The sequence below is a fragment of the Streptomyces sp. NPDC002566 genome (genome assembly GCF_042889585.1).
GTDB lineage: Bacteria > Actinomycetota > Actinomycetes > Streptomycetales > Streptomycetaceae > Streptomyces.
In genome coordinates this window covers 568434-626104 of record NZ_JBIARD010000001.1, presented here as the reverse complement: position 1 = coordinate 626104, position 57671 = coordinate 568434, and the positions used below count along the sequence as shown (strand labels likewise).

Annotated in this window: 43 protein-coding genes (1 of these 43 only partly in view); 15 read left to right on the top strand and 28 right to left on the bottom strand. The window is 71.9% G+C overall.

Features of this window, described 5'->3' with window-relative positions:
* The 8 genes from ACFYXA_RS02625 to pssA all read left to right on the top strand — a co-directional run.
* Positions 1-455, top strand: the 3' portion of a protein-coding gene (locus ACFYXA_RS02625; protein WP_389027609.1) for a TetR family transcriptional regulator. Its footprint begins 379 nt before the window's first position; the window shows 455 of its 834 coding nt (coding positions 380-834); its start codon lies beyond the left edge, outside the window; the stop codon is at positions 453-455.
* A gap of 423 nt (positions 456-878) precedes the next feature.
* Positions 879-2222 (top strand): crotonyl-CoA carboxylase/reductase, encoded by a 1344-nt coding sequence (ccrA, locus tag ACFYXA_RS02620; RefSeq protein WP_130437795.1) that lies wholly within the window; start codon positions 879-881, stop codon positions 2220-2222.
* An 8-nt stretch (positions 2223-2230) separates the two neighbouring features.
* The gene (locus ACFYXA_RS02615) at positions 2231-4258 is read left to right on the top strand and encodes a protein meaA (RefSeq protein WP_352249841.1); all 2028 of its coding nucleotides are present in this window, start codon (positions 2231-2233) and stop codon (positions 4256-4258) included.
* Positions 4255-5217: a CoA ester lyase gene (locus ACFYXA_RS02610; protein WP_351092838.1), complete on the top strand. Its 963-nt coding sequence runs from the start codon at positions 4255-4257 to the stop codon at positions 5215-5217. Before ACFYXA_RS02615 ends, ACFYXA_RS02610 begins: the two co-directional genes overlap by 4 nt.
* Positions 5218-5222: 5 nt before the next feature.
* Positions 5223-5729 (top strand): MaoC family dehydratase, encoded by a 507-nt coding sequence (locus tag ACFYXA_RS02605; protein WP_130437798.1) that lies wholly within the window; start codon positions 5223-5225, stop codon positions 5727-5729.
* Between the two features lie 3 nt (positions 5730-5732).
* Positions 5733-6947 (top strand): acyl-CoA dehydrogenase family protein, encoded by a 1215-nt coding sequence (locus ACFYXA_RS02600; RefSeq protein WP_352249838.1) that lies wholly within the window; start codon positions 5733-5735, stop codon positions 6945-6947.
* Positions 6948-7117: 170 nt separating this feature from the next.
* Positions 7118-7774, top strand: a complete 657-nt coding sequence (locus ACFYXA_RS02595; RefSeq protein ID WP_130437800.1) for a phosphatidylserine decarboxylase — start codon at positions 7118-7120, stop codon at positions 7772-7774.
* A 22-nt stretch (positions 7775-7796) separates the two neighbouring features.
* Positions 7797-8615, top strand: a complete 819-nt coding sequence (gene pssA, locus ACFYXA_RS02590; RefSeq protein ID WP_130438297.1) for a CDP-diacylglycerol--serine O-phosphatidyltransferase — start codon at positions 7797-7799, stop codon at positions 8613-8615.
* Between the two features lie 247 nt (positions 8616-8862).
* On the opposite strand, the gene ACFYXA_RS02585 is transcribed toward pssA, so the two are convergent.
* Positions 8863-9981, bottom strand: coding sequence for a glycerate kinase (locus ACFYXA_RS02585; protein ID WP_389029018.1), 1119 nt, complete (start codon positions 9979-9981; stop codon positions 8863-8865).
* A gap of 118 nt (positions 9982-10099) precedes the next feature.
* On the opposite strand from ACFYXA_RS02585, the gene ACFYXA_RS02580 reads away from it, so the two are divergent.
* Together ACFYXA_RS02580 and ACFYXA_RS02575 are read left to right on the top strand one after the other, a co-directional pair.
* Positions 10100-11176, top strand: coding sequence for an ADP-ribosylglycohydrolase family protein (locus ACFYXA_RS02580; protein WP_351092834.1), 1077 nt, complete (start codon positions 10100-10102; stop codon positions 11174-11176).
* A gap of 50 nt (positions 11177-11226) precedes the next feature.
* On the top strand, positions 11227-11718 hold the full coding sequence (locus ACFYXA_RS02575; protein WP_352249835.1) for an NUDIX hydrolase: 492 nt from the start codon (positions 11227-11229) through the stop codon (positions 11716-11718).
* Between the two features lie 58 nt (positions 11719-11776).
* Here ACFYXA_RS02575 and ACFYXA_RS02570 read toward each other — a convergent pair whose 3' ends face one another.
* A complete protein-coding gene (locus ACFYXA_RS02570; protein WP_352249833.1) occupies positions 11777-11977 on the bottom strand; it encodes a type II toxin-antitoxin system VapB family antitoxin in 201 nt (66 codons plus the stop codon).
* 73 nt (positions 11978-12050) lie between these two features.
* Between ACFYXA_RS02570 and ACFYXA_RS02565 the strand changes: the two genes are divergently transcribed.
* Positions 12051-12806 carry an NAD-dependent deacetylase gene (locus ACFYXA_RS02565; protein WP_389027603.1) on the top strand — a complete coding sequence of 252 codons (756 nt, stop codon included), beginning with the start codon at positions 12051-12053 and terminating at the stop codon, positions 12804-12806.
* On the opposite strand, the gene ACFYXA_RS02560 is transcribed toward ACFYXA_RS02565, so the two are convergent.
* The 10 genes from ACFYXA_RS02560 to ACFYXA_RS02515 all read right to left on the bottom strand — a co-directional run bounded on the left by ACFYXA_RS02560 (position 12792) and on the right by ACFYXA_RS02515 (position 31388).
* A complete protein-coding gene (locus tag ACFYXA_RS02560) occupies positions 12792-13274 on the bottom strand; it encodes a methylated-DNA--[protein]-cysteine S-methyltransferase (RefSeq protein WP_352249829.1) in 483 nt (160 codons plus the stop codon). The two genes, ACFYXA_RS02565 and ACFYXA_RS02560, sit on opposite strands and share 15 nt — an antisense overlap.
* Before the next feature lie 39 nt (positions 13275-13313).
* Positions 13314-14804 carry an AlkA N-terminal domain-containing protein gene (locus ACFYXA_RS02555; RefSeq protein ID WP_389027601.1) on the bottom strand — a complete coding sequence of 497 codons (1491 nt, stop codon included), beginning with the start codon at positions 14802-14804 and terminating at the stop codon, positions 13314-13316.
* A gap of 99 nt (positions 14805-14903) precedes the next feature.
* Positions 14904-16334: a hypothetical protein gene (locus ACFYXA_RS02550; RefSeq protein ID WP_389027599.1), complete on the bottom strand. Its 1431-nt coding sequence runs from the start codon at positions 16332-16334 to the stop codon at positions 14904-14906.
* A gap of 128 nt (positions 16335-16462) precedes the next feature.
* Positions 16463-17875 (bottom strand): dihydrolipoyl dehydrogenase, encoded by a 1413-nt coding sequence (gene lpdA, locus ACFYXA_RS02545; protein ID WP_389027596.1) that lies wholly within the window; start codon positions 17873-17875, stop codon positions 16463-16465.
* Positions 17876-17950: 75 nt separating this feature from the next.
* Positions 17951-21880 (bottom strand): glycoside hydrolase family 2 TIM barrel-domain containing protein, encoded by a 3930-nt coding sequence (locus ACFYXA_RS02540; RefSeq protein ID WP_389027594.1) that lies wholly within the window; start codon positions 21878-21880, stop codon positions 17951-17953.
* 192 nt (positions 21881-22072) lie between these two features.
* A complete protein-coding gene (locus ACFYXA_RS02535) occupies positions 22073-26191 on the bottom strand; it encodes a molybdopterin-dependent oxidoreductase (protein WP_389029015.1) in 4119 nt (1372 codons plus the stop codon).
* 265 nt (positions 26192-26456) lie between these two features.
* The gene (locus ACFYXA_RS02530; protein ID WP_352249817.1) at positions 26457-26966 is read right to left on the bottom strand and encodes an O-acetyl-ADP-ribose deacetylase; all 510 of its coding nucleotides are present in this window, start codon (positions 26964-26966) and stop codon (positions 26457-26459) included.
* Positions 26967-27036: 70 nt separating this feature from the next.
* Positions 27037-28449, bottom strand: a complete 1413-nt coding sequence (locus ACFYXA_RS02525) for an NAD(P)/FAD-dependent oxidoreductase (RefSeq protein WP_352249886.1) — start codon at positions 28447-28449, stop codon at positions 27037-27039.
* A gap of 120 nt (positions 28450-28569) precedes the next feature.
* On the bottom strand, positions 28570-29442 hold the full coding sequence (locus tag ACFYXA_RS02520) for an inositol monophosphatase family protein (protein ID WP_352249815.1): 873 nt from the start codon (positions 29440-29442) through the stop codon (positions 28570-28572).
* A 119-nt stretch (positions 29443-29561) separates the two neighbouring features.
* On the bottom strand, positions 29562-31388 hold the full coding sequence (locus tag ACFYXA_RS02515; protein ID WP_352249813.1) for a gamma-glutamyltransferase: 1827 nt from the start codon (positions 31386-31388) through the stop codon (positions 29562-29564).
* A gap of 196 nt (positions 31389-31584) precedes the next feature.
* Between ACFYXA_RS02515 and ACFYXA_RS02510 the strand changes: the two genes are divergently transcribed.
* Positions 31585-32253 carry a hypothetical protein gene (locus ACFYXA_RS02510; protein WP_352249811.1) on the top strand — a complete coding sequence of 223 codons (669 nt, stop codon included), beginning with the start codon at positions 31585-31587 and terminating at the stop codon, positions 32251-32253.
* Positions 32254-32295: 42 nt separating this feature from the next.
* Here the strand turns inward: ACFYXA_RS02510 and ACFYXA_RS02505 are convergent, their stop codons facing one another.
* The 9 genes from ACFYXA_RS02505 to ACFYXA_RS02465 all read right to left on the bottom strand — a co-directional run bounded on the left by ACFYXA_RS02505 (position 32296) and on the right by ACFYXA_RS02465 (position 43701).
* Positions 32296-33825 (bottom strand): NCS1 family nucleobase:cation symporter-1, encoded by a 1530-nt coding sequence (locus ACFYXA_RS02505; protein ID WP_352249809.1) that lies wholly within the window; start codon positions 33823-33825, stop codon positions 32296-32298.
* Between the two features lie 151 nt (positions 33826-33976).
* On the bottom strand, positions 33977-34996 hold the full coding sequence (locus ACFYXA_RS02500) for a TIGR03842 family LLM class F420-dependent oxidoreductase (protein ID WP_352249807.1): 1020 nt from the start codon (positions 34994-34996) through the stop codon (positions 33977-33979).
* Between the two features lie 11 nt (positions 34997-35007).
* On the bottom strand, positions 35008-36411 hold the full coding sequence (gene hydA, locus ACFYXA_RS02495) for a dihydropyrimidinase (RefSeq protein WP_389027588.1): 1404 nt from the start codon (positions 36409-36411) through the stop codon (positions 35008-35010).
* Positions 36412-36549: 138 nt separating this feature from the next.
* Positions 36550-37392 (bottom strand): nitrilase-related carbon-nitrogen hydrolase, encoded by an 843-nt coding sequence (locus ACFYXA_RS02490; RefSeq protein ID WP_352249803.1) that lies wholly within the window; start codon positions 37390-37392, stop codon positions 36550-36552.
* Positions 37393-37577: 185 nt separating this feature from the next.
* Positions 37578-39158 (bottom strand): PucR family transcriptional regulator, encoded by a 1581-nt coding sequence (locus ACFYXA_RS02485; RefSeq protein ID WP_352249884.1) that lies wholly within the window; start codon positions 39156-39158, stop codon positions 37578-37580.
* Positions 39159-39227: 69 nt separating this feature from the next.
* Positions 39228-40514: an aspartate aminotransferase family protein gene (locus tag ACFYXA_RS02480; protein WP_389027586.1), complete on the bottom strand. Its 1287-nt coding sequence runs from the start codon at positions 40512-40514 to the stop codon at positions 39228-39230.
* Entirely contained in the window at positions 40511-41353 is an 843-nt protein-coding gene (locus ACFYXA_RS02475; RefSeq protein ID WP_351335961.1) for a nitrilase-related carbon-nitrogen hydrolase, read from the bottom strand. Before ACFYXA_RS02475 ends, ACFYXA_RS02480 begins: the two co-directional genes overlap by 4 nt.
* A gap of 278 nt (positions 41354-41631) precedes the next feature.
* Positions 41632-43257 carry a hypothetical protein gene (locus ACFYXA_RS02470; protein ID WP_389027584.1) on the bottom strand — a complete coding sequence of 542 codons (1626 nt, stop codon included), beginning with the start codon at positions 43255-43257 and terminating at the stop codon, positions 41632-41634.
* 180 nt (positions 43258-43437) lie between these two features.
* Positions 43438-43701, bottom strand: coding sequence for a helix-turn-helix domain-containing protein (locus tag ACFYXA_RS02465; protein ID WP_389027582.1), 264 nt, complete (start codon positions 43699-43701; stop codon positions 43438-43440).
* A gap of 32 nt (positions 43702-43733) precedes the next feature.
* Here ACFYXA_RS02465 and map point away from each other — a divergent pair, with 32 nt between their 5' ends.
* Together map and ACFYXA_RS02455 are read left to right on the top strand one after the other, a co-directional pair.
* A complete protein-coding gene (gene map / locus ACFYXA_RS02460; RefSeq protein WP_389027580.1) occupies positions 43734-44522 on the top strand; it encodes a type I methionyl aminopeptidase in 789 nt (262 codons plus the stop codon).
* 407 nt (positions 44523-44929) lie between these two features.
* Positions 44930-47476: an ATP-dependent Clp protease ATP-binding subunit gene (locus tag ACFYXA_RS02455; protein WP_389027578.1), complete on the top strand. Its 2547-nt coding sequence runs from the start codon at positions 44930-44932 to the stop codon at positions 47474-47476.
* Here ACFYXA_RS02455 and ggt read toward each other — a convergent pair.
* Entirely contained in the window at positions 47471-49270 is a 1800-nt protein-coding gene (gene ggt, locus ACFYXA_RS02450) for a gamma-glutamyltransferase (RefSeq protein WP_389027576.1), read from the bottom strand. The genes ACFYXA_RS02455 and ggt overlap by 6 nt on opposite strands.
* A gap of 143 nt (positions 49271-49413) precedes the next feature.
* Here ggt and ACFYXA_RS02445 point away from each other — a divergent pair, with 143 nt between their 5' ends.
* Entirely contained in the window at positions 49414-50175 is a 762-nt protein-coding gene (locus ACFYXA_RS02445; protein WP_352249789.1) for a hypothetical protein, read from the top strand.
* A 383-nt stretch (positions 50176-50558) separates the two neighbouring features.
* Here the strand turns inward: ACFYXA_RS02445 and ACFYXA_RS02440 are convergent, their stop codons facing one another.
* From ACFYXA_RS02440 to ACFYXA_RS02415, 6 genes are all read right to left on the bottom strand, one after another.
* Positions 50559-50978 carry a DUF6278 family protein gene (locus ACFYXA_RS02440; protein WP_351092581.1) on the bottom strand — a complete coding sequence of 140 codons (420 nt, stop codon included), beginning with the start codon at positions 50976-50978 and terminating at the stop codon, positions 50559-50561.
* 91 nt (positions 50979-51069) lie between these two features.
* Positions 51070-51849 carry an exodeoxyribonuclease III gene (locus ACFYXA_RS02435; protein WP_389027573.1) on the bottom strand — a complete coding sequence of 260 codons (780 nt, stop codon included), beginning with the start codon at positions 51847-51849 and terminating at the stop codon, positions 51070-51072.
* 30 nt (positions 51850-51879) lie between these two features.
* Positions 51880-52524, bottom strand: coding sequence for an MBL fold metallo-hydrolase (locus ACFYXA_RS02430; protein ID WP_352249787.1), 645 nt, complete (start codon positions 52522-52524; stop codon positions 51880-51882).
* A 37-nt stretch (positions 52525-52561) separates the two neighbouring features.
* On the bottom strand, positions 52562-53866 hold the full coding sequence (gene pcaC / locus ACFYXA_RS02425) for a 4-carboxymuconolactone decarboxylase (RefSeq protein ID WP_389027571.1): 1305 nt from the start codon (positions 53864-53866) through the stop codon (positions 52562-52564).
* Positions 53867-53898: 32 nt separating this feature from the next.
* Positions 53899-54936 (bottom strand): IS110 family transposase, encoded by a 1038-nt coding sequence (locus tag ACFYXA_RS02420; RefSeq protein WP_389027569.1) that lies wholly within the window; start codon positions 54934-54936, stop codon positions 53899-53901.
* 784 nt (positions 54937-55720) lie between these two features.
* Entirely contained in the window at positions 55721-56926 is a 1206-nt protein-coding gene (locus ACFYXA_RS02415) for a PP2C family protein-serine/threonine phosphatase (protein ID WP_067246241.1), read from the bottom strand.
* Positions 56927-57671 lie beyond the last annotated feature (745 nt).

The following is a 57671-nucleotide window of genomic DNA, read 5'->3' as shown; positions in this document are numbered from 1 at the left end:
GGCCGGAGATCTCGGTCGCCCGCTACAAGCTCACCCGCGAGGTGCCCACCCTGCGCGAGGCGGAGATCGCCTCGGTGGCCCGCTACGAGCGCCTCTTCACCCGCTACCTCCTCGGGCACTTCGACGAGCACGCGCACGACGACGCCGCCAACGACGACCCGCTGCTGGCGGAGGTGGCCGCGTCGGCCGTGGTCACCGCGCACAACCACGTGCTGCGGCGCTGGCTGAGAGCCGGCGGCCAGGGCGAGGTGGAGGCGCAGCTCGACCACGCCTTCGCCATCGTCCGCAAGACGTTCGGGACGGGCATCGGGGCCGGGCGTGTGGGCGCCGCGGCCGGCGCCTCGGCCCCGGCGGCGGTGTCCGCGCACGGTGAGGTGCTGGTGACGGTGGCGCGGACGGACGCGCCGCTGGACGAGGTGATGCGGACCATCGAGCAGGCGCTCAAGGAGCGCTGAACAGCCCTCACGAGCCCTTCGGCACTGTGATGACGGCCACCCGACCGGGTGGCCGTTTTGGCATGTCAGAGGCCGTTTTCCCGCGGATTCACGAGCCCGTTCGATCGATCATCGCTCATTTGTGACGTAAAGATTTCAGCTGAGTGGAAGTTCTGGCACTCAGTGCCTTGCGGGGTGACACGCGGTGTCATACGTTGAAGGAGTCCGGGCGGCCGGCGTGCAGAGACCTTTCGTACGTCGGCTGTCCCCGCAAGCCCACGGTTTGCGCGCCCGGACGCCTGCGTCACAGGCAACCTCCCGCGCCACAAAGCGCTGCCGAACAGCACCACCGAGCCGAACCGACGGCACACACCCATCCCTCAGCAGCACCGACGTAACCATCGGCGCCCCTCCCTCAGGGCGCTCACCGCCGGAGGCAACACCGTGACCGTGAAGGACATCCTGGCCGCGATCCAGTCGCCCGACTCCACGTCGGCGGACTTCGCCGCCCTGCAGCTCCCCGAGTCGTACCGCGCGATCACCGTGCACAAGGACGAGACCGAGATGTTCGCGGGCCTCGAGACCCGCGACAAGGACCCGCGCAAGTCGATCCACCTCGACGAGGTGCCGCTGCCGGAGCTCGGCCCCGGCGAGGCCCTGGTGGCCGTCATGGCCTCCTCGGTCAACTACAACTCCGTGTGGACGTCGATCTTCGAACCGCTGTCGACGTTCGGCTTCCTGGAGCGCTACGGCCGCACCAACGAGCTGGCCAAGCGCCACGACCTGCCGTACCACATCATCGGCTCCGACCTCGCGGGCGTCGTCCTGCGCACCGGCCCCGGCGTCAACGCCTGGAAGCCCGGCGACGAGGTCGTCGCACACTGCCTCTCCGTGGAGCTGGAGTCCTCGGACGGCCACAACGACACGATGCTCGACCCCGAGCAGCGCATCTGGGGCTTCGAGACCAACTTCGGCGGCCTCGCGGAGATCGCGCTCGTCAAGTCCAACCAGCTGATGCCCAAGCCGGACCACCTCAGCTGGGAGGAGGCCGCCGCCCCGGGCCTGGTCAACTCCACCGCCTACCGCCAGCTGGTCTCCCGCAACGGCGCCGGCATGAAGCAGGGCGACAACGTCCTGATCTGGGGCGCGAGCGGCGGCCTCGGCAGCTACGCCACCCAGTTCGCGCTGGCCGGCGGCGCCAACCCGATCTGCGTCGTCTCCAGCGAGCAGAAGGCCGACATCTGCCGGTCCATGGGCGCCGACGCGATCATCGACCGCAACGCCGAGGGCTACAAGTTCTGGAAGGACGAGCAGACCCAGGACCCCAAGGAGTGGAAGCGCTTCGGCAAGCGCATCCGCGAGCTCACCGGCGGCGAGGACATCGACATCGTCTTCGAGCACCCCGGCCGCGAGACCTTCGGCGCGAGTGTCTTCGTCACCCGCAAGGGCGGCACCATCACCACCTGCGCCTCGACCTCGGGCTACATGCACGAGTACGACAACCGCTACCTGTGGATGTCCCTGAAGCGGATCATCGGCTCGCACTTCGCCAACTACCGCGAGGCCTGGGAGGCCAACCGGCTGATCGCCAAGGGCAAGATCCACCCGACGCTGTCGAAGGTGTACTCCCTCGAGGACACCGGCCAGGCGGCCTACGACGTGCACCGCAACCTCCACCAGGGCAAGGTCGGCGTGCTCGCGCTGGCCCCCGAGGAGGGCCTGGGCGTGCGCGACCACGAGAAGCGCGCCAAGCACATCGACGCCATCAACCGCTTCCGGAACATCTGAGGTCGTCCATGAGTGAGCGTCAGAAGGACCGGCCGTGGCTCATGCGCACGTACGCCGGTCACTCCACGGCCGAGGCGTCCAACGAGCTGTACCGGCGCAACCTCGCCAAGGGTCAGACGGGTCTGTCGGTCGCCTTCGACCTGCCGACCCAGACCGGCTACGACTCCGACCACATCCTCGCCCGCGGCGAGGTCGGCCGGGTCGGCGTGCCGGTCGCGCACCTCGGTGACATGCGCCGGCTGTTCCAGGACATCCCCCTGGAGCAGATGAACACCTCGATGACGATCAACGCCACGGCCATGTGGCTGCTGGCGCTCTACCAGGTCGTCGCCGAGGAGCAGGGTGCGGACATCACCCGGCTCCAGGGCACGACCCAGAACGACATCGTCAAGGAGTACCTGTCCCGGGGGACCCATGTGTTCCCCCCGGGGCCGAGCCTCCGGCTGACGACGGACATGATCGCGTACACGGTCTCCCACATGCCGAAGTGGAACCCGATCAACATCTGCAGCTACCACCTGCAGGAGGCCGGGGCCACGCCGGTCCAGGAGATCGCGTACGCGATGTCCACCGCCGTCGCCGTCCTGGACGCCGTGCGCGACAGCGGCCAGGTGCCGCAGGAGCGCATGGGCGACGTCGTCGGGCGGATCTCGTTCTTCGTCAACGCGGGCGTCCGCTTCGTCGAGGAGATGTGCAAGATGCGCGCCTTCGGCCGCATCTGGGACAAGATCACGCTGGAGCGGTACGGCATCCAGGACCCCAAGCACCGCCGCTTCCGCTACGGCGTCCAGGTCAACTCCCTCGGTCTGACCGAGGCGCAGCCGGAGAACAACGTCCAGCGGATCGTGCTGGAGATGCTGGCGGTGACGCTGTCCAAGGACGCCCGCGCGCGTGCCGTGCAGCTGCCCGCCTGGAACGAGGCGCTGGGGCTGCCCCGGCCCTGGGACCAGCAGTGGTCGCTGCGCATCCAGCAGGTGCTGGCGCACGAGAGCGACCTGCTGGAGTACGAGGACATCTTCGAGGGCTCGCACGTCGTCGAGGCGAAGGTGGCGAAGCTGGTCGAGGAGTCCCTCGCGGAGATCGAGCGGATCCAGGAGATGGGCGGCGCGATGGCCGCCGTCGAGTCGGGCTACCTCAAGTCGCAGCTCGTCTCCTCGCACGCCGAGCGCCGGGCCCGGATCGAGTCGGGCCAGGAGAAGATCGTCGGCGTCAACATCTTCGAGACGACCGAGCCGAACCCGCTGACCGCCGATCTGGACACCGCTATCCAGACGGTCGACCCCGCGGTCGAGGCCCGGGTCATCGCCTCGCTGCGGAACTGGCGCGACACCCGCTACCAGCCCCCCTTCAACCACCCGCGCCCGTGCAAGGCGCTGGAGAAGCTGAAGGAGGCCGCCAAGGGCACCGCCAACCTCATGGAGGCCACCCTGGAGTGCGCCCGCGCCGGCGTCACCACCGGCGAGTGGGCCGGGGCCCTGCGCGAGGTGTTCGGGGAGTTCCGGGCCCCGACCGGGGTCTCCTCGGCGCCGGTCGCCGTCCCCGCCGAGGAGGGCTCGGCCCTGTCCGAGGTGCGCCGCAAGGTCGACGTCACGGCCAAGGACCTGGGCGTGGGCAAGCTGCGCTTCCTGGTCGGCAAACCGGGCCTGGACGGCCACTCCAACGGCGCCGAGCAGATCGCCGTGCGCGCCCGCGACGCCGGCTTCGAGGTCGTCTACCAGGGCATCCGGCTCACCCCGGAGCAGATCGTGGACGCGGCCCTCGCAGAGGACGTGCACGCGGTCGGCCTGTCCATCCTGTCCGGCTCGCACGCCCAGCTGGTCCCTGACGTACTCGAACGGCTGCGTGTGGCCGGTGCCACAGACATCCCCGTGATCGCCGGTGGCATCATCCCGAACGGGGACGCCGAGCAGCTCCGGGCAGCCGGAGTGGCCGCGGTGTTCACCCCGAAGGACTTCGACATCACCGGAATCATCGGCCGCATCGTCGACGAGATCCGGAAAGCGAACAAGCTCGACCCACTGGAGGTCCCCGCATGACCACCGTCAACCGCCTTCGCCCCCGGCGTTCGTGTCTGGCCGTACCGGGCTCGAACCCCCGCTTCCTGGAGAAGGCGCAGGGCCTCCCGGCGGACCAGGTCTTCCTCGACCTGGAGGACGCGTGCGCGCCGCTCGCCAAGCCCGAGGCGCGGCACACCATCGTCAAGTTCCTCAACGAGGGTGACTGGACGGGCAAGACGAGGGTCGTGCGGGTCAACGACTGGACGACCGAGTGGACGTACCGTGACGTCGTCACCGTCGTCGAGGGCGCCGGCCAGAACCTCGACTGCATCATGCTGCCGAAGGTGCAGTCGGCCCAGCAGGTCGTCGCCCTGGACCTGCTGCTGACGCAGATCGAGAAGACGATGGGCTTCGAGGTCGGCAAGATCGGCATCGAGGCGCAGATCGAGAACGCGCAGGGCCTGAACAACGTCAACGAGATCGCGACGGCGTCCCAGCGCGTCGAGACGATCATCTTCGGCCCGGCCGACTTCATGGCCTCCATCAACATGAAGTCGCTGGTCGTGGGCGAGCAGCCGCCCGGCTACCCGGCGGACGCCTACCACTACATCCTGATGAAGATCCTGATGGCGGCCCGCGCCAACAACCTCCAGGCGATCGACGGCCCCTACCTCCAGATCCGCAACATCGACGGCTACCGCGAGGTCGCCCAGCGCGCCGCCGCGCTCGGCTTCGACGGCAAGTGGGTGCTGCACCCGGGTCAGGTCGAGGCCTCCAACGAGATCTTCTCGCCGTCGCAGGAGGACTACGACCACGCCGAGCTGATCCTGGACGCGTACGACTACTACACGTCCGAGGCGGGCGGCAAGAAGGGCTCGGCGATGCTCGGCGACGAGATGATCGACGAGGCCAGCCGCAAGATGGCGCTCGTCATCTCCGGCAAGGGCCGCGCGGCCGGCATGCAGCGCACCAGCAAGTTCGAGATCCCGGAGGCCTGAGCGCCATGCAGTTCGGACGCACCTACGAGGAGTTCGAGGTCGGGGCGACGTACAAGCACTGGCCGGGCAAGACGGTCACGGAGTACGACGACCACCTGTTCTGTCTCCTCACGATGAACCACCACCCGCTCCACATGGACGTCAACTACGCCGAGAACACGACGGACTTCGGCAAGAACGTGGTGGTCGGCAACTACATCTACTCGCTGCTGCTCGGCATGTCCGTCCCGGACATCTCCGGCAAGGCGATCGCCAACCTGGAGATCGAGTCGCTCAAGCACGTGGCGCCGACCTTCCACGGCGACACGATCTACGGTCAGACGACCGTGCTCGACAAGTGGCCCTCGAAGTCGAAGAACGACCGCGGGATCGTGCACGTCGAGACCAAGGGCTACAAGCAGGACGGCACGCTCGTGTGCGTGTTCCGCCGCAAGGTGATGGTGCCGACCGAGACGTACATCAAGGAGCGCGGCGGCGAGCAGCCGGGCCGCCCGGAACTTCAGGAAGGCTGACCGATGGCCCGCCTCGCCCAGACCGCCGGTCTGACCGACGTCCAGCAGGAGATCCTCTCCACCGTCCGCGACTTCGTGGACAAGGAGATCATCCCCGTCGCCACCGGGCTGGAGCACCGTGACGAGTACCCGCAGCAGATCGTCGACGGCCTGAAGGATCTGGGCCTGTTCGGCCTGATGATCCCCGAGGAGTACGGCGGTCTGGGCGAGTCGCTCCTGACGTACGCGCTGTGCGTCGAGGAGATCGCCCGCGGGTGGATGTCGGTCTCCGGCATCATCAACACCCACTTCATCGTGGCGTACATGCTCAAGCAGCACGGCACGCAGGAGCAGAAGGAGCACTTCCTGCCGAGGATGGCGGCCGGCGACATCCGGGGCGCCTTCTCGATGTCGGAGCCGGGTCTCGGCTCGGACGTGTCGGCGATCACGTCGAAGGCGGTGAAGGACGGCGACGAGTACGTCCTGAACGGCCAGAAGATGTGGCTGACGAACGGCGGGACCTCCTCGCTCGTGGCCGTTCTGGTCCGAAGTGACGAAGGACACTCCCCTTCGGAGACAGCCACCGCGCCCCACAAGTCCATGACCACCTTCCTCGTCGAGAAGGAACCCGGCTTCGGGGAGGTCCGCCCCGGCCTCACCATCCCGGGCAAGATCGACAAGATGGGCTACAAGGGCGTCGACACCACCGAGCTCATCATGGACGGCCTGCGGATTCCCGCCGACCGGGTGCTCGGCGGCGTCACCGGACGAGGCTTCTACCAGATGATGGACGGCGTGGAGGTCGGGCGGGTCAACGTCGCCGCCCGTGGCTGCGGCGTCGCACAGCGTGCGTTCGAACTCGGCGTCGCGTACGCCCAGCAGCGGCACACCTTCGGCAAGCCGATCGCCCAGCACCAGGCCATTCAGTTCAAGCTGGCCGAGATGGCTACCAAGGTCGAGGCCGCGCATGCCATGATGGTGAACGCGGCACGCAAAAAGGATTCCGGAGAACGAAACGACCTCGAGGCCGGGATGGCGAAGTATCTCGCCTCCGAGTACTGCAAGGAGGTCGTGGAGGACGCCTTCCGGATCCACGGCGGCTACGGCTTCTCCAAGGAGTACGAGATCGAGCGCCTCTACCGTGAGGCTCCGATGCTGCTGATCGGTGAAGGTACCGCCGAGATCCAGAAAATGATCATCGGCCGCAGGCTGCTCGAGGAGTACCGGTTCCAGGGCTAGATGTCACGGTTGGGGGTGTTTTCTTCGAGAAGAAGATCACACCCCGTCAACCCGCTCCGGCCGCCGACTCGGCTTCTTGACTTACCCAGTTGCGGCCTCGAACCGCTACCATCGCGGTAAGCCGCCGTCCCCCTGTCGAAGCGCGGCGTCATCCGCTACGAAGGTCATCCATGCCCCACAGCCAAACCTCTGCACCTCGCGACAGCCTGGTCGGCGTACGCCTTGCGCGTGGAGCATCGCCGTGGCTTCTCCCGACCGTCGCCACCGCAGCCGTCAGCCTGCTCCGCGCCCGCCGCTCCGGCGCCGCGAAGGCCGTCGCCGTTCCCGCCACCGCTCTGGCGGCGGGCATGCTGTGGTTCTTCCGGGACCCCGAGCGCGAGATCGCTCAGGGCCGGGTCATCTCCCCCGCCGACGGTGTGGTGCAGAGCATCATGCCGTGGAAGGACGGGCGCACCCGGGTCGCGATCTTCATGAGCCCGCTCAACGTCCACGTCAACCGCGCCCCGCTGTCGGGCACGGTGACGTCGGTCGAGCACATCCCGGGCGGGTTCGTGCCGGCGTTCAACAAGGAGAGCGAGAACAACGAGCGCGTTGTCTGGCACTTCGACACCGAGCTCGGTGACATCGAGATGATCCAGATCGCCGGCGCCGTCGCCCGCCGCATCGTCCCCTACATCCCTGAGGGCACGAAGGTCGAGCAGGGCGAGCGCATCGGTCTGATCCGCTTCGGCTCGCGCGTCGACATCTACCTGCCCGAGGGCGTGGAGGTCGCGGTCGAGGTCGGGCAGAAGACCGTGGCGGGGGTGACTCGCATTGACCGTGATTGACCCACAGACCCAGGCAGGCTGGGTGCCGGAGGCCGACGAGGCGGACGACGAAGAGGAGATGCCCCTCTCTCTGCGGCTGTCGATAGCGGACACCCTCACCCTCGGCAACGCCACGTGCGGCTTCATGGCGGTGTACTTCACCACCACCGGCATCCTGATCCCGCACCTCACCGGCAGCCAGGAGACCGGCATGGCCCGCCACAGCGCGGCCACCGCGGTCATCCTCATGCTCTGCGCGGCGGTGTTCGACCTCTTCGACGGACTGGTCGCCCGCAAGCTGCGCTCCTCGCCCATGGGCGCGGAGCTGGACAACCTCTCCGACCTGATCAGCTTCGGCCTCGCGCCGGCGTACTTCGTCCTCGTCTACGGCATGGTCGCCAACGACGCTCACCAGCGGGTGGCGGCGGTCGGCGCGATCATGGTGCTGCTGGCGGTGGTGCTCAGGCTCGCCAGGTTCTCCTGTGTGACGGTGAAGGACGGCACCTTCCAGGGCATGCCCTCGCCGTTCGGCGCGCTGACGGTCGTCTCCATCGTGCTGCTGGAGCTGCCCTTCGAGGCCACGCTCCTCGCCATCCTGGGCACCGCCTGGCTGATGGTGAGCCGGGTGGAGTACCCGAAGCCGCGGGGTCGCCTCGCAGGCGCGATGCTCTCCTGGATCGTGCTGTCGATGGGGCTCCTCGCCGCGTGGGCCTTCGACGCCCCGGGCGGCCAGCTGCTCCTCCAGGCCGGCTGCGCGCTGCAGCTGGTGATGGGGGCGGTGATCCCCCTGTTCGCCACGGCACGGCGGGTGAACAACTTCCGCGGCAACCGCCGCGAGGCTCGTGCGGCGCAGCTGCCGTAACGCTCCGCTTGAGGGCCCCGGACCCGGGTGGGGTCCGGGGCCCTTCGCGTTCCCCGCACCCGGCACCGGCGTGACCGCTTGCTGGGGGCTCCGCCCCCAGACCCCCGGCCTATGCCCACCCACCACCCGACTCGGTTGGGAGAAGGGTGAGCACAACCAGCCGGTCCGGCGTTTGAGGACGAGGCCCGTTCAGGGCCGAAGCGGGGGGCTGGGGGCGGCAGCCCCCGGGACGGGAGGAACCCCCCGCTCAGGACAGGAAGTCGTGGCCGATCCGCTCCGCGGTCCGCTCCAGGATGGCGCCGGCCTCGGCGATGCAGCGGGCCACGTCCGGCTCGGCCTCGGTCAGCGCGTACACCCGCCGGATCCCCGCCCGCCCCAACGCCTCGGGCGGCAACGTCACCCGCCCGCACACCGCGACCACGTCCTTCCCCGCCGCCCGCGCCGCCGCCGCGACCCCCGCCGGCGCCTTCCCGTGCAGGGTCTGCTCGTCCAGCGACCCCTCCCCCGTGACGACCAGCTGCGCCCACTCCAGCGCCGGCGCGAAGCCCAGCACCTCCAGCATCACCTCGATCCCGGCCCGGAACCGCGCACCGAGCAGCAGCGCGCCGTACCCGATCCCGCCCGCGGCCCCGGCGCCCGGCGCGACCGCGTACTGCGCGGCCTTCGGCCCGGCCGCCGCCTCCAGCACCTTCGCGTATCGCGCGAGCGCCGCGTCCAGCGCGGCCACATCGTCCGGGGAGGCGCCCTTCTGCGGCCCGTACACGGCCGGCGCGCCCTTCGGCCCGGTCAGCGGGTTGTCGACGTCACTGGCGAGGATCAGCTCGACCGAGTCCAGCCGGGGATCGAGGCCCGAGAGGTCGGCGCGCGCGATGTCCGCGAGGCCGCCGCCGCCCGGGGCGACCGGCTCGCCGTGCGCGTCGAGGAGACGCGCGCCGAGCGCGGACAGCATGCCCGCGCCGCCGTCCGTGGTGGCGCTGCCGCCGACCCCGAACACGATCGTCCGCACGCCCGCGTCCAGCGCGGCGCGCAGCAGCTCCCCGGAGCCGTACGTGGAGGCGGTGAGCGGGGCGAGCACACCGGCCGGGAGGCGTTGCAGTCCGCTCGCCTCGGCCATCTCCACCACCGCGGTCTCCCCGCGCACCGCGAAGGCGGCGGTGACCTCGTCGCCGAGCGGGCCGGCGACCCGTACCTCCCGGCGTTCGAACCCGGCCGCGACCGCCGCGGCGACGGTGCCGTCGCCGCCGTCGGCGACCGGCAGGGCCTCGACCTCGACGCCGGGCACGGCCCGGCGCAGCCCCGCCGTCACCCGCTCGGCGACCTCCACGGCCGTCAGCGAGCCCTTGAACTTGTCCGCGGCCACGAGCACCCGCCGGATGCCCTGCCGTGCAGCGTCCGCCACCTTCCCAACCCCTCTCACGCCGCAGCGACCCTATCCGCCCCGCGCCCCCGCCGTCATGCCCCGCGCGAACGGGTACACCACAACCATGACGACCCTCGTGGGCACCGAGACAGAGCTGGCCGGGCGTGTGCTCGGAGGCTGGCTGGGCCGGGTCGCGGGCAACATGCTCGGGAAACCGGTCGAACAGGGCGAGCTGTGGACGCGTGAGCGCATCGACCGCTACCTGCGCCGGGCCGACGCCCTCCCGCTCACCGACTACCTGCCCGAACCGGCCGCCGGGGACGACGGCCCGCCGCTGCGCCCCGAGTGGCGCGACTGCGTGCGCGGCCGGATCCACGGCAGCTGCCGCGACGACGACGTCGACTACGCCATCCTCGGTCTGCACCTGCTGGAGACCCACGGCTTCGGCTTCAGCACGGAGCAGGTCGGCGACCTGTGGCTGCTGCGGCTGCCGTACCGGCAGACGTTCACGGCGGAGCGGGCGGCCTACCGCAACCTCGCCAACGGGCTGAAGCCGCCGCTGACGGCGACGTACGACAACCCGTACCAGGAGTGGATCGGCGCGCTGATCCGCGCCGACGTGTTCGGCTGGACCCGCCCGGGCGATCCGCGCCGCGCCGCCGCGCTGGCCCGGCGGGACGCGGTGCTGTCCCACACCGGCAACGGGGTGTACGGCGCGATGTGGGCGGCGGCTCTGGTCTCCGCGGCGTTCACCGCGCCGACGGTGCGGCACGCGGTGGAGGAGGCGCTGGCCGTGATCCCGGCGAGCAGCCGCCTGTCCCGCGCGGTGCGCCGGGTCGCCTCCCTGCACGAGGCCGGGCTCGGCTGGGAGGACACGCTCACCACGATGGCCGAGGAGACGGCGGGCCTGGGCTGGATCCACACGGTGCCGAACGCGGCCGTCCTCACCGCCGGGCTGCTGTACGGCGACGGCGACTTCACCCGGACCATCGCGCTCACTGTGCGCGGCGGTCTGGACACCGACTCCAACGGGGCGACGGCCGGTTCCGTGGCCGGCGTCCTCACCGGGGCCGACGCCATCCCCGCCCAGTGGACGGACCCGCTGGAGGACACCGTGCGCAGTGCCGTGTTCGGCTTCGACGGGGTGCGGATCAGCGAGCTGGCGGAGCGCACGCTGCGGCTGGTCGGAGCGGACGGGTGACGGGGCGTGACGGGGACCCGCGTCCCGCCGGCGCTGGCTACGCTGCCTCCATGACCGCTGCTGACTACGCCACGTACATCGCCTCCCTGCCCCGTGTCCTGGCCGGTGCGGCCGCCGTCTTCCGCGACGCGGAGGGACGGGTGCTGCTGGTCGAGCCGAACTACCGGGAGGGGTGGGCGCTGCCCGGCGGCACGATCGAGTCCGACGAGGGCGAGACCCCGCGGCAGGGCGCGAACCGGGAGACGCTGGAGGAGATCGGCCTCGACCGCCCTCTCGGGCGGCTCCTCGCGGTGGACTGGGTGCGCGGCGAGCACCGTCCGCCGCTGGTGGCGTACGTGTACGACGGCGGGGTCCTCGAAGAGGAGGACCTCAAGGCGATCCGTCTCCAGGAGGAGGAGCTGCTGTCCTGGCGCATGGTCCCGCGCGAGGAGCTCCACGAGTACCTGCTCGGCGGCCTGGCCCTGCGCGTGGCGGCCGCCCTCGAAGCGCTGGACGCGGGCACGGGCACGGCGGAGCTGGAGAACGGCGTCCGCGTGGGCTGAGCGGCTGACAAGGGCTGAGCCGACGGGGGCTGCGGATGCCGCCGTCGGCTCCCCCGGGTCAGCCGTCGGTCTGCCGCGGCCGGTCGTCGATCTCGCGGAGCGCCTCGTCGCGGGCGGCGGCCCGCGCCTCCGTGCGGTGCCCGCGCTCGATGTAGTCGCGCACGACGAGTTCCACGGCGTCCTGCGGGTTGCCGACCCCCGCGAGCACCATGGCCTCGACGACGAGTTCGGCGTCCAGAGAGACAGTCACCTTCGCCATGGCGGGAAGGTAGCACCTGCCCGCCCCGCAAACCGTTCGCGGGTCGCCGGTGCCTCGTCCTACCCTCGGTGACATGACCAAGCCGCTCGTCGCCGTGCTCAGTGGAGCGGGCATCTCCACGGATTCCGGGATTCCCGACTACCGCGGGCCGCAGGGGCTGTGGCGTCGGGATCCCGAGGCCGAGAAGCTCGTCACCTACGAGTACTACATGGGCGATCCGGAGATCAGGCGGCGGTCCTGGCAGATGCGGCGCAAGAACCGCACCCTGTCGGCCGAGCCGAACGCGGCGCACCGCGCGATCGTCGACCTGGAACGGTCCGGCGTACCGGTACGGGTCATCACCCAGAACGTCGACGGACTCCACCAGATGGCCGGCCTGCCCGCCCGCAAGGTCCTCGAACTGCATGGCTCCGCACGGAGTTTCGTGTGCACCGGGTGCCATGCCCGCGGCCCCATGGAAGAGGCCCTCGCCCGCCTCGACGCCGGCGAGGACGATCCGCCCTGTCGGGAATGCGGCGCCGTCCTGAAGTCGGCCACCGTCATGTTCGGCCAGCGCCTCGACCCGGTCGTCCTCGGCGAGGCCCTTGCCATCGCCAAGGCCTGCCAGGTGTTCATCGCCGTGGGCACCAGCCTCCAGGTCCAGCCCGCCGCCGGCCTGGCAGGCGTCGCCGCCGACCACGGGGCCCGCCTCGTCATCGTCAACGCCGAGCCGACGCCGTACGACGAGCTCGCCGACGAGGTCGTGCGGGAGCCGATCGGGACGGCGTTGCCGAAGCTGCTGCGGGAGCTGGCCGCGGCGGAGCGCCTGCCTCGGTCAGAAGAGGGCTGAGCCGCTTTCGAAGGACAGCAGGCGCCGCTTGCGGTCCAGGCCGCCGCCGTAGCCGGTGAGGCTGCCGTCGGCGCCGACGACGCGGTGGCACGGGACGATGATGCCGACCGGGTTCCTGCCGTTGGCGAGGCCCACCGCGCGGGAGGCCGTGGGCGCGCCGAGGGCGTGGGCGAGGTCGCCGTAGGTGCGGGTCTCGCCGTAGGGGATCTTCCGGAGTTCGGCCCAGACGCCGCGCTGGAACGGCGTGCCGTCCAGGCGCAGCGGGAGGGTGAACTCCTTCAACTCGCCTGCGAAGTAGGCCCGTAGTTGGTCTTCGGCCTCGGCGAAGAGGCGGTCGTCGCGGGCGCCGAAGGAGTCCTGCGCGGGCCGGTGCCGCTGGTCGGTCATGTAGAGGCCGCACAGGACGCCGTCGTCGGCGACGAGCGTGAGGGGGCCGTAGGGGCTGTCGATGACGGTGTGGTGCTTCATGGCGCGTCCGTTCGTCGGGCTGCGTCGGTCTGAACGTGCTCAGACCGGAAGGAAGTTGATCGGGTGGCTGTCCGTCGCCCACAGGTACTGGACCGCGTAGGCCCGCCAGGGCCGCCAGGCCGCCGCCCGCGCGGTGAGCGCCGCCGGGGTGGAGGGCAGGCCCAACTCCCGTGCCGCGCGCCGCACTCCGAGGTCGGTGGGGAGGAACGCGTCGGGGTCGCCGAGGGCGCGCATGCCGATGACGTCCACGGTCCAGGGGCCGAAGCCGGGGAGGGCGAGGAGCCGGGCGCGGGCCTGAGCCCAGTCGCTGTCGACGTCCAAGTGCAGTGTGCCGTCAGCGAGTTGGCTGACGAGATGGGTGAAGGTGGCGCGGCGGGTGCGGGGCATCGCCAGGGACTCGGGGTCGAGGGCGGCGAGCGCCTGAGGGGTGGGGAAGAGGTGGGTGAGTCCGCCCTCCGGGTCCTCGACCGGGTCGCCGTGGGCGGTGACCAGGCGGGCCGCGTGGGTGCGGGCGGCGGCGGTGGACACCTGCTGGCCGAGCACCGCGCGCACGGCGAACTCCGCCTCGTCGACCGTGCGCGGGACGCGGCGGCCCGGAGCCTTGTCCACCAGCGGCGCGAGCAGCGGATCGGCGCGCAGTTGGCCGTCCACGGCGACGGGGTCGGCGTCCAGGTCGAGCAGGCGCCGGCAGCGGCTGATCGCGACGGTGAGGTCGCGCGGGTCGCTGAGGACGAGACGGCAGCCGATGTGGTCGGGGTGCGGGGTGAGCGCCACGATGCCGTGCCCGTGGGGCAGCCGGAGCGTGCGCCGGTACGCCCCCTCGCGCCACTCCTCGACGCCGGGCACGCCGGTCGCCGCGAGGTGGCCGAAGACGTTGTCCGGGTTGAACGGGGCGCGGAACGGCAGCCGCAGCTGGAGGGCGCCGGGGGTGGCCGGGCTCGTCCCGGTCCTCTCGGGCCGGCGGCGGGTGCGCAGTTCGCTCGGGGAGAGGGCGAAGACCTCGCGCACGGTGTCGTTGAAGGTGCGGACGGAGGCGAAGCCGGCGGCGAACGCGACGTCCGCCATGGGCAGTTCGGTGGTCTCGATGAGGAGCCGTGCGGTCTGGGCGCGCTGGGCGCGGGCCAACGCGAGTGGTCCGGCGCCGAGTTCGGCGAGGAGTTGGCGTTCGACCTGGCGGGCGCTGTAGCCGAGGCGGGCGGCGAGACCGGGCACTCCGTCGCGGTCGACGACGCCGTCGGCGATCAGGCGCATGGCGCGGGCGAGGAGGTCGGCGCGCTGGTTCCACTCGGGGGAGCCCGGGCTGGTGTCGGGGCGGCAGCGCTTGCAGGCGCGGAACCCGGCCTGCTGGCAGGCGGCGGCGCTGGGGTGGAAGGTCATGTTCTCCGGTTTGGGCGCCACCACGGGGCAGCTGGGCCGGCAGTAGATGCCGGTGGTCAGGACCGCGGTGAAGAACCAGCCGTCGAACCGCGCGTCCTTGGACCGCACGGCTCGCACACAGCGTTCCCGGTCGGTGTGCATCGCGTTGCGCATGCGTTCAGCATCGGCCACCGGTCCTGCGGGCGCTGGCGAGAATCCGACATCGACCCCGCCCGGCCGGGACCGTCGCCGATCGCCTCACCGTCGCGGACCTCAGGGCGGCGGGGGCGGGGCCGGTGACGCGGGCGGCGGGGAGGCGGGGGGCTTGCTCAGCGAGCCGGGTGCGTTCGGCGAGATGGGTGGGTTCGGCGGGCCCGGTGCGCTGGGCGCCAGGAAGTCGACGACGCTCAGCGCGAAGAGCAGGGCGAGGGCGAGACCGATGACGACCCAGCCGGTCGGGTACGGCCACAGCACGTAGGCCAGCACGGCCGCGCCGGTGAGGATCCAGGTGATCCAGGTGCGGTAGCGGTCGACGAACGGGCCGACGGGTCCGGTGCGCATGCCCGCGTGGTCGGCCGTCGTGCGGACGGCCCCGATGCCGGAGTGCCACAGCCCGCGCACCAAACCGGCCCGGCGGCCGGGCCCGGTCAGCCAGGCGGCGAGGGCGACCACCACGCCGAGGGCGACCACCACGCGCACCCCGGTGCGCAGGAAGCGGGTCAGGGTGTCGTAGACGCTCCCGGCGGCGGCCTGGGACACGTCGGCGGGAAGGGCGTCGAGGTAGACGACGCGGAAGACGGTCAGCGCGATGCCGAGCAGCAGGGTGGCGAGGGCGAAGCACAGGGCGGCGGCGACCAGGGCGCGGCGGCGGCGCGTGGCGAGCAGGACGCCGGCGGCGACCAGCAGGACGGCCACGACGGGCAGCCACACGCCCGCCAGTTGCAGCAGCCGGAAGTAGGTCTTGGCCTTGCCGATCTCCTCGGATCTGAGGACGGTGAAGCTGGTGTGGACCTGGGGGATCTTCTCGGCGACCGTGAGGCCGTCGTCGACCAGGCGCTGCTTGACCTCCTCGACCACGGGGGCGAGGTCGATCGTCACGGTGTCGTTCTCCAGCTTGACGGCTCCGCCGCCGCTGCCGGTGAGGGCCTTGTCCAGGGCGGCGTGCACGCGGCGGTTGGCGTCGGTCCAGATCCGCTGGAAGACGTCGGAGGCGACGACGGCCTGGGTCTTGTCCTGGACGAAGCTGCGGACCGCGTCCTCCAGGGAGTCGCCGAGTTTGCCCAGGGCCTTCTGCAGGAGCGGCCCCTGGTCCTTCGGGGCCACGTCCTGCAGCAGGGCGGGCAGGTCGAGGTGGCTCATGACGGCGTCGGTGACCCGGCCGGCGACGGCCTTCTGGATGTCCTCGTCGGCGGCGAGCGGCTGGACGGTCTGCACATAGCGGTCGGTGTCGCCGACGATGTCGGCGCTCCAGGCGGCGACCACGCCCAGCGGGGCCAGGAGGCAGCCGAGGACGATGAGGATCACCGCGAGGACGGAGCGTGCCCGGTGCCGGGAGGGCCGGGCGGCGGCCCCTTCGGTCTCGCGGGCGCGGTGCCCGCTCTCCAGGGCCGCGATCCGGGCCCGCAGCTCCCGCAGCTCCTCCTGTGCGGCGTCCCCTCTGCCCGAGGGGGCGCCGCCGACGGGCACGTCCGGTGTGTCCGGCATGGCTGAGGCTCCCTCGTCCGTCGGATCGGTCCGCTGGAGATCCAGCACATCGCGGACGACCCCGACCGGCGAGCGAGCCGCACCCTTCCGGGTGAACGGCCCCGCCGTGCCTCAGTGAAGCGCCGGCCTCACATGTTGATCATGTGGCCGGCGAGCCCGTGCACCGCTTCCTTGACCGCCTCCCCGAGCGTCGGGTGGGCGTGGACGTTGCGGGCGACCTCGTGGACGGTGAGGTCCCACTGCTGGGCCAGGGTGAGCTCGGGGAGCAGCTCGGTGACGTCGGGGCCGATGAGGTGGCCGCCGAGGAGTTCGCCGTACCTGGCGTCGCTGATCAGTTTCACGAAGCCGGTGGTGTCGCCGAGGCCGTGGGACTTGCCGTTGGCGGTGAAGGGGAACTTCGCGACCTTCACGTCGTGGCCGAGTTCGCGGGCCTGCGCCTCGGTGTAGCCGAAGCTGGCGATCTGCGGCTGGCAGTAGGTGGCGCGCGGGATCATCGCGTAGTCGAGTTCCATGGTCTCCGCGCCGGCGAGGGTCTCGGCGGCGATGACGCCCATCGCCTCGGCGGTGTGCGCCAGCATCAGCTTGGCGGTGACGTCGCCGATGGCGTAGATGTGCGGGACGGAGGTGCGGCAGCGGCCGTCGACGTCGATCGCGCCGCGCTCGGTGACCGTCACGCCGGTGTTCTCCAGGCCGTACCCGGTGACGTTCGGGGCGAAGCCGATGGCCTGGAGGACCTTGTCGGCCTCCAGGACCTGCTGCGATCCGTCCTTGGCGGTGACCGTGACGCGGACCTGGGGGCCGGACTCGTCGATCGAGTCGACGCGGGTCGAGGTGAGGACGCGGATGCCCAGCTTGCGGTACTGCTTGGCGAGTTCGGCGGAGACCTCTGCGTCCTCCAGCGGGGCGACCCGGTCCAGGAACTCGACGACGGTGACCTCGACGCCGTAGTTGTGCAGGACGTAGGCGAACTCGACGCCGATGGCGCCGGCGCCCGCGATGACGACCGACCGCGGGAGGTCCTCGGCGAGGATCTGCTCCTCGTACGTCACCACGCGGGCGCTGCGCTTGGTGCCGGGCAGGAGTTTGGGGGTGGCGCCGGTGGCGATGACGCAGTGTTCGAAGCCGAGGGTGCGGGTGGTGCCCTCGTAGTCGGTGACCTGGAGGGTGTGGGGGTCGAGGAAGACGCCGCGGCCGTCGAACTCGGTGATCTTGTTCTTCTTCATCAGGTAGTGGACGCCCTTGACCCGGCCGTCGGCGACCTTGCGGCTGCGGCGGAAGGCCTCCCCGTAGTCGAAGGAGACCTCACCTTCGACCTTGATGCCGAAGGTCTTCGCCTCGCGCGTGAAGATGTGCGCGAGTTCGGCGTTGCGCAGCAGCGCCTTGGTGGGGATGCAGCCCACGTTCAGGCAGACGCCGCCCCAGTACTTCTCCTCGACGACGGCGACCCGTTTGCCCAGCTGGGCGGCCCGCACCGCCGCGACGTAGCCGCCGGGACCGGCGCCGAGGACCACGACGTCGAAGCGTTCGTCCAGCTCGACCATGGGAGCTTTCCCTTTCGTGAGGTGGGCACGGCCGCCGGGTGCCGGCCGTGCCCGTGACGTGGAGCCGGTGGGATGCTACTCGGTGGTCGCCGTGGGCCTGCGGGAGGTCTGTGTGGCATCGGTGGTGCGGTTCAGGGGGCGCAGCCGATAGGTGTACGAGTAGTCGCGGTCGGCGAAGAGCTTGTACTCGTCGTGGGTGTGGGCGCCCCAGCTGTTGTCGCCGCCGACTCCCATCTGGCGGTGGTTCAGGCGCAGGACGACCTCCTTGCGCGGGGTGAGCTGGAAGTCGTGGCGGGCGCCCACCGAGAGGTCCTCGGGGGTGAAGTGGGAGGCGTTGACCTCCAGGAGCGGTTCGCCGGAGACGAGCAGGCCGGCGCCGTCGCGGTCGGTGAGGGCGATCCAGCGGACGTCGGTCTTGTTGCCGTTCTCCTGCGGGCGCAGGTAGGGGGTCCACTGTCCGGTGACGGTGCCCGAGTACAGGCCGACGTCGGTGGCGTCGTTGCGGTCCCAGTGGTTCTCCTCGGGGCCGCGGCCGTAGTAGTGGATCCGCTCCAGGCGGTCCGGGAGGAACAGCAGGGTGCCGACCTCGGGGATGTACGGCAGGGAGGCCGCCCCCGGGTGCAGGGTGTTGTCGACCTTGATCTCGCCGTTGCCGAACACGGTGTAGGTGGTGGTGTACGTCGATCGCGTCGTCGTCGGCAGGGTGCCGGCGACCTTGATCTCGACGGCCCGGTCGCGCAGCGCCCGCACGCTGACGCCGGTCACCTCGCGCCGTGCGCCGGCGTCGCGCCAGGTCTGGTTGCGGGTGTGCTGGCCGTTGCCCCGGTCGTTGTCGGTGGGGGCGCGCCAGAAGTTGGGGACCGGCCCGGAGGTGATGAGCTTCTCGCCGCCGGCCCGGTACCTCGTGATGACGCCGGCCTTCTTGTCGACGGTGAGCGAGAAGTCCTCGCCGGTGACGGTGACCGACGTCTCGTCCTCCCGGAAGCGGAGCGCCGGGACGCTGTCCAGCGGCACGGGCGTGACGGCGGGGCTGCCGGCGTCGACGGCGAGCTGTTGCCGGGCCACCTCGAAGCCGGCCTTCGCCCACTTCGTGTCCTCCCGGGTGGTGAAGGACAGGTTCAGGAAGTACTCGGCGCCCGGGGCGGGGGCGGCCGGCAGGGTGAAGGGCACGGTGACGTGGCTGCTCGACAGCGGCGGGACGTCCAGCTGGTCGCGGCTCAGCTTCCCCTGCTGGACCGCCTTGCCGTCGCAGACGAGTTCCCAACTCCCGTCGAACTCGCGGAGGTCGGTGAAGAGGTACTCGTTGGTGAGGGTGACCGGCGCTCCCTGGGCGAGCCGCCCGCCGGCCGCCGGCGCCACGCCGACCGCCTGGTAGATCCGCTTGACCTCGGCGGACTTGCCGGTGAGTCCGCGGTCGGCGGTGACGATGCCGTCGCCGGAGAAGGCTCCGTCGTTGGGGTTGTCGCCCCAGTCGCCGCCGTAGGCGTAGAACGTCTTGTCGCGGGACCGCTTCTCGGTGAGCCCGACGGTGGCGGCGTCGAACCAGAAGCGCACTCCGTCGTCGCCGGGGCCGCGGCTCTCGGAGGCCAGTTCGGCGGCGCTGAGCGGGCGGGCGTAGACGCGGGCCCGCCGGACGGTGCCGCTGAACTCGCGGGTGGGGTTGTCGACGTCGGTGGCCAGGGAGAGCGAGGCGGTGTTGTTGTCGGGCCTGCGGGTGGTGCTGCGGGTGGCCCGGGCCACGCCGTCGACGTGGAGGGTGACGGTGCCCGCGGTCGCGTCGAAGACGCCCGCGACGTGGTGTTCGCGGCCGGTCCAGTCGTCGGGGAGCGCCCAGCTCGCGGTGACCCACTGGCCGCCGCCGTGGATGAAGAACTCCAGGGTCCGGTTGGTCTGCTTCAGCGCGTACTGGGTGTCGCCCTTGGCGATGATCGGCTGGTGGTAGCCGGTCACGTGCGGGGTGATCCAGGCTTCCAGGGTGAGGGACCCGGTGAGGTCGAGGCCGGCGTCACGGGCGAAGACGGTGCCGCCGGAAACGCCCTTGTCCCGGCTGAAGGAGCCGCTGGGCGCGATGACCTCGCCGCGCAGCGCGGCGGGGCCCGACTCGGTGAGCAGCTTGCGGTGCGGGGCGGGCCAGCTGAGGGCCTGGTCTACGAAGTCCCAGATCCAGCCGCCCTGGAGCACGGGGTAGCGGCGGACGAGGTCCCAGTACTTCTTGAAGTTGCCGCTGGAGTTACCCATGGCGTGGGAGTACTCGATCATGACGTAGGGCCGGGTGTCCGAGGTGTCCTTGGCCCGTGCCTCGACGCGGGAGGGGCTGTCGTACATCTCGGAGCGGATGTCGCTGATCCCGGGGCGGTCGTCGCCCTCGTACTGGATGACGCGGGTGGTGTCGTAGGAGCTGATCCAGTCGTGCATGGCGTTGAAGGTGGTGCCGCCGCCCGCCTCGTTGCCGAGCGACCAGATGACGACCGAGGCGTGGTTCTTGTCGCGGTGGACCATGTTCTGGGCGCGGGCCACGCAGGCGGCGGTCCACTCGGGGTGGTTGCCGGGGTACTCGCCGCGGATGCCGTGGGTCTCGAGGTTGGTCTCGTCCACGAGGTACAGGCCGTACTCGTCGGCGAGTTCGAGCCAGACGGGGTTGTTGGGGTAGTGCGAGGTGCGCACGGAGTTGATGTTCAGCCGCTTGATGATCTCGATGTCCTGGACCATGTCGGCGCGGGTGAGGGCCGAGCCGCGGACCGGGTGCATCTCGTGCCGGTTGGTGCCCCGGAGGGAGACGGGTCGGCCGTTGATGCGCATCAGCCCGTCCCGGAGCGCGAACTCCCGCAGGCCGACCCGGTGGGACAGGGTCTCGATCACCTGGCCCGCCGGGTCGCGCAGTTGGAGCACCGCGGTGTACAGCTCGGGGTGTTCGGCGGACCACAGACGCGGCGCGGGCACGGCCTTCGCGGCCTGTACGGTGCTCTCCCCGCCGGCGCCGAGCGTGACGCTCTGCTGCAACGGCCGGGGCCACACCGGGTGTCCGCCCGCGTCGTACAGCTGGGTCTCCACCGAGTAGCGGCCGGCGCCCTGGCCTCCGTAGTCCCGCACGCTCGCGGTGACCGACAGTTCGGCGGCGCGGTAGTCGTCGCTGAGCGGGGTGTCCAGCCGGAAGTCCCGCAGGTGCACGGCGGGTGTGGAGTAGAGGTAGACCGAGCGGAAGATGCCGCTCAGCCGGATCATGTCCTGGTCCTCCAGCCAGTCGCCGTCGGAGTAGCGGTAGACCTCGACCGCGATCTGGTTGGACCCCGGCTTGAGGTGCTCGGTGATGTCGTACTCGGCGGGGTCGTAGGAGTCCTCGTGGTAGCCGACCAACTCCCCGTTGATCCATACGTAGTGGGCGGACTTGACGCCTTCGAAGTGGAGGAAGGTGCGTCGTCCCGTCGTCCAGTCGCGGGGGACGTTGAACGTGCGGCGGTACTGGCCGACGGGGTTGTACAGGGTGGGGGCGGCCGGCGGCTGCGCCTCCTCGCCCAGGCCGTTGGGGCCCCACCACGGGTAGGTGATGTTGATGTAGATCGGGCGGTCGTAGCCGTGCAGTTGCCAGGCGGAGGGGACGGGGATGGAGTCCCAGTCCCGGTCGTCGAGGTCGGTGCGGAAGAAGTCGGCGTCCCGGTCGTCGGGGCTGTCGGAGCAGGCGAACCGCCATGTGCCGTCGAGGCTGATCCGGTGGGGGGAGTCGGTGCGGTCGGCGGCCAGCGCCTGGGGGACGGTGGCGTACGGCATGAGCGTGGTGTGCGGGGGCTCGGCGCCGAGGCGGAAGACGTCGATGTGCCCGTTCCACTCGGGGGTCGCGGCGGCGCCGGGGGCCGTTTCCGCGGCCGCGGCCGGGTGGCCGACGGCCGGCCCGGACAGGGCGAACGCGCCCAGGACGGCGGCGGACCCTTCGAGGAGACGACGGCGGCTGACGACGGCCCGCTGGGGGCGGTTCTGCCGGTCCATGGACGACACGTGCGGCTGCGACATGACCATGACCTTCCACGGGACGAACCGTGCGGCTGCACGGGACGAGGGTGCGTCAGATCTTGTCCGTTAGTGTTGAAAAAACGAACAGGGCCACGCCGTGTTGGCTGATTATCAACTTAGTTCGGCGCAACATCTCTTGACACCCGCCACGGCGGGTCCGCCTTGCCCCTCCCGCCCCCGGTGCGTGCTTCCTCAGTAGACGTCCCGCACATACCGTTTGTCGGACGCGAGCCGCTTGACGTACGCCGCCGCCTCGTCCTCGCCCAGGCCGCCGTGCACCACGGCGATGTCGTGCAGGGCCCGGTCGACGTCCTTGGCCATGCGGGAGGCGTCGCCGCAGACGTAGAAGTGGGCGCCGTCCCGCAGCCAGGACCACAGCTGCGAGCCGTGCTCGCGCATCCGGTCCTGCACATAGACCTTGGCGCGCTGGTCACGGGAGAAGGCGGTGTCCAGACGGCTGAGGACGCCGTCGGCGCGCAGGGCGGTCAGCTCCTCTTCGTAGTAGAAGTCCGTCGCCCGGTGCTGCTCGCCGAAGAACAGCCAGTTGGGGGCGTGGTGGCCGCGGGCCCGGCGCTCTTCCAGGAAGCCCACGAAGGGCGCGACACCGGTGCCGGGCCCTACCATCACCATGGGCGTGGCCGGGTCGGCGGGCGGACGGAAGGACGGGGCGCGCTGCACGTGCACCGGCACCTGCGCGCCGGGCTCGGCGTCGGCGAGGAACGGCGAGCAGACGCCCTGGCGGGGGCGGCCGGCCAGGTTCTCGTAGCGCACCACGGAGACCGTGAGGGAGACCAGGTGCGGGTCGGCCGCCGGGCTGGAGGAGATGGAGTACAGGCGCGGCTGGAGGCGTCCCAGCGTCCCCGCCCACTCCTGCGGCCCGGCCCGGACGCCGAACTCCGCGGCCACGTCGACGGCCTGCCGGCCCCAGGACCACTTCGCCAACTCCCCCTTGTTGTCCGGGCGCAGCAGCTTGCGCAGCTCGCGCGGGTCCCGGGTGCGCTCGGCGGTGAAGCGCAGCAGGGCGGGAGTGATGCGGGTGATGTCGAGATGGCGCAGCAGCGCTTCACCGAGGGGGACCTCGCCGGCCCCGCTCACCTCGACGGGGGCGTCGGCGTCGAGACCGGTCACGGCCAGCCACTCCGCCACCAGGTCCGGGGAGTTGAGGGGGTGCACGCCGAGGGCGTCGCCCGCCTCGTAGCCGAGCGGGGTGTCGTTGTCGCGGGTGTCGAAGGTGAAGCGGCGCACCTCCTTGCCGGAGCCCGGCAGGCTCAGCAGCCGGTTCCCGACGAGGCGGGCGGTGACGGGGGCGGGGCGCTTGGAGCGGGCCGGGGCGGGCGCCGCCGGCGGGGGCACGGTGGGGGCGGGCGCGGCGGCGGCACGGATGCCCGAGGGGTGGCGCGCAGGCGGGGGCGGTGCGGGCGCAGGTTCCGCGTTCTCCTTCAGCGCGGTGAGCACATGGTCGAGCCAGGCCTCCGCCTCGCTCTCGTAGTCGGGTTCGCAGTCGGTGCGGGGGGCGAGCCGTACGGCGCCCAGTTCGCCCAGCCGGTCGTCGAGGCGGCGGCCGTGCCCGCAGAAGTCGTCGTAGGAGGAGTCGCCGAAGGCGAGGACGGCGTAGCGCCGCCCCTCCAGGCGTCCCGCGTCGGGCGCGGCCAGGCCGTCCCAGAACCCGGCCCCGTTGTCGGGGGCGTCGCCGTCGCCGAACGTGCTGGTGATCAGCAGCAGGTCGGCGTCTCCGGGGAGCGCGGCGGGGTCGGCCTCGTCCATGGCGACGAGGGAGGCCGCGTGGCCGCCGTCGGTGAGCCGCCGGGCGGTGGCGGCGGCGAAGTCCTCGGCGTTGCCGGTCTGGGAGGCCCACAGGATCACGACGCTGCGGCCGGGAGCCGGCCGGGGCTCCGCGGTGCTGCGGGAGTACAGCCCGGCGAGGGTGCCGTTGACCCACAGGGCGTGCTCGAGGCTGAAGGGTGCGTCCGGGGGCAGGACGGGGACGCCGGGGGCGCCGGCCGGGATGCCGGCGAGGAAGCCCACGAGGTACTGCCGTTCGCGCGCCGTGAGGACCGGGGGCGGACTCGGCTCCAGGCCGAAGACGGCGGCGGCCTCGGGCCGCACGGCGGCCGGGGCGGCGAGCGCGCCGCCCGCGTCGGGCGGCTGCGGCCCCGCCGGCGTGATTCCGTTCGCCGAGGGCCCCACGCCGCTCGATGCGAGCGCACCCCCCGGTGTCTGCACGCTCACCGGCGTCGACACCTTCGTCAGCGCCACCGCGCACACCTTCAGCTCGGGCTGGAAGGACAGCGGGTCGACGGCGTCGCTGGTCACGGCGTTGACGCTGAGGTACTCGCCGAACAGGTCGTTCCAGTGGAACGGCGCGAAGCAGGAGCCGGGCAGCACCCGGTCGGTGACCACGGCGGGCAGCACGGCGCGCCCGCGCCGTGAGGCGACCTCGACGGAGTCGCCGTCGGCGACGCCGAGCCCGGCCGCGTCCTGCGGGTGCACCTCGACGAACGGGCCGGGGTCGAGCTTGTTGAGCTTGGCCACCTTGGCGGTCTTGGTCAGGGTGTGCCACTGGTGCTGGAGGCGGCCGGTGTTCAGCACGAACGGGTAGTCCTCGTCCGGCATCTCGGCCGGCGGGACGTGCGGACGGGCGTGGAAGACGGCACGGCCGCTCGGGGTGGCGAAGGTGAGGGAGCCGTCGGCGGCGACGTAGCGGATCGGGTTGCGGTCGGGGCCCTCGGGGTCGGCGGCGGGCCACTGCACCGGGGCGGCGCGCAGCCGGTCGTAGGAGACTCCGCGCAGGTCGTAACCGGTCTGCGGGTTGTGGAACCGCTTGATCTCCTCGAAGACCTCCTCCGCGCTGTCATGGCGGAAGCCGTCCTCGTACCCCATCGCCCTCGCGACCTCGGCGATGAGACGCCAGTCGGCGCGGGCCTCGCCGGGCGGGTCGGCGGCGGGGCGGGCGAGGGTGAGGTTGCGCTCGCTGTTGATGAGGACGCCCTCGGTCTCGGTCCACAGCGCGCCCGGCAGGACCACGTCGGCGTAGGCGTTGGTCTCGGTGTCGGCGAAGACGTCCTGGGTGACGACGAACTCGGCGGCCTCCAGTCCCTCGATGACCGTCTTGCGGTGGGCGACGGAGGCGACCGGGTTGGTGCAGATGATCCAGCAGGCCTTGATCTCGCCGTCGGCCATCTTCCGGAACATCTCCACCGTGCCCTTGCCGACGCCGTCGGCGCGGATCGTGCCCGGCGGCAGCCCCCACCGCTCCTCGACGAAGGCGCGGTCGGCGTCGACGAGCACGGACCGCTGGCCGGGGAGCCCGGGGCCCATGTAGCCCATCTCCCGCCCGCCCATCGCGTTCGGCTGGCCGGTGAGGGAGAAGGGGCCGCTGCCCGGGCGGCAGATCTTGCCGGTGGCGAGATGCAGGTTGACCAGGGCGTTGGTGTTCCAGGTGCCGTGGGTGGACTGGTTGAGGCCCATCGTCCAGCAGCTGGTCCACTCCCCCGCCTCGCCGATCAGCCGGGCCGCCTCGCGCAGGGCTTCCTCCGGGACACCGGTGATGCGGGCGACGGTGGCGGGCGGGTAGTCGGCGAGGAACTCCGGCATCGCCTCCCAGCCCTCGGTGTGGGCGGCGACGAACTCGGGGTCGGTGTGGCCGTTCTCGTGCAGCAGGTGCAGCAGGCCGTTGAGCAGGGCGAGGTCCGTACCCGGGTTGACCTGGAGGAACAGGTCCGCCTTCGCGGCGGTCGCGGTGCGGCGCGGGTCGACGACGATCAGCTTGGCGCCCGCCTTCACCCGGTCCATCAGCCGCAGGAAGAGGATCGGGTGGCAGTCGGCCATGTTGGAGCCGATGACGAGGAAGACGTCCGCCTTATCCAGGTCCTCGTACGAGCCGGGCGGGCCGTCGGCGCCGAGCGAGAGCTTGTAGCCGGTGCCGGCGCTCGCCATGCACAGCCGGGAGTTCGACTCGATCTGGTTGCTGCGCAGATAGCCCTTGACCAGCTTGTTCGCCAGATACTGCGCTTCGAGGCTCATCTGCCCGGAGACGTAGAGGGCGACCGCGTCGGGGCCGTACTCGTCGACGATCGCGCGCAGCCGGCGGGCCGTCTCGGCGACGGCCGCGTCCACGGGCGCGGGCCCCGGTTCCTCCCCGCGGTCGGCGCGGACGAGGGCGGTGGTGAGCCGGCCGGGCGCGGCGAGCATGTCGGCGGTGGTCGCGCCCTTGGTGCAGAGCCGGCCGCGGTTGGCGGGATGCTCCTTGTCGCCCGTCGCCTTGAGGACCGTGCGGCGTCCGTCCGGTCCGCGGCCGACGTCGAGGACCATGCCGCAGCCGACGCCGCAGTACGAGCAGACCGTGCGCACCTTCGTCGCGCTGTCGGTCCGCGGGTCCGGCACGGCCACGGGCGCCCCCTTCTGTCTGACGGTCGGCCTGATAAAAGCCTCTGCGAGCCTTCGGCGACCGTACGAACCGCGCATTACGCAGGTGTCTCCCGGACCGGCGGCCAGGGGTTAAGCCCGGCGCACAGCGGGGGGCGGGCGGGTGTGAGCAGGGAGCCGCCCCGGGGGGAGGAGGCGGCACCGGCCTCGCTCAGTCGAGACGCGCGGTGAACGCGGCGTACGCCCGCTCGTCGAAGAGGACGAACCTGGCCTCCTCGACCGCCGTGTCCATGGTTCGCACCGTGTCCACGGCGATCCGGGCGGCGTCGTCCATCGGCCAGCCGTAGACGCCGGCGGAGACGGCGGGGAACGCGACCGTGCGGGCGCCGAGTTCGTCGGCGACCCGCAGCGACTCCCGGTAGCAGGAGGCCAGCAGCTCCGAGCGGTCCTCGGTGGGGCTGTACACCGGGCCGACGGTGTGGATCACCCAGCGTGCGTCGAGCGCGCCGGCGGTGGTGGCGACGGCGCGGCCGGTGGGCAGGCCCTTGCCGTAGTGGGACGCGCGCAGGGCGCGGCACGCTTCGAGGATGGCGGGGCCGCCGCGCCGGTGGATGGCGCCGTCCACTCCTCCACCGCCGAGCAGCGAGGAGTTGGCCGCGTTGACCACGGCGTCCACGGACTGCCGGGTGATGTCGCCCTGCACGAAGGTGATGGCGGTCATGGCTCACGCTTCCTTTCATCGGCGGGTGCCCTGGGAGCGGCGGCGCGGGTCCGTCGCCCGGGCCGGCGGATCACGGCTCCTGCCGCAGCCTGCGCCAGACCGCCTTCGCCGCGTTGTGCCCGGACATGCCGTGGACGCCCGGCCCGGGCGGGGTGGCCGAGGAGCAGATGAAGACGGCCGGGTGCGGGGTGGAGTACGGGGACAGGGACAGTCGGGGGCGCAGCAGGAGCTGCAGTCCCGAGGCGGCGCCCGAACCGATGTCGCCGCCGACGTAGTTGGCGTTGCGGGCGGCGATCTCGGCGGGGCCGGCGACGGCCCGGGCCAGGACGCGGTCGCGGAAGTCCGGCGCGAAGCGCTCCAGTTGGCGTTCCATCACCTCGGTGAGGTCGCCGGTCCAGCCGCCCGGCACATGGGCGTACGCCCAGAAGACCTGCTTGCCGGCCGGGGCGCGGGTGGGGTCGACGACGCCGGGCTGCACGGTGATCATGAAGGGGCGCGTGGGCGGGCGGCCCTCCCGGGAGGCGGCGCGCAGGGCGGCGCCGATCTCCGCGCTGTCCGCGCCGATCTGGACCGTGGTGGCGGCCCTGGCCTCCGGGGCGGTCCAGGGGACCGGACCGTCCAGCGCGTAGTCGATCTTGAAGACGCCGGGGCCGTACTTGTAGCGCTCGTAGAAGCGGCCGAGGCCGGCGATGCGGGCGAGGGCGGTGGGCGAGGTGTCGAAGACGTAGGCGCGGGCCGGGGGCAGGTCGTCGAGGCGCTTGACCTCGTAGTCGGTGTGGATGGCGCCGCCCAGGTCGGTGAGGTAGCCGGCGAGGGCGTCGGAGAGGGCCTGGGAGCCGCCACGGGCCACCGGCCAGCCGCGGGCGTGCGCGGCGAGGGCGAAGACCAGGCCCACCGCGCTGGTGGCGAAGCCGCCGAGCGGGGCCATGACGTGGGCGACCAGACCGGCGAAAAGGGTCTTGGCGGGCTCGTCGCGGAAGCGCCGGGTGAGCCAGGTGGAGGGGGGCAGGCCGGCCAGTCCGAAGCGGGCCAGGGTGACCGGGTCGCGGGGCAGGGCGGTCAGCGGCAGGGACATGAAGTCCCGGACGAGGGTGTCCCATCGGGGCAGGAACGGTTCGACCAGCCTGCGGTACGCGCCCGCGTCGCGCGGCCCGAAGGAGGCCGCGGTCTCGGAGACCGAGCGGGACAGCACGGCGGCGCTGCCGTCGGGGAACGGATGCGCCATGGCCAGTTCGGAGTGCAGCCAGCGCAGGCCGTAGCGCTCCAGGGGCAGGGCGCGGAAGGCGGGCGAGTTGACGGCGAGGGGGTGCGCGGCGGAGCAGGGGTCGTGACGGAATCCGGGGAGGGTGAGTTCCTCGGTGCGGGCGCCGCCGCCCACCGTGTCCTTGGCTTCGAAGAGGGCCACGGAGAAGCCGCGCCTCGCCAGCTCCACGGCGGCGGTCAGACCGTTCGGTCCCGCCCCCACCACGACCACGTCAAGCATCGGCACTTCGGACCCCTTCGTCAGCCGGTGGCCTCCGGGTTCAGGATATGCCGGGGGTCTGACACGGCCGACGCGGCGGTGTCCTCCGGCGCCCCGGCACCGGCGGCTTCCGGCCTCTTGTTACGCGGGAAGGCCGCCCGGCGACTCAGCGCCGCCTCCGGTGAGCAGTTCCCGCACGCGTCGCGCGGTCGCCGCGTCGCGGGCCGCCGTGAACGGCAGGCTGTTGCCGCCGGTGATGCGGAACGGCTCGCCGCCGAGCGTGAGATGGGCGCCGCCGGCCTCCTCGACCAGCAGCAGTCCCGCCGCGTGGTCCCAGGCCGCCTCCCAGGAGAAGGCGGTGGCGTCCAGCTCGCCCCGGGCGATGGCGAGGTACTCCAGGCCGGCCGAGCCGCAGGGGCGCGGGGCGACGCCGTCCGTCCACAGCCCGAGCAGGGAGCGCTTCTGCTCGTCGGTGGTGTAGTCGGGGTGGGAGGTGGCCACGTCCAGTTCACGGCCGGGCGTGGGCGGGCCGGCGAAGAGCCGCTGCCCGTCGAGGAAGGCCCCGCCGCCGCGTACGGCGGTGGCGAGCCGGTCGAGGGCGGGGGCGTACGTCCAGGAGGCGAGCACGACGCCGTGGCGGGCGAGGGCGACCAGCGTGCAGAAGCCGTCGTCGCCGTGGACGAACTGCCGTGTGCCGTCGACCGGGTCGACGATCCAGACGAAGGCGTCGCCGCGTATCGCCTCGTACGTCGCCGGGTTGGCGTGGACCGCCTCCTCGCCGACGACGACCGAGCCGGGCAGCAGGGCGCCGAGGGCGTCGGTGAGGTACAGCTCGGCGTTGCGGTCGGCGTCGGTGACGAGGTCGTGCGGGCCGTTCTTCTGGTCGATCTCGTGCGCGGCGAGCTGCCGGAAGCGGGGCATGATCTCGGCCGCGGCGGCCTTGCGGACGGCTTCCTCCACGTCGGCCGAACGGCGGGCGAGAAACTCGTCGATGGTTTCCATGTCTTCGATCATGCCTCCATGAGAGCACGCCCCACTGACAATCCCCGCCGGGGCGGTGCACACCGGGTGGAATCCGGATGAAGAAGGGGCTCGCGCCGGTCCCCCTTCGGCAGCCCCTTCAACGGCCCAGTTCACCGGCCCACGGCGTAGCCCTGCGCGCCGCGCGGGTTCGCCGCCGCCGACAGGATCCCGGTCCGCGGGTCGCGGGCGACCACGCAGAGGCGGCCCTCCGACCATGCGGCGCCGACGGTCACGTCGTGGCCGCGCCGGCGCAGCTCCTCGACGACCTCCGCGGGCATGCGGGACTCGACGGTGAGGCTGCCGGGGCGCATGCCGCGCGGGTAGAACGAGCCCGGGAAGGAGTCGTTGTGCCAGTTCGGCGCGTCGATCGCGCCCTGGAGGTCGAGGCCGCCGCGCACGCGCGTGCGGAGGGCGACGGCGAGCAGGAAGTGCAGCTGCCACTGGTCCTGCTGGTCGCCGCCGGGCGTGCCGAAGGCCAGCGCCGGGACGCCGTCGCGCAGGGCGATGGTGGGGGTGAGGGTGGTGCGGGGACGGCGGCCCGGTGTGAGGGTGTTCGGCAGGCCCTCGGTCAGCCATGTCATCTGCAGCCGGGTGCCCAGCGGGAAGCCCAGCTCGGGCACGACCGGGTTGGACTGGAGCCAGCCCCCGCTGGGGGTGGCGGCGACCATGTTGCCCCAGCGGTCGACGACGTCGAGGTGGCAGGTGTCGCCGCGGGTCAGCCCTTGCCCGTCGACCTCGGGTTCGCCCGGCACGGGCGAGGACGGCGCCTTGGCGACGGTCGGCTCGCCGACGCCCATCGGGCTGAAGCCGGGCTCGTCGGACAGGACCACGCACGCGTGCTCGCTCAGTCGGGGCACGCGCCCGCCGGGTGCGCCGGGCCGCAGCTCGTACGACGCCTTGTCGGCGACGAGAGCGCGCCGCCCGGCGTTGTAGGAGTCCGAGAGCAGTTCGGCGAGCGGGACGCCGGCCGCGTCGCCGTACCAGGCCTCGCGGTCGGCCATGGCGAGCTTGCAGCCCTCGACGAGCAGGTGGACGTAGTCGGCGGAGCCGTAGGGGGGCAGTTCGGGCGGGAGGAGGGCGAGTTGCTGGAGGAGGGCGGGTCCCTGGCTCCACGGGCCGGCCTTGCACACGGTCCAGCCGTTCCAGTCGTACGTCGCCGGCGCCTCGTACGTCGCGGACCAGGCGGCGAGGTCGTCGGCGGTGAGGGTGCCGGTGTGGTGGGCGCCGCTGGTGTCCAGGGTGGGGCGGCGCGCCTGGCGGACCAGCGCGTCCGCGACGAACCCGGTGCGCCACACCTGCCGCGCGGCCTCGATCCGGGCCTCTCGGTCGCCGGCGCCCTCGGTCTCGGCGAGCAGCCGCCGCCAGGTGGCCGCCAGGGCGGGGTTGCGGAACAGCCGGCCGGGTCGGGGTGCTTGTCCGCCGGGGAGGTACACCTCGGCGGAGGAGGTCCATTCCGTCTCGAACAGCTCGCGTACGGTCTCGACGGTCGCGCCGAGGTTCTCCACGGGCGGGTGGCCGTCCTCGGCGTACCCGACGGCGTACTTCAGCACGTCGGCGAGGGACTTGGTGCCGTGGTCGCGCAGCAGGAGCATCCAGGCGTCGAACGCGCCGGGGACGGCGGCGGCGAGCGGTCCGGTGCCGGGGACGAGGTCCAGGCCGAGCGCCTTGTAGTGCGCGGCCGTCGCCCCGGCGGGCGCGACGCCCTGCCCGCACAGCACCCGCACCTCACCGCCGGCCGGCGCCAGCAGGATCGGCACTTCGCCGGCGGGCCCGTTGAGATGCGGCTCGACGACATGCAGCACGAACGCCCCGGCCACGGCGGCGTCGTAGGCGTTGCCCCCGTCCTCCAGCACGGCCATGGCCGACTGCGAGGCCAGCCAGTGAGTGGACGAGACCATGCCGAAGGTGCCCTGGAGGGTGGGGCGGGTGGTGAACAAGGGGGCTCCTCACTGCACGGCGGTCCGTCCCGCGATCGTACGGATGCGGTGCGATCGGAGCGGGGCCCGTGTGAGGGTTGTGTCACTGTCGCCGTGCGCTGAGCGTTCGCTCTTTCGCCGGGCGGGCAGTCATGTGACACTGGCGTACCCGTCCGTATCGCGGGCCGCGTCCGCCTCGTCCTGACGAAAGAGCGCCGTGCGTTCTCTGCCCCTGCCGCTCGCGCTCACCGCGCGCATCTCCCCCGTGGCCGTGCTCGCCTGCGCGGGCTGGGCGTTGACCTCCGGTCCGCTCACCTCGGCGCAGAGCACCGACGCCGCAACGACGCAGAAGCCCCCCTCGCGGTCGCAGAGCGCGCCGTCCTCCACGGCGGTGTCGAAGACGTACGCCTCCGCGCCCGCGCCCTGCGCGGGGGTGGCCGCGAAGACCGTCGCCTCGCTGGTGCCGGGGGCGAAGGCGGAGGGCAAGGAGATCCCCTCCACCGACACCACGCTGCGCCGCACCTGCTCCTGGAACGCCCTCAAGGGCTACGACTACCGCTGGCTCGACGTCTCGTTCGAGCTGATGGACTCGGACGAGGCGGCGCAGGCCTCGTACAAGGAGCGGGTCGGGGACAAGAGCGGCGGCGGGGCGGTGCCGGGGCTCGGCGACGAGGGGTATTCGGTGGTCAACCTGGCCACCGAGGACAAGCAGCAGACCCGTGAGGGCACGGTGTTCGCCCGGGTGGCCAACGCGCTGGTGGTCGTGACGTACAACGGCAGCGACTTCGAGACGCAGAAGGCGCCCGGCACGGACGAGATCAACAAGGGTGCGATCAAGGCGGCGAAGGAAGCGGTGGCCGCGTTGCGGGCCGGCGCGAAGAGCTGAACTCCTCGAGCCGGCCCGCTCGTTCGCGGTCGGGGCGGCGGCTCAGGCGGTGGTCTGCTCGCGCCTTCCGCTCAGCAGCATCAGGGCGACGTAGAGCGCCATCGAGGTACCCAGGCCCACCGCCCAGCCGTAGTCGGCGAGCGGCTCCAGGGCGGGGACGGGCCGGCCGTCGATGAGCGGTTCGAAGCTGGCGCCGCCGACGGCGAGGACACCGCCGACGACGAAGGCGACGACCGCCCGCCAGTTCCAGCCGCCGTCGTACCAGTACCGTCCGCCCGTGCGGTACAGGTCGCTCAGGTCGAGCCGGCCGCGGCGCAGGATCCAGTAGTCGGCGATGAGGATGCCGGCGACGGTGCCGAGCAGTCCGCCGACCAGGCCGAGCCAGGTGAAGATGTAGCCCTGCGGGTCGGAGTACAGCTTCCACGGGAAGATCAGCACGCCGAGGACGCAGGTGGCGAGGGCGCCGGTCCGGAAACTGATCTTCCGGGGCGCGATGTTGGAGAAGTCGAACGCCGGTGAGACGAGGTTCGCGGCGATGTTGACCGACAGGGTCGCCACCAGCACCGTGACCAGCGCGAAGAGCAGGCCGACGGCGTTGTCCGTCTTGGCGGCGAGCTGGACCGGGTCCCAGATGGTCTCGCCGTAGACCGCCTGCGAGCCGGAGGTGACCATCACCGACAGCAGCGCGAACAACGTCATGGTGGTGGGCAGGCCGAGCGCCTGTCCCCAGGTCTGCGCCTTCTGGGACTTGCCGTAGCGGGTGAAGTCGGGGATGTTCAGCGACAGCGTGGACCAGAAGCCGATCATGCCCATGAGCGACGGCCAGAACAGTTTCCAGAAGTCTCCGCCCCAGCCGAGCTTGGAGGGCTGGTCGAGCAGCGGGCCGAAGCCGCCGGCCTTGTCGCTCATCCAGACCAGCATGACGAGCGCGCCGACGAGGACGAAGGGCGCGGCCCAGTTCTCGAAGCGGCGGATCGTCTCCATGCCCCGGTAGATGATCGCGACCTGGATCGCCCAGAAGATCGCGAACGACAGCCACATCGTCCAGGCGTACCCGCCGATCTTCCCGGCGTCGCTCCAGCCGTTCCCGATGAGTTTGCCGGCGAGGAAGTAGATCGCCTCGCCGCCGATCCAGGTCTGGATGCCGAACCATCCGCACGCCACCAACGCCCGCACGACGGCGGGAAGGTTGGCGCCGCGGATGCCGAAGGAGGCGCGGGCGAAGACCGGGAAGGGAATGCCGTACTTGGGTCCAGCGTGCCCGGTGAGCAGCATCGGGACCAACACGATCACGTTGGCCAGCGCGATGGTGAACACCGCCTGCTTCCAGTCCATGCCGACGGCGATCAGACCGGAGGCGAGCGTCCATGACGCCGTGTTGTGGGCCATGCCCACCCAGAGCGCGGAGAAGTTGTACGTGGTCCAGGTGCGCTTGTCGACGGGGACCGGCAGCAGGTCCGCGTTGGCGTAGGGGCCGCTGGGCTGCGGCGAACCGGGGGCGATCTCCACCCGGCCGTCGGCGCGGGTGACTTGGGCGGTCGGGGGTATGGCCGTGGGAGCGGTGTCGGTCATGGGCAGGCCAATCAAACGAGAGGTGGATCCGGAAAGGCCGTGCGGGTCTTTCGGCCCCCTCCCCGCCTTGCGCGGCGGGGAGGGGAGAACTGGGGTGGGGGGTCGGGGAGCCCGGCTCCGGGGTCGGGAAGCCCGGCTCCGGGGCTGCGGGTCAGGCGTTGATCGCGGGGATGACCGTGGCGCCGTAGGCGTCGATGACCTTCTCCTGCGCGTCGTGCATGTCGTAGAGGGCGAACTGGTCCACGCCCAGCTCGCGCAGTGCCCGGAGTTTCTCGATGTGCCGCTCGGCGGTGCCGATCAGGCAGAACCGGTCGACGATCTCGTCGGGGACGAACTCGGTGTCGGGGTTGCCGCTGCGGCCGTGGTGGGAGTAGTCGTACCCCTGGCGGGACTTGATGTAGTCGGTGAGTTCCTCCGGGACCTGGGCGGAGTGCTCGCCGTACTTGGACACCAGGTCGGCGACGTGGTTGCCGACCATGCCGCCGAACCAGCGGCACTGGTCGCGGGCGTGGGCGAGGGCCTCGGGCGAGTCGTCGTCGGTGACGTAGGCCGGGGCGGCGACGCAGATCGTCACCTCGGACGGGTCGCGGCCGGCGGCGACGGCGGCGTCCTTGACGGCTTTCACCATGTACTCGGTGAGGTAGAGGTCGGCGAGCTGGAGGATGAAGCCGTCGGCCTCCTCGCCGGTCATCTTCAGCGCCTTGGGGCCGTAGGCGGCCATCCAGACGGGGAGTTCGGCGCCTTCCCCGATCCAGGGGAACCTGACGACGGTCCCGCCGAGGTCGGCCTCCTGGCCCGAGCCGAGAGCCCTGATGACCTTCATCGCGGCGCTGATCCGGGCGAGGGTGTTGGGGGTGCGCCCGGCGACGCGCATCGCGGAGTCGCCCCGGCCGATGCCGCACACCGTGCGGTTGCCGAACATGTCGTTGAGGGTGGCGAAGGTGGAGGCGGTGACCTCCCAGGTGCGGGTGCCCGGGTTGGTGACCATCGGGCCGACCCTCAACCTGCTCGTGTTGGCGAGGATCTGACTGTAGATCACGAACGGCTCCTGCCAGAGCACGGCGGAGTCGAAGGTCCAGCCGTGGGTGAAGCCGTTGTTCTCGGCCCGCCGCATCAGGTCGATGACCTTCGAGGCCGGCGGATCCGTCTGCAGGACGAGTCCGAAGTCCATGGCGCCGCTCCCTAGTTGAGGTACTGACAGGTCGAGCGCGGGGTGTAGACGCCGTGACCGGCGCGTCCGGTGAACTCCCGCTCGGTGATGACGGGTTCGCCCCGCGACAGGACCGTCTCGACGCGGCCGGTGATCCGCCTGCCCTCGTACGCCGAGTAGTCGACGTTCATGTGGTGGGTCTCGGCGGAGACGATCTGCTCGGCGTGCGGGTCGTAGACGACGATGTCGGCGTCCGCGCCCGGGGCGACGGTGCCCTTCTTCGGGTACATGCCGAACATGCGGGCCGGCGTGGCGCAGGCGATCTCGATCCAGCGTCGGCGGGAGATGCGCCCGTCGACGACGGCCTGGTGGAGCAGGTCCATCCGGTTCTCCACGCCCGGCAGGCCGTTGGGGATCTTGGAGAAGTCGCCCCGGCCCAGCTCCTTCTGGCCCACGAAGCAGAAGGGGCAGTGGTCGGTGGAGACCACCTGGAGGTCGTTGGTCCGCAGGCCCTGCCACAGCTTGGCCTGGTGCTCCCGGGGGCGCAGCGGGGTGGAGCAGACGTACTTGGCGCCCTCGAAGCCGGGTTCGGCGAGGTTGTCCGTGGACAGGAACAGGTACTGCGGGCAGGTCTCGCCGAAGACGTTCAGGCCCTCGTCGCGCGCCCGCGCCAGTTCGGCGACCGCCTCCATCGCCGAGACGTGCACGACGTACAGGGGCGCGCCCGCGACCTGGGCGAGCCTGATGGCCCGGTGGGTGGCCTCGGCCTCCAGCAGGGCCTTGCGGACCTCGCCGTGGTAGCGGGGGTCGGTCTCGCCGCGGGCGAGCGCCTGCTCCACCAGGACGTCGATCGCGATGCCGTTCTCGGCGTGCATCATGATCAGGCCGCCGTTGTCGGCGGAACGCTGCATGGCGCGCAGGATCTGCCCGTCGTCGCTGTAGAAGACGCCGGGGTACGCCATGAACTGCTTGAAGGAGGTGACGCCCTCCTCCACCAGCAGGTCCATCTCCTTGAGCGTCTCCTCGTTCACGTCGGAGACGATCATGTGGAAGCCGTAGTCGATCGCGCAGTTGCCCTCGGCCTTGGCGTGCCAGGCGTCCAGGCCCTCGCGCAGGGTGTGGCCGACGCTCTGCACGGCGAAGTCGACGATGGTGGTGGTGCCGCCCCAGGCGGCGGCCCGGGTGCCGGTCTCGAAGGTGTCGGAGGCGAAGGTGCCGCCGAACGGCAGCTCCATGTGGGTGTGGACGTCGACCCCGCCCGGGATGACGTACTTCCCGGTGGCGTCGATGCTCCGCTCGGCGGTCCAGGCCTCGGCGGCCGGGGTGCCGGAGGCGGCGAGGGCGGCGATCCGGCCGTCCTCGATCAGGACGTCGGCGTGGATCTCGTCGGACGCGGTGACGACGAGACCGTTCCGGATGACGGTACGGCTGCTCATGGGTTGACTCCGCTGGGTTGTGGTCGTGTGCGGGTCGTCGTGGGCCGGTGGCGCTCACGCGGCGGAAGCCGCGTGTCGGGCGGGGCCCCGCGCCCCTGAAGGGCTGCGCCCTTCACGAAGCGCGGGTCACCGCCTGGGTCACGGAGCCGTCAGCGGCTCGTACGCGTCCGGGCGGCGGTCGCGGTAGAACTGCCAGCGGTCGCGCACCTCGCGCAGCTTGGCCATGTCCAGGTCGCGGACGACGAGTTCGGGTTCCTTGTCGCTCGCCACCTCGCCCACGAACTGGGCCTCGGGGTCGACGAAGTAGGAGGTGCCGTAGAAGTCGTTGTCGCCGAGCTCCTCCACGCCGACCCGGTTGATCGCGCCGACGAAGTACTCGTTGGCGACGGCCGCCGCCGGCTGCTCCAGCTGCCAGAGGTAGGCGGACAGGCCGCGTGAGGTCGCCGACGGGTTGAAGACGATCTCGGCGCCCGCCAGGCCCAGGGCGCGCCAGCCCTCCGGGAAGTGGCGGTCGTAGCAGATGTAGACGCCGATCCTGCCGACGGCGGTGTCGAAGACGGGCCAGCCGGCGTTGCCGGGCTTGAAGTAGAACTTCTCCCAGAAGCCCTTGACCTGCGGGATGTGGTGCTTGCGGTACTTGCCGAGGTAGGTGCCGTCGGCGTCGATCACGGCCGCCGTGTTGTAGAGGACGCCGGGCTGCTCCTCCTCGTACATCGGCAGCACCAGGACGATGCCGTGTTCGCGGGCGAGCTCCTGGAAACGGCGCACGATCGGGCCGTCCGGGACGCGCTCGGCGTACTCGTAGAACGCGGGGTCCTGGACCTGGCAGAAGTACGGTCCGTAGAACAGTTCCTGGAAGCACAGGACCTTCGCACCCTGGGCGGCCGCGTCGCGCACCGCCTGCTCGTGCACCTGGATCATCGATTCCTTGTCGCCGGTCCACGCGGTCTGGAAGACGGCGGCACGGATCACTCGGCTCATCGGGACCTCCGGTCGCTCGGTGTGCTGGGGCGGACGCCGGCTCCGACGTCTGCCCCAGGAGCGTAGGAAGCGCGCATCCGGGCTTTGAGTTGCACCGTGTCACGTCTGCGGGTGTGCGGCGTGCCACCGTGTCACGTGTTCCTCGGTCCATGTTTCACAACCGTTTTCCCAGGTCGTCAGGGGTTTCAGGCTTGTTGCGCGTCATGCGCGAGGAGCGCGATGTGCACGGACGCCGCCTGTTCGAAGTCGTCGAGGTCCACACCGAGCCGGCTCTCTATCGCCTCCAGCCGGCGGTACAGCGCGGGCCGGGAGACATGGTGGAGCTGGGCGGTGCGGGACTTGTTGCGGCCGGTGGCCAGGTAGGTGCGCAGGACGGCGAGCAGGTCCTCGCCTGCCGCGCACAGCAGCCCGTCCAGCTCGCGTTCGGCGAAGGACTGCACATGCGGGTCGTCGCGCAACAGGCGTATGAGGCCCCGCAGATGGACGTCCCTCAGCCGGACGACGGCCGGGAGGTCGAGGGCGGCCGAGGAGCCGGCGACGGCGTCCGCGACGTGCCGGGCCTCGCGCAGGCCCGCGGGCACGTCGTCCCAGGCGGTCCGCGGGGAGGCCGCGGCGACGACGGTGCGGGGCTCCCCCGTCTCGGTGCGCAGCCGGGCGGCGAAGTGGGCGGCGAGCGCCTCGGCGTCCTGGTCGCGGGCGAGGCTGAGCAGGACGGCGGTGGCGTCGTCGGTGAGCTCGGCGACCAGGCCGGACAGGCCGAGCAGGCGCAGCAGCCTTTCGAGCCGGCCCGCGCCCGCGTCGCGGACGACGAGCGGGACGAAGGTGCGCCGGTTGACCGGCAGTCCGGCCGCGCGGGCGCGGGGCAGCAGTTGGCGGGCGGGTACGACGCCGGAGACCAGGTCGGTGAGGAGGCCCTGCGCGGACTGCTCCTCCCAGGTGTGGGCGGTGGCGCCGCCGAGCATGCGGTGCAGGACGAGGGCCTCGGCGGCCCGGTCGGCGAGCAGCCGTCCGCCGGCGGTGTCGCCGCGGTAGCCGCACAGCATGATCTGCCCCCACCGTTCGCCGCGCCCGCCGAGTTCGGCGCGGATCCAGCCGTCGCCCTCGGTGCCGCCGGCCTGGCGGGCGATGCGCTCCCAGTCGCGCAGTACGTCGTCGACCGCGGCCCGTTCTCCGGCGGTGGCGAGGACGCGGTGGGCGAGGTTGGTGACGACGACGGGGCAGCCGGTGTGGTGGGCGATCTCGTCGAGGAGGCTCTGCAGCGGGGCGCCGGCGGTGATGAGGCCTGTGAGGGCGGTGCGCACCGCCTCGGACAGGCTCACGGCGGCGAACTTGCTCCGCACGAGCCGGGACTGGACCTCTTCGGTGAGTTCGGCGAAGGGGAAGGGCCGGTGCAGGACGATCATCGGCAGCCCGCACCGCTCGGCGGCGCGGCGCATCGCGTCCGGGGTGGCCGGGAAGGCCCGTCCGAGGCCGAGGACGACGGCGGCGGCCTCGGCACGGTGCAGGGAGCGGACGTAGTCGGCCTGGGCGTCCTCGTCGCCGGCGAGCAGCACGCCGGTGGTGAGCACCATCTCTCCGCCGCTGAGCATCACGCCGACGTCGGCCGCCTCGGCGACGTGCACCCAGCGCACGGGGCGGTCGAGCTGGGCGGAGCCGGCCACCACCTCGGGCTCACCGGCCGACACCCGCTCCAAGGAGAGCACTTGACGGACCGTCAGTGCCGGCCGCAGGGGCTCGGGGGACTTCGGCGGCTCGAAGGGCTCCATGGGCCCCCGGTAGTCGAAGACGGTCGTCATGACGGTGTTCCCTTGCTCGTCCGCTCACTCACGTCGCCGTCACCGGGTGCTCCGGAGCGCGCCGTCGAGGATCGCGGCGCCCTCCTCGGCCTCGGCGACGGTCAGGGACAGCGGCGGCGCGACGCGCAGGGCGCTGGTGTCGTGTCCGCCGCCCTTGCCGACGAGCAGGCCGCCCGCGCGGGCCGCCGCCAGCACGGCCGCCGCCCGGTCCGGGTCGGCCCGGTCGGTGCCGGGCCTGGTCAGCTCGACGCCGATCATCAGCCCGCGCCCGCGCACCTCCCGTACGCCGGGGTCCTGGGCGGTGACGGCCCGCAGCCGTTCGATGAGCAGCCCGCCGACCCGCCGGGCGTTGCCCTGGAGGTCGTGCTCCAGCAGGTAGGAGAGGTTGGCGAGGCCGGCCGCCATGGTGACCTGGGTGCCGCCGAAGGTGGAGATGCTGTTGGCGTCCAGGCAGTTCATGATCTCGGCGCGGGCGACGACGCCGCCGATCGACATGCCGTTGCCGATGCCCTTGGCGAAGGTCACGATGTCCGGCGGGCCGTTGCTGCCGTGCGCCTGCCAGCCCCAGAAGTGCTCGCCGGTGCGGCCCCAGCCCGTCTGCACCTCGTCGGCGATCCACAGGGTCCCGTGGGCGTCCAGCACTTCGCGGAACGCCGCGTAGAGCCCGTCCGGAGGGGAGGTGAAGCCGCCGACCCCCTGGATCGGCTCGGCGATCAGTGCGGCGGGCGCGCGGGTGTGTCCGAGCAGGTCCCGCAGGTCCTCGACGCAGGCCGCGATGAAGTCGGCGTCGCCCAGGTCGGCGTACGGGCCGCGGGTGCGCACGCCGCCGTGGACGTACAGCGTCTGGAGCGGGGACAGGGAGGTCGGGGACCAGCCGCGGTTGCCGGTGATGCCGACCGCGCTGAAGGAGCGGCCGTGGTAGCTGTTGCGCATCGCCAGGACGGTGTTGCTGCGCCGGTACGTCGTCGCCAGCAGCAACGCGGTGTCGTTGGCCTCGGTGCCGGAGGTGGTGAAGAAGACGCGGGCGTCCGGGATGCCGCTCAACTGGGCGACCCGCTCGGCCAGTTCGACCATGGGGCGGTTGAGGTAGAGCGTGGAGGAGTGGATGATCCGTCCCGCCTGCTCGCTCACCGCCTTGGTCACCTCGGGCAGGGCGTGCGCGGTCATCGTCGTGAGGATGCCGCCGAAGAAGTCGAGGTACCGCCTCCCGTCGGCGTCCCAGACGTGACGGCCCTCGCCGTGCGTGATCTCCAGCGGGTCGTCGTAGTACAGGGCGAGCCAGTCCGGCATGACCCTGCGGTGGCGGTCGTACAGTTCGCCGCTCATGGCCGCACCAGCCCTTCGTAGGCGTCGGGACGGCGGTCGCGGTAGAAGGCCCACGTCTGCCGCACCTGCTCGACGAGGTCGAAGTCGAGGTCGCGGACGAGGAGTTCCTCGTCCCGGTCGCTGCCGACCTCGCCGACGAACTGGCCGCGCGGGTCGACGAAGTAGGACGTGCCGTAGAAGTCGTTGTCCCCGTACTCCTCCACGCCGACCCGGTTGATCGCGGCGACGAAGTACTCGTTGGCGACGGCCGCGGCGGGCTGTTCCAGCTGCCAGAGGTGGGAGGACAGGCCGCGGTGGGTGGCCGACGGGTTGTAGACCAGCTGGGCGCCGTTCAGGCCGAGCTGCCGCCAGCCCTCCGGGAAGTGGCGGTCGTAGCAGATGTAGACGCCGACCCTGCCGACGGCGGTGTCGAAGACGGGCCAGCCGACGTTGCCGGGTTTGAAGTAGTACTTCTCCCAGAAGCCCTTGACCTGCGGGATGTGGTGCTTGCGGTACTTGCCGAGGTAGGAGCCGTCGGCGTCGATCACGGCCGCGGTGTTGTAGTAGAAACCGGACTGCTCGATCTCGAAGACCGGGACGACGATCACCATTCCCGTCTCGCGGGCCAGCTCCCGCATACGGCTCACGGTCGGGCCGTCGGGGACCGGCTCGGCCCAGCGGTAGTGCTCCGGTTCCTGGACCTGGCAGAAGTAGGGGGCGTTGAAGACCTCCTGGAACCCGATGATCTTCGCGCCCTGCCGGGCCGCCTCGCGGGCATGCTCCTCGTGTTTCGCCACCATGGACTCGGTGTCGCCGGTCCAGGTGGCCTGGACCAGAGCGGCACGTACGACGTTGGCCATGAGCTGCTCCTTCGACGGGAACGTCAGAGCCTCTACACCCGTAGACGATGGCCGTAGAGGGACGAACGTAAGCCTCCGGGACAGGCTTGCCAAGACCATCGCCGTCAACCCGCGGTGTCGATCGCGTTTCACCCCTGTGGGCGAGCGGCGGGGCGTACGGCGTACAGGGCTGCGGGTGGGGCGCTGCCGGACGGGGCGCTGTCGCGGGGGCGGGCGGGACCGGGGCCCGGCCCGGTTCGGCACCCGCGTGGCCCGCCTTCTCTCGGCCTTCGGTCGGCTCACGGGGTGAAGCCGGCCGCCTTGAGGGCGTTCTTGACGTCGCGGCGGCGGTCCTTCGAGACGGCCCGGGCGGCCTCCATCAGCAGCGGGACGAGAAGGTGCGGCTCCGGTTCCGCGCCGCGGGCGACGTCCTCGGGGGTGCGGACCCGGACGAACGCGTCGAGCAGCGCCTGCGCCTCGCGGCGGCGCGACTGCGCCGTCAGCACGCTGACCGCCTTGCCGACCTCCTCGGCCGGCCGTACGACGCCCTGCCGCAGGACCTGCTCCCCGTCGGCCGCGCGCCCCGCCTCGGTCAGGGCGTCCGCCACGGCCACCAGCCGTTCGGCGGGCAGCGAGGCCGCCTCCCACAGCAGGGTCGCCCAGTCGGCGTTCAGCCCGGCGTACTCGAAGCCGGCCGCGAGCAGCGGGATGCGGGCCGCTGGGCCGTACGCCAGCTCCACGAGGAGCGCGTGCGCCTCACCGCTGCGGCCCTCGCCGCGCAGCCGCACGAGCCGCTCCACCACTTCGGCGTGCTCGGGGTGCCGCGGCCCCGTGTGGTCCGGCGCTTGCCCCTCCGGTGGCGCGTCGGCTGTGGCGGGCCTCGCCGGCGGCTCGGTCCCAGGGGGCTGGAGGGGCTCCCGCATCGGGTGCGCTTCGGCTGCGGCACCGGCGAAGCGGGCGCCCCGCGGGGTGCGGGGCGAGGGGATCCCGGTTCCGGTGCCGGTCTCGGGTACGGGCGTGGGCGCGGGGATCGGCGGCTCGGCCGTGGGCGGCACCACGACGGGAGCGGTGTCCTCTCCCTCGGTCATCCCGGCGAACCGGGCACTGCCCCGCCGGCGTCTGCGCTGCTTGGGGACGGGGACGGCGGCCTCGTCATGGGCGGGGGCGTAGGGGGCGTCGGCCGTCGGCGTCTCTTCGGCCCGGGCAGTCTCGGCGGGGCCGGGCCAGGTGCCGTAGCCCGCGTCGGGCGCGTGGCCCTGTCGGCCGTGGCCGGCCTCCTCCGCGGGGACGGTGGGGTGGTACCCGGCGGTGTGGTCGTACCCGGCGGGCTCCGTCGGCCGTGCGGAGGCTTCCGCGGGTCCCACGCTCGCACGCGGGCGGATCAGGCGGGACGGCCCCTGGTCCTGCGGGGCAGCCGTGCGGCGGTCCAGCTCGGCGAGGCGGTGGCTTAGTTCGGCGCAGCGGGCGGTGGCTCGTTCGTGGTCGTCCTGGGCCCAGGCCAGGTCGAGGCGGAGGCCGTCGACCTCCTCCTCGGTGCCGGCGGAGGCCAGTCGGCGGCTGATCTCGGCCTGCCGCTCGGCGGTGTGGCGCTGCTCGCGGAGCATGGCGTCGAGCCGGTCGCCGAGGGCGTCCCGGCCGCCGGGGCGGGCGTCGTGGGCGGCGACGGCGGCGGCGTGCAGCGGCCGCGCCTGTTCCGCGTCCCGGGCGGCCACGTCGGTGCCGTACTCGGCGGCGAGGTCCTGGAGCAGGGCCTCGACGACGTCCCAGGGCGGCACCTCGGCGCCTGCGAGGCAGGCCCGCATACCGTGCGGGTCGCGCTGCCAGAAGACGGCGCACCAGCCGGAGCCCTGGTCGAGGCGCGTCAGCAGACCGTCCAGGTAGTGCGCGAACTCCCGCATCTGCGACGGGAGCTGATCCCAAGCCATCGCTCGACTCCCGCCCGACCGGAGAACTCCGATCCGTAGAGAACACCAGTTGTGTTACAGCGGGGCTACGGTGACCTTTCGACACGGACGCGGCGGGCCTATTGCCCGATCTTGACCGAATGGCACGCCCTCGACGGCCTGAATCACATCACTGACGCGCGACCGCGGACGCCCGACCGCTCACCCCAGCGGCCCGACGCCCGCCAGTGCGCAGCGGTCGGCCAGCTCGTCCATCGACAGGCCGAGCGCCCGGGCGAGGGCGGAGACCGTGAAGAAGGCCGGGGTGGGGGCCCGGCCGGTCTCGATCTTGCGGAGGGTCTCGGCGGAGACGCCGGCGTTCGCGGCGACCTCGGCCATGCTCCGGTCGCCGCGGGCTTCACGGAGCAGTCTGCCGAGGCGCTCGCCGCGCTCGCGCTCTTCGGGGGTCAACGGGGTGCGCACCATGACGCCATTCTAATACCGGTATAGTAATTGGCATGGTGGAACTGAAGACGGACGCATCCATCGATGCCATGTACGAGACCGGCCAGGTCGTCGCCCGTGCTCTGACGGCCGTACGGGAGGCCGCGGCGGTCGGCGTCTCCCTCCTGGAGCTGGACGAGCTGGCGCACGGCGTGCTGCGTGAGGCGGGCGCGACCTCGCCCTTCCTCGGCTACCGGCCCTCCTTCGCGCCGACGCCCTTCCCGGCGGTGCTCTGCGCGTCCGTGAACGACGCGATCGTGCACGGCATCCCCACCGCCTACCGGCTGCGCGACGGCGACCTGGTCTCGATCGACTTCGGCGCCCAGCTGAACGGCTGGGCCGGCGACTCGGCGCTCAGCTTCACGGTGGGCACGGCGCGGCCGGCCGATCTGCGGCTGATCGAGACCGCCGAGCGCGCTCTCGCCGCCGGCATCGAGGCGGCCGTAGTCGGCAACCGCATCGGCGACATCGCGCACGCGATCGGCAGCGTGTGCCGGGCGGCCGGGTACGGGGTCCCGGCCGGCTTCGGCGGCCACGGGATCGGCCGCCGTATGCACGAGGATCCGCCCGTCCCCAACGAGGGGCGTCCCGGCCGGGGGCTGCGTCTGCGGCGGGGCATGGTCCTGGCGATCGAGCCCATGCTGATCGGCGGCGGGACCGACGGGTACCACGAGGCGTCCGACGGCTGGACCCTCAAGACGAACGACGGTTCGCGGGCGGCGCATGCGGAACACACGGTGGCTGTCACGGATGCGGGGCCTCGGGTTCTCACGGAGCGGGTGGCTGCGCCGGCTGTGCAGTGACGTGACCGTGCGGTCGGCTGGGGCGGTGCGGTTGTGGCTGTGCCGGGTGGTTTGCTGCGGCGCCGTTGTGGCTGGTCGCGCCGTTCCCCGCGCCCCTGGGCGGTGCTGCCGGGACGTTCCTGAGACGGCACCGGCGGTCGGGGTGCCGGTGGTCGGCTGTCCCGTCGTTGTGGCTGGTCGCGCAGTTCCTCGCGCCCCTTGGGGGTGTTGCCGGGGCGTTGCTGAGACGGCACCGGTGGTTGGTGGTGTTGCCGGGGCGTTGTCGGCTCGGGCGCCGTTACGACGTGCCGGGGGTTGTCGGGCGTGACAAGGTGGAGTCGGTGGTCTCAGCGGCTCCTCGGGTGTAGCGCCGCACGGCATGGGCACCCGTCCGCACCGGCAACCGCACGTCGATCGAACGGAACGCCATGACCAGCGGCTTCACCAGCCCGGAGGGCTACGGCGACCCCTTCGGTGAGTTCCTGGCCCGCTACTTCGGCGGGTCCCGCCCCGGCCCTCGCCAGATCAACATCGGTCAGCTCCTGAGCCAGCCCGCCAGGGAGCTGGTCCGCGGCGCGGCGCAGTACGCCGCCGAACACGGCAGCCGCGACCTGGACACCGAGCACCTTCTGCGCGCCGCTCTCTCCGCGGAGCCGACCCGTACGCTGCTCAGCCGGGCCGGCGCGGACCCCGACTCGCTCGCGACGGAGATAGACGAGCGCTCGGGCCCCGCCCAGCGCCCGCCGGGCGAGGTGCCGCCGCCGACCTCGCTGTCCCTCACCCCGGCCGCCAAACGCGCCCTGCTGGACGCGCACGACCTGGCCCGCTCGCGTGGCGCCGGGTACATCGGCCCGGAGCACGTGCTCAGCGCCCTCGCGGCGAACCCGGACTCCGCGGCCGGGCACATCCTGAACGCGGCCCGCTTCGCCCCGACGGCGGGCGGCCCCCGGCCCGAGCCGCCGGACGCCGCGCAGCCCCGCCCGGAGCGGCCGTGGCCCACCGAGACGCCCACCCTCGACAAGTACAGCCGCGACCTCACCGAGCTGGCCCGCGAGGGCCGCGTCGACCCGGTGATCGGGCGTGAGGAGGAGATCGAGCAGACCATCGAGGTGCTCTCCCGGCGCGGCAAGAACAACCCGGTGCTGATCGGGGACGCCGGCGTCGGCAAGACGGCCGTCGTGGAGGGCCTCGCGCAGCGCATCGCCGACGGCGACGTGCCGGACGTGCTCAGCGGCCGCCGTGTCGTCGCCCTGGACCTGCCCGGCGTGGTCGCCGGCACCCGCTACCGCGGTGACTTCGAGGAACGCCTCAACAACATCGTCGGCGAGATCCGCGCCCACTCCGACCAGCTGATCGTCTTCATCGACGAACTGCACACGGTCGTCGGCGCGGGCGGGGGCGGCGAGGGCGGCTCGATGGACGCCGGGAACATCCTCAAGCCGGCCCTGGCCCGCGGCGAGCTGCACATCGTCGGCGCGACGACGCTGGAGGAGTACCGGCGGATCGAGAAGGACGCGGCGCTGGCCCGGCGGTTCCAGCCGATCCTGGTGCCCGAGCCGTCGGTCGCCGACGCGATCGAGATCATGCGCGGCCTGCGGGACCGCTACGAGGCCCACCACCAGGTCCGCTACACCGACGAGGCGCTGACGGCGGCGGTGGAGCTGTCCGACCGGTACCTGACCGACCGGCGGTTGCCCGACAAGGCCATCGACCTGATCGACCAGGCCGGAGCGCGGGTGCGGCTCGGGGCACGCACCAAGGGCACCGACGTGCGCGCGATGGAGCGCGAGGTGGAGCAGCTGACCCGGGACAAGGACCAGGCGGTCGCCGACGAGCAGTACGAGCAGGCGACGCAACTGCGGGACCGTATCGTCGAGTTGAAGCAGCGGATCCTGGACGCCGCGCACAGCGGCGAGGTCGACGAGGGCCAGCACCTGGAGGTCACCGCCGAGGCGATCGCCGAGGTGGTGTCGCGGCAGACCGGGATCCCCGTGGCGAGCCTCACCCAGGAGGAGAAGGACCGGCTGCTCGGCCTGGAGGAGCACCTGCACGAGCGGGTCGTCGGCCAGGACGAGGCCGTACGGGTCGTCGCGGACGCGGTGCTGCGCTCGCGCGCGGGGCTGTCGAGCCCGGACCGGCCGATCGGCAGCTTCCTCTTCCTCGGCCCGACCGGCGTCGGCAAGACGGAGCTGGCGCGCGCGCTCGCGGAGCAGCTGTTCGGCAGCGAGGAGCGGATGGTCCGCCTGGACATGAGCGAGTACCAGGAGCGGCACACCGTGAGCCGGCTGGTGGGCGCCCCGCCCGGTTACGTCGGCCACGAGGAGGCCGGGCAGCTCACCGAGGCGGTGCGCAGGCACCCGTACTCGCTGCTGCTGCTCGACGAGGTGGAGAAGGCGCACCCCGACGTCTTCAACATCCTGCTCCAGGTCCTCGACGACGGCCGGCTCACCGACGCCCAGGGCCGCACGGTCGACTTCACCAACACGGTCATCGTGATGACGAGCAACCTGGGCTCGGAGGCGATCACCCGCGGCGGGGGCATCGGCTTCGGGCCGGGCGGCGCGGACGCCGACGAGGAGGCGCGGCAGGAGCGGATCCTGCGGCCGCTGCGTGAGCACTTCCGGCCCGAGTTCCTCAACCGCATCGACGAGATCGTCGTCTTCCGTCAGCTGACCGGCGAGCAACTGCGCCGGATCACCGACCTGTTGCTGGACGGCACCCGCCGGCTGCTGAACGCGCAGGACATCGCCGTCGAGTTCAGCGACGCGGCCGTCGACTGGCTGGCCGAACGCGGGTACCAGCCGGAGTACGGGGCCCGGCCGCTGCGCCGCACCATCCAGCGCGAGGTCGAAAACCGGCTGTCGCGGCTGCTGCTCGACGGGCAGGTCGAGGAGGGCGACCGGCTGACGGTGGAGGTCGAGGACGGGCGGCTCGCGTTCCGCACCGCGCCGCCCGTCCCCGCCGCGGAGCTATGACGCCGGGCGCACCACCTGCGCCGATCCGCCGCCCCGCCGTGTCTTCTCGGCGGCTGCCAGCCACTTGCCGTCGGGCAGCCGCTGGACGCCGGTGGCGGCGCCGATCTCGGGGTTGAGCCGGAAGGGGTGGCCGAGGGCCTCCAACTGCTTGGCCACGTCGCTTCCGTACAGTCCGGGTTCGAGTTCGGTCTGGGCGGCGTTGCGCTGGCTGGCGCGGGGCGCGGCGATGGCGTCCACGAGCGGCAGCTTCCGGTCGAGGAAGCCGGTGAGGGTCTGCAGCACGGTGGTGATGATGGTCGCGCCGCCGGGCGAGCCGAGCGCCACGACGGGCTTGCCGTGCCGGTCGAGGACGATCGTCGGCGAGATCGAGGAGCGCGGCCGCTTGCCCGGCCCCGGCAGGTTCGGGTCGTGCACGGCCGGGTTGGCCGGGGCGAAGGAGAAGTCGGTCAGCTCGTTGTTGAGGAGGAAGCCGCGGCCGGGGACGGTGATGCCGCTGCCGCCGGTCTGCTCGATGGTGAGCGTGTAGGCGACGACGTTGCCCCACTTGTCGGCCACCGTCAGGTGCGTGGTGTTCTCGCCCTCGTACGTGGTCGGCGCGGCCGTGCCGCCGGCGCCGCAGGGCGCGGGGTGGCGGGGGTCGCCGGGGGCGAGGGGGCTGGTGAGGACCGCGTCGTCCTTGATGAGGCAGCCGCGTGAGTCCGCGTACTTCTGCGAGAGCAGTTCCTTCGTCGGCACGTCCTCGAAGGCGGGGTCGCCGACCCAGCGTCCGCGGTCGGCGAAGGCGATGCGGCTGGCCTCGATGTAGCGGTGCAGGTACTGGGCCTGGGTCGCCTTGGACAGGTCGGTGCGCTCCAGGATGTTCAGCGCCTCGCCCACGGTGGTGCCGCCGGAGGAGGAGGGCGCGATGGAGTAGACGCCCAGACCGCGGTACGTCGTCCTGGTCGGCGCCTGGAGTCGGGTGCGGTAGCCGGCGAGGTCCTTCGCCGACAGCTTGCCCGGGCGGGCGTTCCAGCCCGAGGCCGGGTCGACGGGCGGGTGGTTGACGGTGTCGACGATGTCGTCGGCGATGTCGCCCCGGTAGAGCGCGCGGACCCCCTTCTTGCCCAACTCCTTGTAGGTGCGGGCGAGGTCGGGGTTCTTGAAGGTCGAGCCGACGGCGGGGAGCCGTCCGCCGGGCAGGAACAGCCGGGCGGTGTCCGGGAAGTAGCGGAAGCGGGTCTCGTTGGCTGCGGTCTGGCTGCGGAAGGTGTCGTCGACGGTGAAGCCGTCGCGGGCCAGCCGTTCGGCGGGCTTCAGCAGCGTGCCGAGCTTTCTGCTGCCCCACTTGTCGAGGGCGCTCGCCCAGGTGGCGGGCGTTCCCGGGGTGCCGACCGCGAGGCCGCTGCTGACGGCGTCGGTGAAGGGGATCGGTTTGCCGTTCTCCTGGAAGAGGTTCGCGTCGGCGGTCCGCGGGGCGGTCTCGCGTCCGTCGATGGTGCGCACGGTACGGGACTTGGCGTCGTAGTAGACGAAATAGCCGCCTCCGCCGATGCCTGCGGAGTAGGGCTCGGTGACGCCGAGGGCGGCGGCGGTGGCGACGGCCGCGTCGACGGCGTTGCCGCCGTTCCTCAGCACCTCGATGCCGGCCGCGGAGGCGTCGGCGTCGACGCTGGCCACCGCGCCGCCGTAGCCGACCGCGACCGGGGTCTTGGCAACGGCCGTTCTCGCGGCGGCGGGTGGGGCCGTGGCTCCCACCGAGACGACGGCGGCCGAAACCGCCAGGACCGACAGTTTCCGCGCGGCAGGGCGACGCATCCGTACCTCCAGTCCGGGAACGTCCGCGCAGCGTAACCAGATTCCAGCGGCCCCGACAGCCCGCCTCGGCACACTGTCATACGACTGCCACACCTCGAACACGGGTACGCCACGGGAACGTTCGCCCGCTAGCATGCGCGCCCATGAACGACGACGTGCGCAACATCGTCCTGGGCGTGGTCGCGGCCGGCATCAGTGCCGCGCTCGGCTGGGTGGCCCGCACCTACCTGTGGAAGCGCCGGCTCCGGCGCAAGCAGGCGTTCTTCGGGCTGCCGGACAACTCGGAGTCGCTGCTCGTGGTGAACCGGGGCGCGGCCGGCCCCGAACTCGCTGTGATGCGCTACGACGTGTTCGCGCTGCTCGAACTGGCCGCACTGATCAAGGACTGCGGCGCGCAGGCGCAGGTCGTCGCGCACGACGTGGCACGGCAGGGTTTCGGTGAACGCACCGAGTTCTGCGTGGGCGGGCCGGTGTCCAATCGGCGGATGACGGCTCACCTCGCCTCGTTGCTGCCGGGCGTGCGGATGAACGTCGACGCCGAACCCACGCCCGACCGGGGGGCGTTGCAGATCGGCGCCGAACGGTACCGGCTGGAGGCGGGGATCACGGAGTACGTGCTCCTCGCGCGGCTCACCGTCGAGGCGAGCCCGCACAACCGGCCCGTCTTCCTCTTCTGCGGCCAGACGGCCATCACCAACCAGGCAGCGACCCGCTATCTCGCCCGCCATCACGAGCGCCTGCGGCGCAAGCACGGCAACAGCTCCTTCGTGCTGCTGCTGAAGGTCGTCAACTCGCACGCCTACGGCCCGGACGTGGTGGAGGAGGTGGCGGACGTGACGCGGGCGGCGCGGGCGCCGCTGCCCGCTCAGGCGACCGCGGCCCGCCCCTCCCACCGCGCGTCCTGACGCCCGCCCGGTCCGGCCTGACCCGTCGTCGGCACGATCAGCCCGCTGCCCGGCGAGCACAACCCGTCCGGCGCACGGCTGACCTTCTCCTCACCGGCGGGCGACCCGTGGAGCGGGTCGGTTCCGCCGTGCGAGCAGTGATCGCCGACCGTGGCCGGGCGGGTGGAGCTCTCTGGCTGGACTGCTGCCTCTGGGTCCTCGCGGACCGGATGAACGACACATCGTAGTCGAGACGACGGAGTCGGCGGGCACGCCCGGAGCCGATCGGTGGCCCGCGACGCCGAATCACCGCCCGTGGTCACAGGGCGAGTTCACCTGCCGACTCGCGGTGAGCGGCGGAGCCGGTGGGGGCGCTCGCGGGAGGGGCCCGGCGGCTGACGCCGTCAGGCCTCCGCCACCTCGCCGTAGAGCTGGGACAGTTCGGGGACGCCGTTCGCCGCCCATTCGTGGCCGGCCGCGACGACGTCGAACTCACGGCCGGACGCCAGCCGTACGAGGGGGCGGCCGCCCGGCCAGACCTGCCACTGCGCGCCGGGGACGGTCCGCACGGTCACCGTGCCGAGGTAGAGCCCGGCGTCGTTGCCGAGCCACGGGAGGATCTCCTCGTCGTCGCGCCAGCGCGGCACCAGCTGGTCCAGGGCCTCCAGGGAGCGCGCGGAGTCGTCGAGGAGAACGCCTTCCCGGGCCGCCAGGGAGCGCAGCAGGTCGCATTCGGAGAGCAGTTCGGCGATCCCCTCGGGGTCGGCCGCCGGCGTCGTCTCATCCTGCTTCTTGCGCCTGATGCCCAGGAACGGGATGTTCATGGCCTCAGAGTGACATTCACACCGATGTGCGCACCATAGGGGCGCGCGGGCGACCGCGCCGGGTCGGACCCCCGTCGCCGCGCGCCGCCGCTCACACCTCCAGGTCGACGACGACCGGCGCGTGGTCCGAGGCGCCCTTGCCCTTGCGCTCCTCGCGGTCGACGTAGGCGTCCTTCACGGCCTTGGCGAACGGCTCGTTGCCGTAGACCAGGTCGATGCGCATGCCCCGGTTCTTGGGGAAGCAGAGCTGGCGGTAGTCCCAGTACGTGAACGGGTGCTCGTACTTCAGGGGGCGCGGGACGACGTCGGAGAGGCCGGACTCGCGCAGCGCGGCGAGGGCGGCGCGCTCGGCGGGCGTGACGTGCGTGGAGCCCTCGAAGGCGGCCGGGTCGAAGACGTCGTCGTCGGTCGGCGCCACGTTGTAGTCGCCCAGCACGGCGAAGGGGCGGCCGCCGGCCGCGTCCCCGGCGATCGCGGCCTTGAGGGCCTCGAACCACTGGAGCTTGTAGGCGTAGTGCGGGTGGTCCACCTCGCGGCCGTTGGGCACGTACACCGACCAGACGCGGACCGGGCCGCAGGTCGCGGAGATCGCACGGGGCTCGAAGGCGCCCTCGTAGCCCGGGTCGCCGGGCAGGCCCTTGACGACGTCCTCCAGGCCGGCCCGGGAGATCACCGCCACGCCGTTCCACCGGCCGGTGGCGTGCACCGCCGACTCGTAGCCCAGCTCGCGCAGCTGGTCGAACGGGAACTGCTCCTCGGCGACCTTGGCCTCCTGGAGGCACAGCACGTCCGTGCCGCTGCTCTCCAGCCAGGCCAGGAGCCTCGGCAGGCGGGCGGTGATCGAGTTGACGTTCCAGGTCGCGATGCGCATGCCTCACAACCTACCGGGCGGCACTGACACTCACAGAGCCGTGCTCTCCCCCGGCGCCAGCCGCCGGTGCTCCGCGCCGCCGAGGGCCCCGATCTGGTTGTCGTAGATGGGGCGGGCGAGGTCGGTGAGGAGCGCGTCGTGGATGTCGTAGGCGCGCTGCGGCTTCACCTCGCGGACGTAGTCGATGACTTCGGAGATCTTGCTCCAGGGGGCCATGACGGGGAGCATCAGCGTCTCCACGGCGGCGCCGGGGACGGTGAGCGCGTCGCCGGGGTGGAAGACGCGGCCGCCGTCGATCAGATAGCCGACGTTGGTGATGCGCGGCAGGTCGGGGTGGATGACGGCGTGCAGTTCGCCGTGGACCTGGACGTCGAACCCCGCGGCGGTGAAGGCGTCGCCGTGGCCGACGGTGTGGACGCGGCCCGGGTAGGCGGCGGAGAGCCGCTCCGCGACCGAGCGCAGCGTCCACAGTTCGGCGCCCGGGTCGGCGTCCAGCGCGGCCCGCAGCCGCCCCTCGTCGAAATGGTCGGGGTGCTCGTGCGTGACCAGGATCGCGTCGGCGCCCTCGGCCGCGTCGGGCTCGCTGAACCCGCCCGGGTCCAGTACGAGCGTGCGCCCCTCCTTCTCCAGACGGACGCAGGCGTGCGACTTCTTCGTGAGCTTCGTGATCGTCATGTCCTCCATCCTGCCTCCGGGGCGCGGGGAACGACGCTCACTCGGTGGGCGTGGTCTCCTCCTGGATGACCTGCTGGGCCACCCGGAAGGCGCTGTTCGCCGCCGGTACGCCGCAGTACACGGCGGCCTGGAGCAGAACTTCCTTGATCTCGTCGGGGGTGAGGCCGTTGCGCAGGGCGGCGCGGGTGTGGAAGGCGAGCTCCTCGAGGTGGCCGCCGGCGACGAGCGCGGTGAGGGTGACGCAGGAGCGGGAGCGCCGGTCGAGGCCGGGCCGGTCCCAGATCTCGCCCCAGGCGTAGCGGGTGACGAAGTCCTGGAAGTCGCCGGAGAAGTCGTCGGCCTGCGACAGCGCCCGGTCGACGTGGGCGTCGCCGAGCACTTCCCGGCGCACCTTCAGTCCCGCGTCGTAGGGGTCGGGGCGGCCCATGACCTGCGGCGGCTCGACGAGGCTGGCGGGCGCGATCTCGGCGACGGGGGCGGTCGCCGGCGGGGGCGTGGCGACGGCCGGCTTGAGGGAGACGCCGGGGACGGCGGTCTGGCCGGTGCTGTGGTCGTGGACGGGCTGCCAGGCGGTGGAGAAGTGCCGCACCAGCAGGTCGGTGACGGCCGCCGGCTGCTCCACCGGCACCAGGTGCGAGGCGCCGGGTACGACGGCGAGGCGGGCGTCCGGGATGCCGGCGACCAGGGTGCGCGCCTCGGCGGGGCCGGTGACCTGGTCGTCGGAGCCGACGAGGACCAGCGTCGGCACGCCGACGAGCCCGAGTTCGGCGCGCACGTCGAACGCGGCGAGCGCCTCGCAGGCGCCGATGTAGCAGCCGGGGTCGGTGGTGCGCACCATCTGCACCGCCCAGTCGGTGATGGCGGGCTGCGCGGCGGCGAAGCCGCTGGTGAACCAGCGGTCGGGTGAGCTGCGGGCGATGGGGTCGAGGCCGTTGGTCCGCACGATCACGCCGCGCTGGCGGAACTCGTCCGCCGTGCCGAACCGCGGGGAGGCGGCGATCAGGGCGAGCGAGGCGACGCGTTCGGGGTGGCGCAGCGCCAGCTCGACGCCGACCGCGCCGCCGAGCGCGCAGCCGGCGTAGCCGAAGCGGTGCACGCCGAGCGCGTCGAGCGTGGCGAGCAGCCGCGCGGCGAGGTCGGCGACGGAGCCCGCGGGGTGGGCGGGGGCGCCGCCGTGTCCGGGCAGGTCGTAACGGAAGATCCGCCACTGCCGCGCCAGCTCGGGGACCTGCCGGTCCCACATGTGCCATGTGGTACCCAGTGAGGGACCCAGGATCAGGACCGGAGCGTCTTCTGGCCCGTCAAAGCGGTATTGCAGGGTGTTCGGGGGTGTCTCACTCACGCCCCAGACCCTCTCACGTCTCACGGACGCCCCTATAACGCGGGGGCGCGAGAAACCGGTCTGACCAGGTTGAAGACCTCGCGGGCGGCATATCGCTTTAGGCATCGGATGATCTCACGGCGGGTCTTGCCTTCCTGGGTGCGGCGTTCGTAGTACGCCTGGGTTCGGGGGTCGTGGCGCAGGCGGGTGAACACGATGCGGTGCAGGGCGGCGTTGGCCTGCCGGTCGCCGCCGTGGTTGAGCCGTCGCGTGATGCGCCGCCCGGAGGAGTACTCGATGGGGCTGACTCCGCAAAGGGCAGCAAAGGACGCCTCGGTGTTCAGCCGCTCGGGATTGTCCCCCATGGTGATCAGGAGAGTGACGGCGCTGTCCGGGCCGATGCCCATCGGTACGAGCAGTTGCGGCGCGTGGCGTTCGACGAGCCGGGTCAGGCATTGGTTCAGCTCGTTGATCTGCCCGGTGAGCTGCTCAATGCGCTCGGCGAGCATGCGTAATGTCATGTGGGTGGCCTGGACCACCGCGTCCTCGTCTCCCCCACCATCGGGTGGGCTGAGGGTCGCGCAGGTGCGGAACAGCTCGGCATTGCCCAAGCTCGACAACCGTTCCCGCAGGGCGGGGTCGGCGATCACCAGGACGGCCTTGAGCTGGTTGATCGCCTGTGTGCGGGCCTTGACCGCGGAGTCCTTGGCGAGTTTGTAGATCCGGGCGCCTTGCACGGGTCCGTCGCCGGACTTGGCCTGGGCCCGGGTGCGACCGCTGAGCACGGCTCGCGCTGCGGCCTGCGCATCGAGCGGGTCCGACTTGCCGAGCAGACGGCGGGCTGTGCGGTCGGGCCGGTTCACTTCGAACACCTGGATCTGCTGGGTCAGCAGGTAGCGGGACAGGCCCGCGCCGAAGGTACCGGTGCCCTCCACACCGGCCCGGCGCACCGTCCCCCGCCTGCGGGCCCACACGAGCAGCCGCCGATAGCCGGCCACCGTCGCCGGAAAGGACTCGGTGCCCAGGATCTTGCCCAGCGGGGACACCACGGCGGCGACGTGCACCTCACCGTGCGTGTCCACGCCGAGCACGACTTCTCTCCGCACGGGAGGATCCGTACTGGAGGAGGTGCTGCGCTGTCTGGTCGTCATGGTGGTTCGCCTCCCGCAGGGTGACACGCTGAGTGGATGGCACCGGCCCGCTCGGGCGGTCTGAACCGTGATGGCGCCTGGAACTCGGCAAGGCCCCTATTGGGACACGCCCTGTGGCTCGGTGACAGCAGAAGCCAGCCCGCAACGACGGTCGACAAGCCTGTGACTGGACACTTCGGTCAAAGATCTCAAGAGTCAGACCCCCGTCCGGGACGGCATCGCGCAACCGTCGCATCGATCCCGGCGTATCGGCATCTACCGACCACAGCCGGATGGCTTCGCCCGAACCAATGCCCAACCTGGCCGGAGCAGGCTGAGAATGAGTTGACTCCCCGCCCACTCGCGACCGGCAATGACAGACAGCCGTCTGGGCCGCCTTACGGTCGCCCTCCATCGGCCATCGCACGAACGGCTTCGAGCCCTCATTCTGGTGCACGGTTGTCCGCAAGTCATGGCGCGGGCTGCCAAAGAGGCTGCCTAGCAACTCGGCAAAGGCACCGGCGAGTGCTTGGGAACTCGGTCTACTCGAGTAACGGGGAACAGCAGCACCGCACGAAGGGGCGCCCGCGTGGAAGGCATGGCGCATGTGGGCGCTGCCGGACCCGATGCTCGCGGCCCCCGTCACCGACCCGGCGCCGGCCGATGGGTGGGCCGCCGAGGAGAAGTGGGACGGTTCTCCAGACACCTCGTGATGTCTCATTCGCGTTGGCACCGTTCACCCAGGTCACGACTGGTCCTTCGTGCGTGCGGCTGAGGCTTGCCGGGTGTCTGCGCCGCTGCTGACGTGCCGCTGGGTCTCCTGGGGGCCGTGCCAGTCCAGGCAGACGGCGGTGGCATCGTCTTCGAGCCGGCCGTCGGCGGCGTCCCGGACCGCGGACGTCAGCGCCAGCGCGGTCTCCCTCGGGTGCAGATTCCGGGTGCACCCCAGCAGGGCGGGCAGATCGACCTTCTCTCCGTGACGTTCGAGCATGCCGTCGGTGAACATGAGCAGACGGTCACCGGGCCGCAGGTCGAGGTCCTGCACACGGTACGGGTGGGGAGTCAGCTCAGACAGCCCGAAGGGATGGTCCACCTCGCAGGTGATCGTCTCCACAGCCCCGTCGCGCATGCGCAGCGGCCAGGGATGACCGGCGTTGACGAATTGGGCCCGCCCGGTATGGAGATTGATGCGCAGGAGCTGCCCGGTGGCATGACCGTGGCCGTGTTCGATCAGTGCCTGGTCTGCCCGGTGGGCCTGTTCGCCCAGGCCGGTGCCCGCCCGGCGGGCACCGCGCAGGGCGCCCACCAGGACCGTGGCGGCCAGGGCGGAATCCATGTCGTGGCCCATGGGATCGGTCACCGACACGTGCAAGGTGTCGCGGTCCACGGTGTAGTCGAAGGTGTCGCCGCTGAGGTCCTCGGAGGGCTCCAGGTTCCCGCACAGGGTGAACTGTGCGGCCTCGCACGACAGCGACAGGGGCAGCAGCTGGTACTGGATTTCAGCTGCCAGGGTGGCCGGCTTGGAGCGTTTGCCCCAGGTGTAGAGATCGGTGAAGCGGCCGTTGGCGATCACGATGTAGGCCAGGATGTGGGCGGCTTCCCCGACTGCGTCGAGCACGTCCTCGCCAGGGCCGGTCGGCAGGAGCAGTTCCAGCAGCCCGATCGCATCCCCGCGGTTGGTGACGGGCACGATCACCCGCTGCCCCTCGCCGGTCGCGTCCTGATACAGGCGCTGGGTACGGATCACCTCCTCGTAGACACTGCCGAACAGGGGAACCCGCTCGGCCTGCCGCCCACCCTGAGTGGGAGCGGTGGACAGCCGAGCCACCGCCTTCCCCGTCAGGTCCACGATGAGGAAAGAGACCTTAGTGGCCTCGAAACGCCGCCGCAGGTCCTCCGCGATCACGTCGACGGCGTCCGCCGGCGCCGCTGTCTCCGCTGCTGTCAGCAATCGAGTGAGCCCACTTTGTCCACCGCTCACGACCGCAGTCCCTTCCGCAACCCCCCACCAGCTTGGTAATCACCGCAGTGAGCGTCAATCCGTGAACAGTCACGCTCCGGCGTTCGCCCGCGGACGGGGCCGCCACGGCTGCTCTGTACAAAAGCGGCTCGACGGGCCCATGTCCTAGGAGACACGCCAGAGTCTGGATAACGATGGCTGGAGAGCGCTGCTCTCTCTGGATGCCGGGCGTTTGGTGTTGCGCTCGCGCAGGGACAGGAACCTCGCACCCTCCTTCCCCGAGGTTCGTTCCGGGCACGGTCCAGCTGCCGACGCGACGGCCCCGGACGGCGAGCTGGTCGTACGGGAAATCCAGCAGGCTCGCCTTCGAGCGACTCCAGGGTCGCCTCCAGCGGCGCGGTGCCGGCGCTGCCCGGCTCGCCGAGCAGTGGCCCGCCCACTTCGTCGCCTTCGACTTGTTGCGCCTGGCGGGCACCGACACGACCAGATGGCCGTACGCGGGCGCCAGGGCGGCTGCTCCGGAACGCCTTTTTACCGAACAGAACCTCACCGCGCCGTGGGCGCTGTGCCCGTCGTTCCCCCCGCTGGCCTGGGGATTCACGAAACTGCGGACAGGGCCCTGAAAGCGGCCAGGGCTACTTGTCGCCCGAGCCGGACGGGAGCCGACCCGCAGGTCCACCGCGGCCCGGTCCGTGAGGCGGGGAGCAAGGCTGCGGCTCAACCGGGCGAGGGCCTC

Bases quoted from the DNA above. Each gene is read 5' to 3' on its own strand.
- ACFYXA_RS02610 (WP_351092838.1), top strand. From the start codon at position 4,255: ATGACCACCGTCAACCGCCTTCGCCCCCGGCGTTCGTGTCTGGCCGTA.
- ACFYXA_RS02530 (WP_352249817.1), bottom strand. From the start codon at position 26,966: ATGACCGCCATCACCTTCGTGCAGGGCGACATCACCCGGCAGTCCGTG.
- ACFYXA_RS02605 (WP_130437798.1), top strand. From the start codon at position 5,223: ATGCAGTTCGGACGCACCTACGAGGAGTTCGAGGTCGGGGCGACGTAC.
- ACFYXA_RS02570 (WP_352249833.1), bottom strand. From the start codon at position 11,977: ATGGCGAAGGTGACTGTCTCTCTGGACGCCGAACTCGTCGTCGAGGCC.
- ACFYXA_RS02455 (WP_389027578.1), top strand. From the start codon at position 44,930: ATGACCAGCGGCTTCACCAGCCCGGAGGGCTACGGCGACCCCTTCGGT.
- ACFYXA_RS02440 (WP_351092581.1), bottom strand. From the start codon at position 50,978: ATGAACATCCCGTTCCTGGGCATCAGGCGCAAGAAGCAGGATGAGACG.
- ACFYXA_RS02445 (WP_352249789.1), top strand. From the start codon at position 49,414: ATGAACGACGACGTGCGCAACATCGTCCTGGGCGTGGTCGCGGCCGGC.
- ACFYXA_RS02580 (WP_351092834.1), top strand. From the start codon at position 10,100: ATGACGACCCTCGTGGGCACCGAGACAGAGCTGGCCGGGCGTGTGCTC.
- ACFYXA_RS02550 (WP_389027599.1), bottom strand. From the start codon at position 16,334: ATGCCGGACACACCGGACGTGCCCGTCGGCGGCGCCCCCTCGGGCAGA.
- ggt (WP_389027576.1), bottom strand. From the start codon at position 49,270: ATGCGTCGCCCTGCCGCGCGGAAACTGTCGGTCCTGGCGGTTTCGGCC.
- ACFYXA_RS02505 (WP_352249809.1), bottom strand. From the start codon at position 33,825: ATGACCGACACCGCTCCCACGGCCATACCCCCGACCGCCCAAGTCACC.
- ACFYXA_RS02435 (WP_389027573.1), bottom strand. From the start codon at position 51,849: ATGCGCATCGCGACCTGGAACGTCAACTCGATCACCGCCCGCCTGCCG.
- ACFYXA_RS02430 (WP_352249787.1), bottom strand. From the start codon at position 52,524: ATGACGATCACGAAGCTCACGAAGAAGTCGCACGCCTGCGTCCGTCTG.
- ACFYXA_RS02520 (WP_352249815.1), bottom strand. From the start codon at position 29,442: ATGATCGAAGACATGGAAACCATCGACGAGTTTCTCGCCCGCCGTTCG.
- lpdA (WP_389027596.1), bottom strand. From the start codon at position 17,875: ATGGTCGAGCTGGACGAACGCTTCGACGTCGTGGTCCTCGGCGCCGGT.
- ACFYXA_RS02485 (WP_352249884.1), bottom strand. From the start codon at position 39,158: ATGGAGCCCTTCGAGCCGCCGAAGTCCCCCGAGCCCCTGCGGCCGGCA.
- map (WP_389027580.1), top strand. From the start codon at position 43,734: ATGGTGGAACTGAAGACGGACGCATCCATCGATGCCATGTACGAGACC.
- ACFYXA_RS02475 (WP_351335961.1), bottom strand. From the start codon at position 41,353: ATGGCCAACGTCGTACGTGCCGCTCTGGTCCAGGCCACCTGGACCGGC.
- ACFYXA_RS02500 (WP_352249807.1), bottom strand. From the start codon at position 34,996: ATGGACTTCGGACTCGTCCTGCAGACGGATCCGCCGGCCTCGAAGGTC.
- ACFYXA_RS02560 (WP_352249829.1), bottom strand. From the start codon at position 13,274: ATGAAGCACCACACCGTCATCGACAGCCCCTACGGCCCCCTCACGCTC.
- ACFYXA_RS02465 (WP_389027582.1), bottom strand. From the start codon at position 43,701: ATGGTGCGCACCCCGTTGACCCCCGAAGAGCGCGAGCGCGGCGAGCGC.
- ACFYXA_RS02535 (WP_389029015.1), bottom strand. From the start codon at position 26,191: ATGGTCCTCGACGTCGGCCGCGGACCGGACGGACGCCGCACGGTCCTC.
- ACFYXA_RS02555 (WP_389027601.1), bottom strand. From the start codon at position 14,804: ATGCGCAACGCGATGCACACCGACCGGGAACGCTGTGTGCGAGCCGTG.
- ACFYXA_RS02480 (WP_389027586.1), bottom strand. From the start codon at position 40,514: ATGAGCGGCGAACTGTACGACCGCCACCGCAGGGTCATGCCGGACTGG.
- ACFYXA_RS02540 (WP_389027594.1), bottom strand. From the start codon at position 21,880: ATGTCGCAGCCGCACGTGTCGTCCATGGACCGGCAGAACCGCCCCCAG.
- ACFYXA_RS02600 (WP_352249838.1), top strand. From the start codon at position 5,733: ATGGCCCGCCTCGCCCAGACCGCCGGTCTGACCGACGTCCAGCAGGAG.
- ACFYXA_RS02565 (WP_389027603.1), top strand. From the start codon at position 12,051: ATGACCAAGCCGCTCGTCGCCGTGCTCAGTGGAGCGGGCATCTCCACG.
- hydA (WP_389027588.1), bottom strand. From the start codon at position 36,411: ATGAGCAGCCGTACCGTCATCCGGAACGGTCTCGTCGTCACCGCGTCC.
- ACFYXA_RS02470 (WP_389027584.1), bottom strand. From the start codon at position 43,257: ATGGCTTGGGATCAGCTCCCGTCGCAGATGCGGGAGTTCGCGCACTAC.
- ACFYXA_RS02615 (WP_352249841.1), top strand. From the start codon at position 2,231: ATGAGTGAGCGTCAGAAGGACCGGCCGTGGCTCATGCGCACGTACGCC.
- ACFYXA_RS02525 (WP_352249886.1), bottom strand. From the start codon at position 28,449: ATGCTTGACGTGGTCGTGGTGGGGGCGGGACCGAACGGTCTGACCGCC.
- ACFYXA_RS02575 (WP_352249835.1), top strand. From the start codon at position 11,227: ATGACCGCTGCTGACTACGCCACGTACATCGCCTCCCTGCCCCGTGTC.
- ACFYXA_RS02490 (WP_352249803.1), bottom strand. From the start codon at position 37,392: ATGAGCCGAGTGATCCGTGCCGCCGTCTTCCAGACCGCGTGGACCGGC.
- ACFYXA_RS02595 (WP_130437800.1), top strand. From the start codon at position 7,118: ATGCCCCACAGCCAAACCTCTGCACCTCGCGACAGCCTGGTCGGCGTA.